At 52.8% G+C, this 45,477-nt stretch carries 44 protein-coding genes and 2 tRNA genes (1 of these 46 cut by a window edge); 21 read left to right on the top strand and 25 right to left on the bottom strand.

Going from position 1 to position 45,477, the window contains the following annotated elements; genetic code table 11:
- Positions 1-574 precede the first annotated feature (574 nt).
- The 5 genes from IMQ48_RS11760 (at position 575) to trpS (ending at position 6,284) form a co-directional block, all read left to right on the top strand.
- Positions 575-916 carry a DUF1294 domain-containing protein gene (locus IMQ48_RS11760; RefSeq protein ID WP_196209175.1) on the top strand — a complete coding sequence of 114 codons (342 nt, stop codon included), beginning with the start codon at positions 575-577 and terminating at the stop codon, positions 914-916.
- 221 nt (positions 917-1,137) lie between these two features.
- Positions 1,138-2,247 carry an AI-2E family transporter gene (locus IMQ48_RS11755; RefSeq protein WP_196209174.1) on the top strand — a complete coding sequence of 370 codons (1,110 nt, stop codon included), beginning with the start codon at positions 1,138-1,140 and terminating at the stop codon, positions 2,245-2,247.
- 118 nt (positions 2,248-2,365) lie between these two features.
- The gene (locus IMQ48_RS11750; RefSeq protein ID WP_196209173.1) at positions 2,366-4,150 is read left to right on the top strand and encodes a diguanylate cyclase; all 1,785 of its coding nucleotides are present in this window, start codon (positions 2,366-2,368) and stop codon (positions 4,148-4,150) included.
- A gap of 116 nt (positions 4,151-4,266) precedes the next feature.
- On the top strand, positions 4,267-5,067 hold the full coding sequence (locus tag IMQ48_RS11745; RefSeq protein WP_196209172.1) for a PhzF family phenazine biosynthesis protein: 801 nt from the start codon (positions 4,267-4,269) through the stop codon (positions 5,065-5,067).
- A gap of 212 nt (positions 5,068-5,279) precedes the next feature.
- Positions 5,280-6,284 carry a tryptophan--tRNA ligase gene (gene trpS, locus IMQ48_RS11740; RefSeq protein WP_196209171.1) on the top strand — a complete coding sequence of 335 codons (1,005 nt, stop codon included), beginning with the start codon at positions 5,280-5,282 and terminating at the stop codon, positions 6,282-6,284.
- On the opposite strand, the gene IMQ48_RS11735 is transcribed toward trpS, so the two are convergent.
- Positions 6,270-6,455: a hypothetical protein gene (locus IMQ48_RS11735; protein ID WP_196209170.1), complete on the bottom strand. Its 186-nt coding sequence runs from the start codon at positions 6,453-6,455 to the stop codon at positions 6,270-6,272. The genes trpS and IMQ48_RS11735 overlap by 15 nt on opposite strands.
- A 163-nt stretch (positions 6,456-6,618) precedes the next feature.
- Between IMQ48_RS11735 and IMQ48_RS11730 the strand changes: the two genes are divergently transcribed.
- On the top strand, positions 6,619-7,032 hold the full coding sequence (locus IMQ48_RS11730; protein WP_230326382.1) for a cupin domain-containing protein: 414 nt from the start codon (positions 6,619-6,621) through the stop codon (positions 7,030-7,032).
- A gap of 102 nt (positions 7,033-7,134) precedes the next feature.
- Here IMQ48_RS11730 and IMQ48_RS11725 read toward each other — a convergent pair whose 3' ends face one another.
- Positions 7,135-7,329, bottom strand: coding sequence for a hypothetical protein (locus IMQ48_RS11725; RefSeq protein WP_196209169.1), 195 nt, complete (start codon positions 7,327-7,329; stop codon positions 7,135-7,137).
- A 267-nt stretch (positions 7,330-7,596) separates the two neighbouring features.
- On the opposite strand from IMQ48_RS11725, the gene IMQ48_RS11720 reads away from it, so the two are divergent.
- The 5 genes from IMQ48_RS11720 (at position 7,597) to IMQ48_RS11700 (ending at position 11,050) form a co-directional block, all read left to right on the top strand.
- Entirely contained in the window at positions 7,597-8,586 is a 990-nt protein-coding gene (locus tag IMQ48_RS11720; RefSeq protein WP_196209168.1) for a hypothetical protein, read from the top strand.
- 473 nt (positions 8,587-9,059) lie between these two features.
- Positions 9,060-9,635 (top strand): hypothetical protein, encoded by a 576-nt coding sequence (locus IMQ48_RS11715; protein ID WP_196209167.1) that lies wholly within the window; start codon positions 9,060-9,062, stop codon positions 9,633-9,635.
- A gap of 102 nt (positions 9,636-9,737) precedes the next feature.
- Positions 9,738-9,814: transfer RNA gene (locus IMQ48_RS11710), tRNA-Val, on the top strand.
- A 4-nt stretch (positions 9,815-9,818) separates the two neighbouring features.
- Positions 9,819-9,895, top strand: a tRNA-Val gene (locus tag IMQ48_RS11705).
- 435 nt (positions 9,896-10,330) lie between these two features.
- Complete coding sequence (locus IMQ48_RS11700; RefSeq protein ID WP_196209166.1) at positions 10,331-11,050, top strand: substrate-binding domain-containing protein; 720 nt, start codon at positions 10,331-10,333, stop codon at positions 11,048-11,050.
- Here the strand turns inward: IMQ48_RS11700 and IMQ48_RS11695 are convergent.
- The 4 genes from IMQ48_RS11695 to puuE all read right to left on the bottom strand — a co-directional run bounded on the left by IMQ48_RS11695 (position 11,040) and on the right by puuE (position 15,286).
- Entirely contained in the window at positions 11,040-11,792 is a 753-nt protein-coding gene (locus IMQ48_RS11695; protein WP_196209165.1) for an ABC transporter ATP-binding protein, read from the bottom strand. The genes IMQ48_RS11700 and IMQ48_RS11695 overlap by 11 nt on opposite strands.
- Positions 11,789-12,793 (bottom strand): iron ABC transporter permease, encoded by a 1,005-nt coding sequence (locus IMQ48_RS11690; protein ID WP_196209164.1) that lies wholly within the window; start codon positions 12,791-12,793, stop codon positions 11,789-11,791. The genes IMQ48_RS11695 and IMQ48_RS11690 overlap by 4 nt, the downstream gene beginning before the upstream one ends.
- Positions 12,780-13,835, bottom strand: a complete 1,056-nt coding sequence (locus IMQ48_RS11685) for an ABC transporter substrate-binding protein (RefSeq protein ID WP_196209163.1) — start codon at positions 13,833-13,835, stop codon at positions 12,780-12,782. Before IMQ48_RS11685 ends, IMQ48_RS11690 begins: the two co-directional genes overlap by 14 nt.
- A gap of 185 nt (positions 13,836-14,020) precedes the next feature.
- Positions 14,021-15,286, bottom strand: coding sequence for a 4-aminobutyrate transaminase (gene puuE / locus IMQ48_RS11680; RefSeq protein ID WP_196209162.1), 1,266 nt, complete (start codon positions 15,284-15,286; stop codon positions 14,021-14,023).
- A gap of 107 nt (positions 15,287-15,393) precedes the next feature.
- Between puuE and IMQ48_RS11675 the strand changes: the two genes are divergently transcribed.
- Positions 15,394-16,869, top strand: coding sequence for a PLP-dependent aminotransferase family protein (locus tag IMQ48_RS11675; RefSeq protein ID WP_196209161.1), 1,476 nt, complete (start codon positions 15,394-15,396; stop codon positions 16,867-16,869).
- A gap of 91 nt (positions 16,870-16,960) precedes the next feature.
- On the opposite strand, the gene IMQ48_RS11670 is transcribed toward IMQ48_RS11675, so the two are convergent.
- From IMQ48_RS11670 to IMQ48_RS11660, 3 genes are all read right to left on the bottom strand, one after another.
- Positions 16,961-18,175 (bottom strand): cytochrome c, encoded by a 1,215-nt coding sequence (locus tag IMQ48_RS11670; RefSeq protein WP_196209160.1) that lies wholly within the window; start codon positions 18,173-18,175, stop codon positions 16,961-16,963.
- Positions 18,176-18,178: 3 nt separating this feature from the next.
- A complete protein-coding gene (locus IMQ48_RS11665) occupies positions 18,179-20,071 on the bottom strand; it encodes an FAD/NAD(P)-binding protein (protein WP_196209159.1) in 1,893 nt (630 codons plus the stop codon).
- 99 nt (positions 20,072-20,170) lie between these two features.
- Positions 20,171-21,598, bottom strand: coding sequence for an aminobutyraldehyde dehydrogenase (locus tag IMQ48_RS11660; protein WP_196209158.1), 1,428 nt, complete (start codon positions 21,596-21,598; stop codon positions 20,171-20,173).
- A gap of 290 nt (positions 21,599-21,888) precedes the next feature.
- On the opposite strand from IMQ48_RS11660, the gene IMQ48_RS11655 reads away from it, so the two are divergent.
- Positions 21,889-22,614: a FadR/GntR family transcriptional regulator gene (locus IMQ48_RS11655; RefSeq protein ID WP_196209157.1), complete on the top strand. Its 726-nt coding sequence runs from the start codon at positions 21,889-21,891 to the stop codon at positions 22,612-22,614.
- A 24-nt stretch (positions 22,615-22,638) separates the two neighbouring features.
- Positions 22,639-23,337 (top strand): cache domain-containing protein, encoded by a 699-nt coding sequence (locus IMQ48_RS11650; protein WP_196209156.1) that lies wholly within the window; start codon positions 22,639-22,641, stop codon positions 23,335-23,337.
- Positions 23,338-23,371: 34 nt separating this feature from the next.
- Here the strand turns inward: IMQ48_RS11650 and IMQ48_RS11645 are convergent, their stop codons facing one another.
- From IMQ48_RS11645 to IMQ48_RS11620, 6 genes are all read right to left on the bottom strand, one after another.
- Positions 23,372-24,853 carry an APC family permease gene (locus IMQ48_RS11645; RefSeq protein ID WP_196209155.1) on the bottom strand — a complete coding sequence of 494 codons (1,482 nt, stop codon included), beginning with the start codon at positions 24,851-24,853 and terminating at the stop codon, positions 23,372-23,374.
- A gap of 274 nt (positions 24,854-25,127) precedes the next feature.
- The gene (locus tag IMQ48_RS11640) at positions 25,128-26,048 is read right to left on the bottom strand and encodes a dihydrodipicolinate synthase family protein (RefSeq protein ID WP_196209154.1); all 921 of its coding nucleotides are present in this window, start codon (positions 26,046-26,048) and stop codon (positions 25,128-25,130) included.
- On the bottom strand, positions 26,045-27,760 hold the full coding sequence (gene ilvD, locus IMQ48_RS11635; protein WP_196209153.1) for a dihydroxy-acid dehydratase: 1,716 nt from the start codon (positions 27,758-27,760) through the stop codon (positions 26,045-26,047). Before ilvD ends, IMQ48_RS11640 begins: the two co-directional genes overlap by 4 nt.
- Positions 27,757-29,127, bottom strand: a complete 1,371-nt coding sequence (locus tag IMQ48_RS11630; RefSeq protein WP_196209152.1) for an MFS transporter — start codon at positions 29,125-29,127, stop codon at positions 27,757-27,759. Before IMQ48_RS11630 ends, ilvD begins: the two co-directional genes overlap by 4 nt.
- A gap of 33 nt (positions 29,128-29,160) precedes the next feature.
- A complete protein-coding gene (locus IMQ48_RS11625) occupies positions 29,161-29,808 on the bottom strand; it encodes a 2-dehydro-3-deoxy-6-phosphogalactonate aldolase (protein ID WP_196209151.1) in 648 nt (215 codons plus the stop codon).
- Positions 29,795-30,700, bottom strand: a complete 906-nt coding sequence (locus tag IMQ48_RS11620) for a 2-dehydro-3-deoxygalactonokinase (protein WP_196209150.1) — start codon at positions 30,698-30,700, stop codon at positions 29,795-29,797. Before IMQ48_RS11620 ends, IMQ48_RS11625 begins: the two co-directional genes overlap by 14 nt.
- A gap of 194 nt (positions 30,701-30,894) precedes the next feature.
- On the opposite strand from IMQ48_RS11620, the gene IMQ48_RS11615 reads away from it, so the two are divergent.
- Together IMQ48_RS11615 and IMQ48_RS11610 are read left to right on the top strand one after the other, a co-directional pair.
- Positions 30,895-31,626, top strand: coding sequence for a FadR/GntR family transcriptional regulator (locus IMQ48_RS11615; RefSeq protein WP_196209149.1), 732 nt, complete (start codon positions 30,895-30,897; stop codon positions 31,624-31,626).
- A 94-nt stretch (positions 31,627-31,720) separates the two neighbouring features.
- Positions 31,721-31,861, top strand: a complete 141-nt coding sequence (locus IMQ48_RS11610; RefSeq protein ID WP_096757192.1) for a hypothetical protein — start codon at positions 31,721-31,723, stop codon at positions 31,859-31,861.
- A 38-nt stretch (positions 31,862-31,899) separates the two neighbouring features.
- On the opposite strand, the gene IMQ48_RS11605 is transcribed toward IMQ48_RS11610, so the two are convergent.
- The gene (locus IMQ48_RS11605; RefSeq protein WP_196209148.1) at positions 31,900-32,793 is read right to left on the bottom strand and encodes a LysR family transcriptional regulator; all 894 of its coding nucleotides are present in this window, start codon (positions 32,791-32,793) and stop codon (positions 31,900-31,902) included.
- A 218-nt stretch (positions 32,794-33,011) separates the two neighbouring features.
- Here IMQ48_RS11605 and IMQ48_RS11600 point away from each other — a divergent pair, with 218 nt between their 5' ends.
- Genes IMQ48_RS11600 through IMQ48_RS11585 form a run of 4 tightly spaced genes read left to right on the top strand, consistent with a single transcriptional unit; the run spans position 33,012 to position 36,117 of the window.
- Complete coding sequence (locus IMQ48_RS11600) at positions 33,012-33,845, top strand: ABC transporter substrate-binding protein (RefSeq protein ID WP_196209147.1); 834 nt, start codon at positions 33,012-33,014, stop codon at positions 33,843-33,845.
- A gap of 1 nt (position 33,846) precedes the next feature.
- Entirely contained in the window at positions 33,847-34,665 is an 819-nt protein-coding gene (locus IMQ48_RS11595; RefSeq protein WP_196209146.1) for an amino acid ABC transporter ATP-binding protein, read from the top strand.
- Positions 34,665-35,450 (top strand): amino acid ABC transporter permease, encoded by a 786-nt coding sequence (locus IMQ48_RS11590; protein ID WP_196209145.1) that lies wholly within the window; start codon positions 34,665-34,667, stop codon positions 35,448-35,450. The genes IMQ48_RS11595 and IMQ48_RS11590 overlap by 1 nt, the downstream gene beginning before the upstream one ends.
- Positions 35,440-36,117, top strand: coding sequence for an amino acid ABC transporter permease (locus tag IMQ48_RS11585; protein WP_196209144.1), 678 nt, complete (start codon positions 35,440-35,442; stop codon positions 36,115-36,117). The genes IMQ48_RS11590 and IMQ48_RS11585 overlap by 11 nt, the downstream gene beginning before the upstream one ends.
- Before the next feature lie 9 nt (positions 36,118-36,126).
- On the opposite strand, the gene ydhT is transcribed toward IMQ48_RS11585, so the two are convergent.
- The 9 genes from ydhT to ttrS form a co-directional block, all read right to left on the bottom strand.
- Positions 36,127-36,939 (bottom strand): protein YdhT, encoded by an 813-nt coding sequence (ydhT, locus tag IMQ48_RS11580; protein ID WP_196209143.1) that lies wholly within the window; start codon positions 36,937-36,939, stop codon positions 36,127-36,129.
- 3 nt (positions 36,940-36,942) lie between these two features.
- On the bottom strand, positions 36,943-37,728 hold the full coding sequence (gene phsC, locus IMQ48_RS11575) for a thiosulfate reductase cytochrome B subunit (protein WP_196209142.1): 786 nt from the start codon (positions 37,726-37,728) through the stop codon (positions 36,943-36,945).
- Positions 37,725-38,393 (bottom strand): 4Fe-4S dicluster domain-containing protein, encoded by a 669-nt coding sequence (locus IMQ48_RS11570; protein ID WP_196209185.1) that lies wholly within the window; start codon positions 38,391-38,393, stop codon positions 37,725-37,727. Before IMQ48_RS11570 ends, phsC begins: the two co-directional genes overlap by 4 nt.
- A gap of 64 nt (positions 38,394-38,457) precedes the next feature.
- Positions 38,458-39,135 (bottom strand): YdhW family putative oxidoreductase system protein, encoded by a 678-nt coding sequence (locus tag IMQ48_RS11565; protein WP_196209141.1) that lies wholly within the window; start codon positions 39,133-39,135, stop codon positions 38,458-38,460.
- A 10-nt stretch (positions 39,136-39,145) separates the two neighbouring features.
- Complete coding sequence (locus tag IMQ48_RS11560; RefSeq protein WP_196209184.1) at positions 39,146-41,248, bottom strand: aldehyde ferredoxin oxidoreductase; 2,103 nt, start codon at positions 41,246-41,248, stop codon at positions 39,146-39,148.
- A 245-nt stretch (positions 41,249-41,493) separates the two neighbouring features.
- Positions 41,494-42,120 (bottom strand): ferredoxin-like protein, encoded by a 627-nt coding sequence (locus IMQ48_RS11555; protein ID WP_096757202.1) that lies wholly within the window; start codon positions 42,118-42,120, stop codon positions 41,494-41,496.
- Positions 42,121-42,630: 510 nt separating this feature from the next.
- Complete coding sequence (gene fumD / locus IMQ48_RS11550) at positions 42,631-42,840, bottom strand: fumarate hydratase FumD (protein ID WP_096757203.1); 210 nt, start codon at positions 42,838-42,840, stop codon at positions 42,631-42,633.
- Between the two features lie 92 nt (positions 42,841-42,932).
- Positions 42,933-43,517 (bottom strand): tetrathionate respiration response regulator TtrR, encoded by a 585-nt coding sequence (ttrR, locus tag IMQ48_RS11545; protein WP_196209140.1) that lies wholly within the window; start codon positions 43,515-43,517, stop codon positions 42,933-42,935.
- On the bottom strand, positions 43,492-45,273 hold the full coding sequence (gene ttrS / locus IMQ48_RS11540) for a tetrathionate respiration histidine kinase TtrS (protein WP_196209139.1): 1,782 nt from the start codon (positions 45,271-45,273) through the stop codon (positions 43,492-43,494). Before ttrS ends, ttrR begins: the two co-directional genes overlap by 26 nt.
- 179 nt (positions 45,274-45,452) lie before the next feature.
- On the opposite strand from ttrS, the gene ttrB reads away from it, so the two are divergent.
- A protein-coding gene (gene ttrB, locus IMQ48_RS11535; protein WP_230326381.1) for a tetrathionate reductase subunit TtrB crosses the window boundary here: on the top strand, positions 45,453-45,477 show its start. 710 nt of this gene lie beyond the right edge of the window; the window shows 25 of its 735 coding nt (coding positions 1-25); its start codon is at positions 45,453-45,455; its stop codon lies beyond the right edge, outside the window.

The following is a 45,477-nucleotide window of genomic DNA, read 5'->3' as shown; positions in this document are numbered from 1 at the left end:
TGGTCTTTTCATATGAAAGTCATCGTAATAAGTGGGGAATCAGAAGAAAGATGAGCAGGCACAGTGACATCGAAAGGAAAATCTGGAGATATTGAATACCTAAAAGTGAATCTGCATTACACTATGTGCGTTTTAATTTTTAGCTCTGACAATAGATTACGATATATAATAAAAATCGGTTTATAATATATTAATATATACATTAACACCTCCCCATCTTTTTATTTTTAAATTTCTCCCTAGTCAAGCCTTCCCTCTTAGAAATAACTATAAATCATCTATGGTCATATCTGTAACAACCCCTTAAAGAGGCATTCGTGTTTATCTATAAAGGGGTAGTAAAAATATGCACAAAGGTTGACGTAAATCAATTTGCAGCGAGTGATTTTTAATTTGTTAGCGTCTTTATGCACAGTTTGGGATTAAAAATAAAAAAGTTAGAATTGTTCATTATCCCGCTGAGGCTTATATGTAACGAGATAACTATCACCACGTTAGACAGGGGTTCTGCTCGCCGTAGGTATTGCGTACAATGCGCCTTCAATAAACTCTGAAAGTTGCCGTGGCTAACGCTATGAATCTCAATCGCTGTTGTTATTTTCTTCTTATCTGTGCCGCAATCGGCAGCCTTTTTACATCGTATCCGCTTGTTATATGGTTACTGCTCGCCAACGTAATGACGCTGATGATTTACGGCGTGGACAAAATGGCGGCACGCAAGGCGTGGCGCAGAGTACCAGAATCCACATTACTGTTGTTTGGCCTTGTCGGTGGATGGCCTGGCGCGATAGCAGGTCAACAGTTCTTTCGCCACAAAACACAAAAGCAGCCATTCAAAACTTACTTTATCATCAGCGTGTTATTGAGTATCTCCTTGATGGTAGCTGTTTATCAGCTCTTTCCATTGCCTTCCTGAACATTGGCCATGTGCGAATTATACGGATTTACAACACCAGCCTGATAAAGTCATGTAGATCGTCGCTGGCCAACTGACATTTCTTAGGTGGAGGATGAATAATCAGGTTCTCAGAGTAGCCATTAAGCATGGCAACGAACTGGCGTGTGACTCGTTGCAGGTTGGTAAATCCGCTGAACAGTTCTATAGTCGGGACTGCTTCTCATTTACAGGATCCACTGATGCGTTTTAACGGACTGACAAAAGGTTTCTTCATTTTCATTCTCGCCCTCGTGACATGGGCGTTTTTTGATGTACTGTCCCCCTACTTCTCCGCCATTTTGTGGGCCGCGATATTAACCACTATTTTTAATCCGGTGAAAAATAAACTGCGTAGCGCACTAGGCGATCGCAACGGGCTGGCGTCGCTTATCACCATTGCCATTATCTGCCTGATTGTCTTTATTCCCCTGATGGTGATCCTGTCATCACTGGCGATCGAGTTGAACGTGGTGTACACCAAGCTACAACAGAATGACACGCAATTCCCGGAAGTGGTCACCGCGATCCTGTCTTATCTTCCTGACTGGGCCAGAGGGTTCCTTACCCATCACAATCTGGATAACGTTGCACAGATCCAGAAAAAGCTCTCCGACGTTGCTTTGCAGGGCGGACAGTATCTCGCCGGCAGTGCATTCCTAATAGGCAAAGGGACATTTGGTTTTGCCATCAGCTTTGGCATCATGCTGTATTTACTGTTCTTCTTGCTGAAGGACGGGCCGTACCTGGTACGCCAGATTTTGGATTCTTTACCGCTGACTGATTTCGCCAAACAGCATCTGTTTGCCAAATTTGTCGGCGTCACGCGGGCTACGGTAAAAGGTACAGCGGTAGTCGCAGTAGTTCAGGGCACACTCGGCGGCATTGCGTTTGCCATTGTAGATATCGACGGCAGCGTTTTGTGGGGCGCACTGATGGCGTTTCTCTCGCTGGTGCCTGCTGTGGGTTCAGCCATTATCTGGGTGCCGGCGGCGATTTTCCTCTTCGCAACACAGCAGCTGTGGCAGGGACTGTTTATCGTCGGATTCTTCGTGATTATCGTCGGGCTGGTAGATAATATTTTGCGCCCATTGCTGGTGGGTAAAGACACAAAAATGCCGGATTATTTGATTCTGATTACCACCCTCGGCGGGATGGAGATTTACGGCATCAACGGGTTTGTTATTGGCCCATTGATTGCGGCGCTGTTCCTTGCCAGTTGGAACCTGTTTACCGGGCGTGACCATGAAGGTAACGTAGAAGAGATCGACAAAGCTTTCATGGAAGAAGGAAAAAACCCTCCAGATTTATAACGCTATGACGATAACAAAGGGCGGCCACAGGGTCGCCTTTTTATTTTCACGCAAAATCATACGTTTCCTATAATTTCAATCATGCACATTCATGACTTGTCGCAAAAGGAATAAACAGGTGCGAATAGCCACAATAACAAACTGGGCCTACAGCGCGACGGTATGCCTGACCATCGCTTCGGGCGTGGTCATGCTAATGGCGTCAAGCGCCGATAACACCGAACGTCAGGCGGTGGAACAACGGTATATATTCGACCAACTGACCGAAGAGGTTGAAATAGACACATGGTCGCTGTCCGATCTGGCGCGCCTGTATGTTGTCAGTAAAGATCCTGATGCACTGCAAACCTATCAACAGAAAGAAGCCTCGCTAAAAGCCGTTGAACACCGACTGACGAAGCTGAAAGACACCGGAGCAACGGGTGAAGAACTGGCGTTACTGCACGAAGGATTGCAAATTGTTGATGCGCTACAAGTCGAACAAGAAACCGCGATCAAAGGCATCGCGAGTGGAGAACAGGCGCAGGCTATCGCCCTACTCTTCGGCAAGCCGTATGAACAAGAGCTCGAACTGGCGCAGGACAAGATAGACCATTTCCGCCAGATGCTCGACAGTCGCGCACGCAATGCCATTGACGATGCCACACAGACATCCCGTACGCTGCGCACGCTGTCCGAAGTCATGGTCGGACTGACCGCGTTGCTGTTTTTGTTTGTCCTCGGATTTATTTTAAAACGCCGGGTGCTGCGCCCCGTGGTGCGTCTGAGCGACGTCGTTCATCGGCTGGCCTCGCAGGATTACGCTGTTGAAACACCTAACTTTAACCAGATTGATGAAATCGGCGATATGGCACAGGCCATCCGCATTTTTCGTGAGAACGGCCTGGTGCGACAGCGGCTGGAGAAGGAGCGTGATGCTGACTGGGCGATACGCGAACTGCTGGCGCGGATGACTCAGCGCTTACAGGGTTGCGAGAATTTTGCTGACGTTATCAATGTTGCGCAGCTATTCGCACCGAATATTGCTCCTGGCGTCGCCGGACGGCTCTACATTCTTGACCGGGAACCGTGGCAAATGCGCTGCGTTGCTGAGTGGCTTTCACCGCAGGGCAAATCGGATGCCTTCCACCCGGACGAATGCTGGGCCGTGCGTCGCGGGCAGAGTCATCCTCCGGTTCACGGCGAACCAGATATCGCCTGCTACCACCTGCCGGAATCGTGTCAGGATCATACGCTGTGCGTTCCGCTAATTGCTCAGGGTGAGGCCATCGGCCTGCTCTCGTTCCAGAACCTCAGCGATGACACCGCACCTTCCCGCGCATATCTGGAACTTATGGCCGAAGCGCTCGGACTGGCATTAGCCAACCAGCGTCTGCGCGACGCACTCCTGGAAAAAGCACTCTACGATCCCCTGACTGGCCTGCGCAATCGTCATCATCTGGAAGACACCTTGCGCACGCAGATGAGCCAGGCAATACGCAATCAGGAGCCGATCAGCTGCCTGATGATTGATATTGATCACTTTAAAGATATCAACGACCGGTTCGGTCACGAAGCGGGCGACGGTGTGATCAAAGGCGTTGCCGCCATTATTCAGCGCGCCGTGCGCGACAGTGGGATGGCGTTCCGCTACGGTGGTGAAGAGTTTCTGGTCCTGCTCAGCGACATGGGTGAAGAAGAGGCTAATCGCATGGCAACGGACATCTACAACGGCGTGCATGAGCTGACACTGCGCTTTGGCACGTCGGACATCAGCCATATCGACGTGTCTATTGGCGTTGCCAGCTACCCGCAGCATGCTCAGAGCGACAACCTGCTGCGTGCCGCAGACGTGGCCCTGTATCGCGCCAAAGAGTTGGGACGTTCGCGGATTGTGAACTTTGGTATGCTGGAGGCAAGTTAAACGCGGGCACATCCCGAATGTTATTGCCTGCGTAAGCATAAACAAATACGCAATTGCACGTTGCGTATGCCATGGTAGATCGCGAGATGACCGGAGAACAATAAGAGGACTATGCAATGAAGCACATTGATTTTTATATGATAGATGCCTTTACCGACACCACTTTTGGTGGCAATGCCGCTGCGGTATGTCCTCTTACAGAATGGTTGCCCGATGAGACATTATTAAAAATGTCTCAGCAACATAACCAGTCAGAGACCGCTTTCTTTGTCACCACCGATAACGGCTTTGAGCTGTGTTGGTTTACCACTCAGTGTGAGATAAATTTATGCGGGCATGCTACGCTCGCTGCTGCGCACGTCATCTTTGAACATCTTGACTACCCGGACACCACAATTCACTTCAATACCCAATTTGTTGGCCCGCTGACCGTAACGCGCAGTGGAGAATGGCTGACGCTTGATTTCCCCGCCTGGAATACTGAATCTGTTATACCGCCGCCTTTACTGCTGGAAACACTGGGTATCACGGAATACAAAGAAGTCCGCGTGGCGCGTGATTACATGGTCGTTATGGAGAATCAGCAGCAGGTTGCAGCAGTACGCCCGGATATTCATGCCATGCTTCCGCTAGGAAAAATGGTCTGCATTACGGCGCCAGGCGATGGGGAATACGATTTTGTTAGCCGTTTCTTCTGCCCAGGCGAGGCCGTTGCGGAAGACCCTGTCACAGGTTCGGCACATAGCATGCTCATTCCATATTGGGCTGAAAAACTGAACAAAACGCAGATGCTGGCACGCCAGGTCTCCGAACGTGGCGGAGATTTACGTTGCAAGTTAGTGGGCGATCGAGTCCATATCGGTGGTCAGGCCACAACATATCTGATAGGTAAAGTGCTGTTACGCCAGAGTATGTAATAACAACAGCGGCCCAACTTTACCTCTTCATCACGTCGTGATATGTTGATCAAATGAATACAAAACACGATGTAAACAGCGTTAATTACAATCTGTGGTGGCAGCCTTCTTAAAGGCGGCCAGAATGTGTTTTCCCCATTTTAAATAACCGCCGAAAGGCGGTTATTTGCATTTGAAAGACCCCTTTCGGTTTTACGACTAAGGAGTCTGACATGAACAACAAAACGATTATTCTTACTGGCGACCGTCCCACCGGTCCGCTACATCTCGGCCACTTTGTTGGCTCACTACGCCAGCGCGTTAACCTGCAACACGATTACCAACAGTTTGTGCTGGTCGCTGATCTTCAGGGACTTACCGATAATGGCAGCAACCCGCAAAAGATCCGCGACAACATTCCCGAAGTTCTCGCCGATTATCTTGCCGCAGGGATTGATCCTTCACTCACAACAATCTGTTTACAGTCTGCACTGCCAGCCCTTGCTGAACTAACTGCACTTTATATGAACATCGTTACCGTGGCACGGGTAGAGCGCAACCCAACGGTGAAAAATGAGATTGTGCAGAAAGGCTTCGCCCGCTCACTGCCGGTCGGTTTCCTGGTTTATCCCATCAGCCAGGCGGCAGATATTACGGCCTTCAAAGCGCAAAGGGTTCCTGTTGGCGACGATCAGTTACCGATGATCGAACAGACGAATGAAATCGTGCATAAAATTAACAGCCTGTTGCCCGCACCTGTTCTAACCCATTGTAAAGCCATGTTGAGCGAAACCAGCCGCCTCCCAGGTATCGACGGCAATGCCAAAATGTCGAAATCGCTCGGCAATACGTTGCTCCTTTCTGCCAGCGAGGAGAGCATTCATCGTGCAGTGAGCGCAATGTACACCGACCCACACCATTTGAAAGTATCCGATCCGGGGCAGATAGACGGTAATATGGTATTCACGTATCTGGATGCTTTTCACCCGAACAAAGCGAAAATTGCGGAGATGAAAGCGAACTATCAGCAAGGTGGGCTGGGGGATAGAACCTGTAAAAACGAGCTGGAGGCGTGTTTACAAGAACTCATTACCCCCATGCGCGAACGCCGTGCGACCTACATACAGGATAAGGGCATGTTAATGGCGTTGTTGCAAAAAGGAAGTGAACGGGCGCACGACGTCACGCAGAACACATTAAGAGAAGTGAAGCGCGGGCTGGGGTTACCCGTTTTCTGACAAGCGCAATTTTCCGCTTTTCAGCAGCGCCATCTCTTGCTTGCAGAGCAGCACTACAGCCTGGCGACCCTTGACGCGACGGGATGTCAGGGCCCTTTTCACCGTACGGCGATTCGCGCCAGATTCCAGCATCTGAACACACATTAGAGAGAGCGCAGGGTTATTTTTCATCTAATTCACTTGATTGAGTTAGCCATACCGTTACGGCAGAAGCCCGACATTTTACGCTAATCCGGGCTCAGCATAAACCCGGTCTGCGGGCTCGTCCTGTTGCGGAATTCCCCATGTCAAAGCGAACAAAAAACAACCAGAATGATATAATTGAAGAGCGGCCATGTGCGTAATCAAGCTAAGGAGGTGCGCAATGGACAAAGCAGATGTGAAATCATTCGATATACCGGACGAAGTTCGCGAGTTTGAGAATGGAAGACTGGAACTTCTCAATATCGGCGGAGCAATCGTCGGACGTGCGGTGCTGGAGCCAGGCTGGCGGTGGGCAACATCGATCCAGTCGATTGCGGGAACGAAGAGTTGTGAAGCCCCGCATTTTCAATATCACGTAGCAGGGGTGCTGCGGGTAAAAATGGACGATGGCAGTGAATTTGATTGCCGCCCCGGTGATCTGTCACGTATCCCTCCAGGGCACGATGCCTGGGTCGTCGGGAAAGAATCGGTGGTCATTGTCGACTTTCAAGGGATGGTCGACTGGGCCAAACATAACGACGCTGGCTGTAACGACTCGCCATAGCACCACCAAAAAGCCCCGGATGCTCGCGACATTCGGGACTTTCTGGAGAGGATCTCAAAACCATTTTTAGAACCTGACAATATTAACCATTTACCCGATTAACTATCCTTTCCCAATAAGCGTCCTGGTGATGTTTTGCACATAACCTTTCAACGCCTGAGTCCAGCGCATCCCCTCACCCAGAATGGCGCGGCTATGGGTTAAGGTATGGAAATAACGCGTATCGTAGAGATTAATAAACGTCTGGTTGATGGCATTAATACTCATGTCAGTGTTGTTGTGCTGTTGCTGTTCCATCGCCTGAAGGATCCGTTGCTGGTGTACTCTGGCCTTTATTAAGCTCAGCAACGAAAACCTGCCTCGCAGGTTTCCGGCTTCGGGATCATCGTTACAGTCCCCTGCGCATACCGTTCTCATCAGCTGAATTAAAGATTTCACAGCCTTTGCCGATATCACCTTGGTTCTTGCTTGTGATGCGTTCAGTGTTCAGTGCTGTTTGCTGTAGTCCTACGGACTGATTACAGACCGCCTCTTAAAAGCCAATCCTTACTCTAAAGGGAACTCATGAGATTAAAATACTCAGCACTCTTACTCGCCGTTGCCATTACAGGCTGTGATAACAAAAATGACGTGACCGGTTGTTCCTCTGAAATGACCCAGTCAGCTCTCATGGATTTATTAAAAAAATCTGCTTATGAAGGACTCTCTGAACAGGTCGACAAATACCCTGACGTCACTAATCAGACCAAACGAAGCGCTTTGGACAAGATCAAACTGGCCATCTCTGAAATCTCCACAACCTCAAGTGATACGGGCAGCACAATGAAAACTTGTGAAGGGACCGTGACGATGACCCTACCTGCGAACGAGTACGCCCAGCTTTCTGATGCTTACAGAAAGAACTTCAACCGTAATCTCGACAAGCAAATGGAAAGCCTGTCTTTGGATAATAACGCAAACGCCTTTTCAAAACGCATCTCCTACACCGCGCAGGCGACCGACGATCAGAAAAACGTTTTTGTAAAAGCCTCTTCTGATAATCCTATATCAGTGGGTGTCGCTGTACTGACATCGCTTTCCATCATCAACCCGATCGTTGAGCAGCAGAAAATCCAGCAGGCTAAGGATGCCCAGCAGAGTCAAATTGAAGCGGAACAACAGGCACAACTCAGGGCGCAGCAACAGGCTAAGTATGAGGCGGATCAGCAAATAGAGAGGCAGACACAGCTTCAGGCGCAAGAAAAGGCGGAGCAGCAAGTTCAGCAAACCATTCCACAACAATCCTACCAGCAGCCTCAGCAGCAAAAAGCTGACAGCCTTGATCAGTCCCGAATGGCGTTTGCGAATGCCGACTCTGATTTGAATACCGCCTGGAGCACGTTAACGCCGGCGAAGAAAAAAGAGTTTCTGCCTTCTCAGCGCCAGTGGATCAAAACTAAGGATGCTATGTGCGGCAAAGTTTCAATGCAGGGAACAGATGCTGAAGTCAAAAAAATGGTCGACTGCCAGACGCAAATGACCCTTTCAAGGACCGCTTTCCTCAGAAACCAATAGCTTACACCCCTTCAAGCTGGTGGCCAGTGCTAAGCTGGCGCCAGCGTAATACGGGATAATTTCAGTCGTTTCCGCTCGCCTGTTCCCCGATGGCCAGCGTGGTCATCAAGTGCATGCGTTTGCTGTTAGAGATATGCAAGAATTAAGACATCTTGCTTTCCGGGATTACCAATGATGTTCATCGTTGCAGGCACTCAATAAAGAATTCATCGAGCATCGTCTGCAACTGGTATTGCTTGTCCGAGCGAACCGCCGAAAGGTCCGCAAGGTCCGCTGTGAGCGAAGAGCGTACATTGGCCTTGGAGGGTCTCCGGAAATTATCTAAAAGCGAATGGTATGGATTACAGGAATGCCTGCAATTCCCAACAAACTAAAAACAGCGCGAAGTCGCGATTTTTTCTGCTACTGAATAAAGTTTTCAACATTTTGGTCGTTAATTATCCTTTAGATAGTTGTTTTTCAGGAGAAGTGCAATGGCATTTACCGTCGGTGAAAACTATCCATTCAGGGACATACAGAAGCGTTATAAATCCCTGAAACCGGGCGAAAAGGGACTGTCGCAGGGCGGGTTTTTAAATCCTTCGCGTGGCAATTCCTCTACATTAATTCGCGCCATCTTTGCGCGCAGAGAGGTCAATGGCCCTCTGGATAATCTATTGTTCATTTCTGGCGATAATGCGTACCGAAACTACTTCAACCGTCTTGAGAAAGTGCAAAAGGAATGTAGTCCATTCCTCTATTTTAAAGAAAACAATGGCGAGTGGTCTTATATGGGGCATAGTAAGGTGGATCGTTTACTGGAGCCCGACTCAAAAGAATTAACCCTCTTGCTTGACGAAATGGGTTGCACGCTGGAAACGGTTGGTGAGGTGGGTGGCAAACCATTGTGGCAGCTTTCAGCATTAGGAGGGCAAGGTTTTATCAGTCCCCGTAGACTGGAATTTATAGCGGTCTTACAGCAGGACCAAAATGCCCCCATTATGCCCCCAGCGCACAGCCTGAGTAAAAAACACGCTGCAAAATCAACAAAATATAATCAACTTGCTTAATTACTCTGCGATCGCGTGAAAACATGCAGAAAAATACAATTTCCCTCTTGCCTCATTCGTTCTGTGCCGCTAATATTCGTCCCCGTTGTCACCTACAACGTTGCGTTCATAGCTCAGTTGGTTAGAGCACCACCTTGACATGGTGGGGGTCGTTGGTTCGAGTCCAATTGAACGCACCATTTTGCGTCCGTAGCTCAGTTGGTTAGAGCACCACCTTGACATGGTGGGGGTCGGTGGTTCGAGTCCACTCGGACGCACCAAATCAATTTCTTTCGATTTGGTGCTTACTCTCTCAAAAAATCCTTAATTCACATCCGATATACAGACCATGCAATTTTTTTGCATACGTCACTCCCCTGCTACGCATATTCAACGAATTTTTACTGCCCATTTCGGTGAAGACCTTCTCCCCTACGTCCAGGAACACATGAAGTCATGTGGATATAGCACTCGCGACATGATTGCCAGATATCCGATCCACACCATTGAAAATTATGGACACAGTCCCTGTATATTTCTCTTCTCGCATATGGAAGACAACCATAATATCTGGGATATCAACGATGACGCCCACGAGGGAATAAGAAAGATAATCATAACGGTGAATGTGCCTGCGATAACGTCTGGGCGGCAATTCAATAATCTGTCATATACAATAATATTATTCAGACCTCGAATTCAGGACTCGCTACATTATGTCATGCCCCGTCACGCTCTTCGCTGCAGGCAGTCTACGACTGGCCTTTACCCCGTTGATAGACCAGTTTATGTCTCTGAGCGGAATTGACATCTCCGTTGAATACGGACCGGCAGGATTATTACGCGAACGTATAGAAGCCGGTGAACCTTGTGCCTTATTTGCCTCGGCCAATCGTGCGCATCCGCAGCAGTTGCTGGCCAGCGGTAGGGCATTGTCCGCGCATACCTTTTGCTGGAACCAACTCTGCCTCACCACCCAAAGAACCGGCGAATGGCTGGATTTGCTGCGAGACCCGACCTTGCGTATTGGCACGTCAACACCCGGCTGTGACCCTTCCGGAGACTATACCTGGGCATTTTTCGACAACCTAAACGTGCTCGAACCCGGCCTTGGACAGCGCCTGCGTGAACGCGCCATTCCCCTCGTTGGCGGCCGCGACACGGTTAACGTGCCAAAAGGCGAACTAGCCAGCGCGTGGATTATTCGCCAGGGTCTGGCGGATTTGTTTATTGGCTACGCGCACTATGCAACAGCACTTACCGGGCAGTCCGATATTCGCTGCGTGACGATCCCCCCACAATATAACGTTCGCTGTGAATACCAGCTGGCGGTGCTCGACGCGTCTAAAAACGTCAAGGCACTGGTCGATTTTATCCTCGCACGCGACGGACAAGCATGTTTGACCGCCGCCGGTTTTGAACCGCTTACCGTCTGATGGTAAACAGCGGCGCGATAAACGGCGTCTGATGGGGGCCTACGCTAAATGTCCGCAGCGGTAAACCGTACGCCTCGAACAAATTATCTTCCGTCACAATATCCTGCGTTGGCCCCGCCAGCCATTTCCCCTGCGGCAACAGCAGCAGCGTATGACTGGCTATCTGTAGTGCATGCAGCGGATCGTGCGTTGTAAAGAGAATACTGCAGCCCTCGCGACACGCCAGATCGCTGATAAGCTGCAGTACCACCTGCTGATTGGCTAAATCCAGCGCGGAACAAGGTTCATCAAGCAGCAGCGTTTGGCAATCCGTGACCAGCGCCCGGGCTATCATTACCAACTGTTGCTGCCCGCCGGAAAGCGAACAAAAGGCGCTGGACGCAAGATGCGCAACGTTGAGCTGCTCCAGCGCCTGCATCGCCCGCTTTTTATCCTGCTGGCCCGGTTGAGCAAATAACTTTACGTGCTGCGCACGGCCCATCAACACGACATCACTAACGGTATAGGGAAACGGCAAATACGTATGCTGCGCCACGATACCGATCCCCCCTTCACTTTCTATGCTCCCGCCAAGCGACGGCTGCACGCCGGTCAGCGTATCCAACAGCGTGCTCTTCCCCAAACCGTTACGCCCGAGCACGGCCCAAATATTACCTTTCTCACAGCGGAACGTGAGCGGCGCAAACAACGGTGTCTGGTAGCCGTACTCCAGCTGATTTACGTTAAGTGCGGCAGATATCATCGTTTCCCCCGGCGGCTGGACTGAATCAGCAAAAAGGCAAACAGCGGCGCACCGAGCAATGCGGTGATGATCCCCAGAGGAATTTCGGCATGCAGCAGTGTGCGGGCAATGTCATCCACCACAATCATAAAACCGCCACCCAACCAGAAAGCACAGGGCAACAAACGGCGGTGATCAACGCCCACCAGCAGGCGCGCCAGATGCGGGATAACCAGACCAACCCAGGCAATACTGCCGCTGACGGAGACTTGCGCCGCAACCAGCAATGCACAGCACAACAACACGCTGCGTCGCAGAGGAACCACCGCCACCCCGAGCGCTTTGGCGTCTTTATCGTTGAGCGATAACAGGTTGATTCGCCAGCGTAACTGGTACAACAACGTGGCCGCAATGCCAACCGGCACAGCCAGCAGCCATACTTTATGCCAGTTGGCGGTCGCGAAACTGCCCAGTAACCAGAATACGATGTTGGGCAACGTCTCTTCAGTATCGGCCTGGTATTGAATCAGGCTCACCAGCGCGGCAAAAAAACCGCTCAAAATAATGCCCGAGAGGATCAGCACCAGCGTATTCTCCAGCCCCTGCAGCGCGGCAATGGCATATACCAGGACCAACGCCGCCAGACCAAAGAAGAACGTCGATCCCATCATCAGGAACGGATCAAGCCCAAGCAAAATCGCCAGCGTGCCGCCAAATGCTGAGCCAGAGGTCACCCCAATAATATGCGGGTCTACCAGCGGATTATGAAACACGCCTTGCAGCGTAGCCCCGCATAATCCCAGCGCGCCGCCCGCAAGCAGCGCCATAAAAATACGCGGAAGTCTGATGGTCCAGACGACCTGGTGCGCCATACCCTGCGAGTCTGCGTAATGGCTCAACAGTGAGAACACATCGCGCAGCGACAGCGGATATTGCCCCACACACAGCGATCCAATGCCCAACAGCAATACCACAGCAATCAGCATCGGTTGCAGAGGGAAAGCGCGATTACTTAGCGGCATCAGACTGCCAGTTCACGCGGTAAAAACGGTGGTAGTAATCCTGTGCCTGCGCGTCAACATCGACGTTTTTATAGGCATCCGGATAGAGTTTTTTTGCCATCCACAATTCACCCAGCGCCAGCGCTTCCGGCATCGGATATCCCCAGGCTTTGGCGTATTCCGGCATCAGCCAGACGCGATGATTTTTTACCGCATCGATGCCCTGCCAGTTGGGATCATTTAGAATTTCCGTCACCACTTGTGGGTAGCGATCCTGAACAAAAATCACCTGCGGGTTCCACGCTAACACCTGCTCCAGCGAAACCTGCCGCGCGCCCTTAACACTCGCCGCCGCCACATTTAGCCCACCGGCATGCTGCATCATCAGGCCCGTGTACTTTCCGGCACCGTAGGTCATGAGATCGGGATTGGCCATATAGATACGGACTTTTTGCGCCTGTGCAATCGCTGCCACCGGCGCATTAAATTTCGCTCTGGATGCAAAAACGTAGTCGATTAGCGTTTCAGCCTGCGGTTTACGTCCCACCACGTCGGCAATCAGGCGGATCCCCTGCTTTAAGCCTTCGTTGTAGACCTGCTCTTCGTCAGCCATAGTCGGGTTCATTTTGTTCTGCTGACCGGCAGCATCCCGGCGCAATGAAACAGCCACCACCGGAATCCCGGCATTCTGAATCTGCTGGATCATCTCGGCAGGCGCATAGTTGGCCACAAACACCACCTGCGGGTGGGTAGCCAGCAGGCTTTCAATATTCACGCTGGTGAGATCGCCCGGCGTCGCCAAGGTCGTAATCGTCGGCATAAAGCGGGCGAACGCCGGTCCAAGCTGTTTTTTCCAGCTCGACATCACGCCAACAATATCCTGCGCGGCATCGAGTTGAACCAGAATATTCAGCGTCTGGTGTTGCAACACCACCACCTTATTGACGCTATCGGGGATCGTGACCTGGCGGCCAAGCTGATCGGTTACCGTGCGGTCTGCCTGCGCCGAAAACGCCAGGAACATGCTGGCAAAAACCAGCACAAAAGAACGAAGAGTGAACATAGATACCATCCGGACAGGGGAAAAATCGATATGTATTAAAATATATAACGAGGTATCTGGCAACGCATTTCCAATAAATAAGGTTACTTACCGATGAAGATCAATTGACGTTGAAAAACCGGCAGGAACAAAAAAGCCGACGATATGTGCCACCGTCGGCCAGGGTTGACGCTATACGCGCACTATCACGATTTAGTGACAGATTTAATGATATCCAGCGCTTTTACGAACTGATCTTGCGGAATGGTCAGCGGGTAGAGGAAACGGATCACGTTGCCGTACTGACCGCAGGTTAGCAGCAGCAGTCCCTGCTCAAGGGCTTTCTTCTGTACCCGTTGCGCCGTGGCCGCAGAAGGCTCTCCGGTGCTGGCATCACAAAATTCCGCGGCAATCATCGATCCTAACCCACGTACTTCGGCGAGTTCCGGACACCACGAACGGGCATCGGTCAGTGTGGCGCGCAGTTGTTCACCCAGCGCCGCTGCTCGTTGGCACAGTTGCTCATCATGAATGATATCAAGCACCGCGTGAGCGGCCGCCACAGCGAGCGGGTTACCGGCATAGGTACCGCCCAGACCACCCGGTGCAGGGGCATCCATAATTTCGGCCTTGCCGACCACGCCGGACAGCGGCATACCGCCCGCCAGGCTTTTCGCCATGGTCATCAGATCGGCTTTGTGGGCGTAATGGTCCATGGCAAAAAGCTCGCCGGTGCGGGCAAAACCACTCTGGACTTCATCGGCAATCATCACAATACCGTGCTCATCGCAGATGCGGCGAATAGCGGCAACGAATTCAGGTGGGGCCACCACAAAGCCCCCTTCACCCTGGACGGGTTCGAAGATAATCGCTGCGACCTGGCTGGCATCGATGTCAGCTTTAAACAGACGCTCGATGGCTGTTATCGAATCTGCGGTGGTGATGCCCTGCAACTCAGAAGGATACGGTGCATGGTAAACCGATCCCGGGAACGGCCCGAAGCCTTTTTTATACGGTGCAACCTTGCCGGTCAGTGCCATCGTCATATAGGTACGACCATGAAATCCCCCGCCAAACGCGATCACGCCTGGACGACCGGTATGCGCGCGGGCAATTTTTACCGCGTTTTCGACGGCTTCAGCACCGGTTGTAAAGAAGGTGGTTTTACGCAAACCGTCAATCGGCGCGGCCGCATTGATCTTCTCCGCCAGCGAGACATAGCTTTCGTACGGGACAATCTGATACGCCGTGTGGGTAAAAGCCTGAAGTTGTGCTTCAACTGCCTGCACCATACGAGGATGACGGTGTCCGGTATTCAGGACGGCAATCCCGGCAGCAAAATCAATATATTGATTGCCTTCGATATCGGTAATGGTGCTGTTTTCTGCCGACTGGGCGAAAAAGTCACACATTACCCCCACGCCACGCGGGGTAGCATCCAGACGACGTTGTTGCAGGTTTTTATTGTTCATTCTCTACACCTTGTCCATAAACACATTCAGGGTTGAATTACCCTTTAAATCTAGACGCCATCTGGTACTTTAATCGAGAGCCAAATCGTTTTATTTTAAGGATCCAAATGCGTTCACTTGCCGGAGATGTGATCAAGCATGCATTTAGCCAGCAAACCGACGAGAAACTGCACCGGCGTTTGTATGCCGCCATCTGCAGCTGCATTCTTGAAGGCAGCCTGAAACCCGCCACCCGTATGCCACCTTCGCGCGATCTGGCGGGTGAGCTGGCGTTATCGCGCAATACCATCCTGCGGGTGTATGAGCAACTGCAGGCCGAAGGGTATATTTCTGCACGCACCAGCAGCGGTACGTTTGTCACCGACAGCGTGCTGGACAACCTCGCGCAACGGCCCGATAAAAAAAACGCGTCCCCAGCACAGGAAGACCGCGCCAGCCTGTCCGCCCGCTGCCTGGAGCTGCTCGGCAACGCCAGCGCCAGTCCGCGCCAGTGGGGGGCGTTTATTCCTGGCGTTCCAGATGTGCAACATTTCCCCCACCGCACGCTTAAAAAAATTCAGGACCGGTTGGCAAGACGCCTGCGCCCGGAGTTTCTTACCTATGATGCGGCGGGTGGCAACGGTGAACTGAAAGCAGCGCTGGCGGACTATTTGCGTACCGCGCGCGGCGTCAGATGTGCTCCTGAACAGATACTGATCACCGAAGGCATTCACCAGGCGTTGGATCTGGTGACCCGCACCCTGTGTAACCCTGGCGATAACGCCTGGATTGAAGAGCCGGGCTATTGGGGAATCAAAAATATTCTGCGCATCAACGCGGTTAACTTCTCGGCGATGGCGGTTGATGAACAAGGCATGGTACCGCCCGCGTCATCAGCGGTGGCCCCGAAGCTGATTTTTGTGACACCGTCACATCAGTATCCACTGGGGTCAGTGATGAGCCTGAGTCGGCGACGGCAGCTGCTGTTTCGCGCCCGAGAAACGCGCAGTTGGATCGTAGAAGATGACTACGACAGCGAGTTTCGCTTTTCGGGTCAGCCCATTCCTTCACTGCAAGGGCTGGAGGAAGAAAGTCCGGTTATCTACATCGGCACATTCAGTAAAACGCTCTATCCTGCCCTCCGACTCGGGTATGTTGTGCTGCCCAAACCGCTCGCCGCACCGCTGAAGAAAGTTCATAACGACCTTTATCGCGGCGGACACCTTCTCGTTCAGGCCGCGCTGGCAGAGTTTATCCGCGAAGGCTACTACGCCGCGCACATCCGTAAAATGCGCCAACTGTACGGCCGCCGTCGTCAGACGCTGGTGGACCTGATCGCCTCACAGCTTGGGGAGGTATATCTGGGGCCATTCAACAGTAACGCCGGGCTACATCTGATTTTACAATTGCCCGCCAATGCCGATGACAGCGCGATTGCGCAGCAGGCGAATACCGAGGGATTATTGGTGCGAGCATTGTCGCGTTACTACGTCAACGAAGAGAAACGCAGCGGTCTGTTGCTGGGTTTTGCCAGTATTGAAGAACATGAGATGGCTGCAGCGTTTTCCCGGGTGGTAGGCATTATCAAGGCAAACGTAGGATAAACGTTGCCGGATGGCGTCACTAACGCGTCTTATCCGACCTACGATAAGGTTTTTATAGGCCGGATAAGCGCAGCGCCATCAGGCATGACGCTTAGTGTGTAGCCGGTTTAAGTCCGGCAAGCTCCTCCTGACTGATCTCACCATTGCCTTCACCCCAGCTTTTGCGCACATAGTTGATCACATCGCGCATCTCAACCTCGGTCAGCAATCCGTTATACGCTGGCATCTTAAACGACACGTTTCCCCGCGTGGTCGGCGTTTCCGCGCCCTGCGAAATCACCCTGAACAGCGGGGTCGGATCGTCAACCATCACCAGCGGGTTGTGGATAAGTGACGGTGCGTTGTTATCCGTGCCCTTACCTTCCAGACCATGACAGGTAGAGCAATAGCGGTTGTAGACCACTTTTCCCGCCTGCGGTGAATTCGACCAGGACGCCGTGGTGGCCGTTCGTGTCGGCTCAGGATTGGCACTTTTCAGGCTCCGCAGATACTGTGCAATCGCTGCAGCATCTTCATCCGTCAGGTATTGCGTACTCTCACTGACGACTTCAGCCATCGAACCTGAAACCGCAGCATGCTTGCTTTTGCCAGTCAGTAACAGCGACGTTAATTCCTGCTCAGACATCCCGGTGCCCCGAAGAGACGGCGCATACCAGCCGTCAATCATCGCCCCGCTCAGGTACTGTGCATCGGCATGAGTGTAGGCTTTCTCGTTCATCGCCATTCCCCTCGGGGTATGGCAGGAGCCGCAGTGGCCGGGTCCTTCAACCAGATAAGCACCGCGCTGGATCCGCGCGGCACTGGCATCGGTACTGTTGCTGTTGCTGCCTACCGCAGCCGTTGCAGGAGCGTCGGTAAAGAGCCAGTTCCAGATATGCAGCGGCCAGCGGGCAGAAATCAGCCAGGGGATCTCATTCTCTTTATTTGCTGTCGCAGACGGCGTGACATCATGCATAAAGTAGCGATACAGCGCCTGGACATCTTCGTCGGAGAGCTTTGCGTAAGACGGATACGGCATGGCCGGGTAAAGCGGATGGCCATCTTTGGCAATGCCCTGGCGCACCGCTTTTTCAAAATCCGCGTAGGAATAGTTGCCGATGCCGTGGGTTTTGTCCGGCGTAATATTCGTAGAGAAAATATCACCGATCGGCGTGGGAAACTTTTTACCCCCTGCCATCGCGTCCCCACCAGCTGCGGTGTGACAGGCCACACAGTCTGAAATTCTGGCAATGTATTCGCCGTGAGAATCAGCGGCGGAAACCGCCGCGCTAAACAAACAGGCGACAAGAACGGTTACATTACGCATAGATCACCTCATACCCTTGAGTTCGTTAACCGCCCGCAATGCCTGATCGATCGCCGCATGTGCATACGCGCTCCAGTCAGCATCAGAGTTGGCAATCGCAATCCGGCCGATGGGCTGGCGTGCCCGCTCTACAACCTTCTCCATTTCATCCATGTCGTCGAACAGCGGGCTGGCGTAATAGGCATAGCCATGCGCCCAGCGGTTAACCGTAATAGCAGCGATATCACGTTGATTGTCAAAGCCTGTCGAGCCAAACATCTCCTGCAGCTGGCCACGGATCATCTCTTCATGCGCGGCAAACGTAGTCCCCAGCAGATAAGCCCGCCCCAGGCGGAATTGTTCTCTCGCCGGTAAGTTACTGCCCGGATAGGTTGGCACATAGACCATATGAATCACCATCGGATCGTCCGGCGTCGCCGGGTGCTGATAGCCGCCAATGCTGACCGGATAGTCGAGCTTAATGCGACTGTACGGCGCTGCCGGGGAATAAAATTCATGTACGCCGAGTTGCTTAAACGCCTGCCAGTTTTTCACCACTACGTTGGTGTACACCAGCGGCGCTTTTACGTTCAGCTTGAGGTCTGCCTGCTGTTGCTTCGGCATTTCCGGCACCAGGTACGGGATCATCATATTATAACCCGCCATGATGGCGTTTTTTGCGTGCACACGATGCAATTTACCGTCGCGCAGATAGGTTACGGACACACCGCCCGGCACGTTGGCCGCATTAATCACGCTACTGTTGAGGCGCAAACGCGTGGTGTTTTCCGGCAGATCCAGCTTGTCGTAATGCAATCTGGCGAGGACGGAATCCTCCATGGTGGTCCCCGGCAAGGCATCCGGGAGCATATATCTGACCATCATACGCGCCAGCCCCGCGTTGCCATCAGGGAAGTGATAAACATATGGCTCTTCGAGGTCGGCCAGCGACTCGCCGTCCAGCGGCGGCAGGCCTAACGCTTCCATGCCCGGTAAAGCGCATGCCCGGGCATCACTACAGGAAATGCCTTCAATGCCGATAGCAAAGAAATCGTTGGAACGCTGCTGGAAATAGAGCAGCGCCATTTTGCTTAAACCGACTTTCGTGGCCAGAAACTCACTGTAGCTGTGGGTCTCCAGCCAGCTACTTTTCTCATCAACCGTCATGCCCGGAAGGTAGTCGCCAGGGCGCACGTGCAGATCGATAAGCGCTTTTCGGTCGCTCTCACTCAATGGAAAATCATTGATAAAGTCTTCAATCTTACGACCGTTGAGGCGGTCCGGTGGAATATCGTCGGAGACAGCACGTCCCGGATCGCCGCTGACAATTTTGGTCTCGCCAAAATTCTTTTTGTCGAAAAAGACGCCGCGACTGAGTTGCCAGTCGGGATAGAAATTGACGTCAAAACTCTCTTTCAGCTTGGTAGCGCTGACGCCGAGTGTTTCCATCAGCTTTTGCACGTCCGGGCTGAAATTATGCGCTGGCGACTGAAACGACTCACTGCCGCCATAGCCGATCAGTTTTTTTCCGGCGGTGCTAAATTCGTTACGTTTGGCGTGGCCGCCAAAATCATCATGGTTGTCGAGGATCAGAACTTTGCTGTTTTGCCCGACAAGCTGACGCCAGAAACATCCGGCCGCCAGCCCGCTAATGCCGCCACCGACCACCACCAGGTCGTACTCTTCCTCGACCGGAAGCGCCGTTAAATCAAATTTTTTCTGTTCCCGGCCCAGCGCGTGAGCCATTTCAAACGAGCCCGGATGGTTGCCGCGCAGCCCCGTCAGGCTGGGCGGGTAATAACTTCCATCGATAAATTCGTGTCCTTTTCCTGCCGCTCTGACCATATCCAGAGGGGTCAGCCCCGCGGCGATAGTGACCGCCACACCGTTGAGAAAATCACGTCGGGTAATTGCCATTAACTTGTCCTTTTGTCACGCACACACTGCCCAAAAAACAGCACAAATGTTCGAATTATTTGTCGTCGGACTTGCTGTCCGTCCGCGGCGATTTACCCGCTATTCAGCGATATCGCACATGATATGTTTAACTCTAGTATATTCATCAAGGGCATAAGATGAGAGATCTTTACCATAGCCGGATTTCTTAAACCCGCCGTGCGGCATTTCCGCACACAGGGGAATATGGTTGTTGATCCACACCGTGCCAAAATCGAGGTCAATACAAAAACGCTGTGCGCGGCTGTGATTACCGGTCCAGACACTTGCAGCCAGGCCGTATTCCACATCGTTAGCTTTGTGAAGCGCCTCTTCGTCAGTTGAAAAAGACTGAATAGCCATCACCGGGCCAAATACTTCATGTTGAATGGCTTCGTCGTGCTGATGCAGGCCGGAGATTATCGTCGGCTCAAAGTAGAAACCCGGTCCAGGCCCTGCTCTGCCACCCGCTTCAATTTTTGCATGTGCGGGCAGACGCGCAATAAAGCCTTGCACCTGCTCAAGTTGGTTTCTGCTATTCAACGCACCATACAGCGCCCCCTGATCCTGCGGGGGACCAAATTTGATGCTTTTTGTTTTCTGGATCAGTTTTTCCAGGAACTCAGCATAAACGGACTGCTCGACGAGAATTCGCGTGGCGGCGGTACAATCTTGCCCGGCATTGAAAAAACCTGCGGTAGCGATCGTCTCAATCGCCTTGTCGATATTCGCGTCGGCAAATACCACGGCGGGCGCTTTGCCACCCAACTCCAGATGGGCTTTGGTCAGGTTTGCCGCCGCCGACGCGGCCACCTGTAGACCCGCACGAACTGATCCAGTAATCGAAACCAGTGAGGCCGTCGGGTTCGACACCACCAGCGAACCGGTTTTGGCTTTCCCTAATACCACATTAAACGCCCCTTTCGGGAACAGCGGTGCGGCCAGCTCAGCCAGCAGCAGCGTGCTGACCGGCGTGGTGTCACTCGGTTTAAGCACCACCGTATTGCCTGCCGCCAGCGCAGGGGCTATCTTCCACACCGCCATCATAAACGGGTAATTCCACGGCGTGACTTGCCCCACAATACCCAGCGGTTCGCGACGAATGGTTGAGGTGAACCCGGCAGAATATTCACCGGCTGCCTTCCCTTCAAGGCAGCGCGCAGCACCGGCAAAAAATCGAATGGCGTCGCAGGAAGCCGCGATCTCTTCTTTCTCAATAAAATGGCGTAGCTGTCCAGTTTCCTGACTCTGGGCGTTAACCAGTCGCTCTACATTGCGTTCGATTTCATCAGCCAGCGCCAGAAGCGCCTTTTGTCGCTGCGCGGGCGTCGATTTCTTCCAGATACTGAACGCGGCTGCGGCGGCCAGGTAGGCCTGGTCGACTTCTGCTGCCCCACCGTTGGGCGATAACGCGTACGTTTCACCATCTACCGGGCTGACCAATTCAAAAGCGTCCTCAGTGCTGCCCGCCACATAGTGTCCGTTGATAAAATGCTTCAGGGTTTTCATGACTGTCTCCTGCCTGTTAATACCTAAAGAATCTTATGTAATATATATATTGTAAAATTTTTTCAAATGCGCAACATTGACAGTATGATAAACCTCGCATTTTTAACTTAAATTTTACATTTTACGGTAAGGCTATTCATCGTCAGTTGACGCTAACGGGACACACATCCGCCTGTGCAACGGTTTTGCGCATGGGCAGGTAAAACAACGCGACCATTCAGGCCTTTCTTGCCCGGCAGGCATGTGCTAAAAATGGTTGTAGTTTCAGGGAATTGAGTGCAGAAAAGATTATGATTACTCATGCGGTCATATTTGCGCCTATCGGGCAGGTCAGTCGTTCTGACCAGATTGTGCAGCGTCTTTCAAATGCCATCATTACGGGATTGCTTGAGCCAAAAGAGCAATTGCCCAACGAAACTGACCTGGCAAAGATGATGGGCGTCTCACATATCACCATCAGAGAAGCACTCAACACGCTTCGGGCTAATAATCTTATCCATACGGTTCGTGGCCGAAATGGCGGCAGCTTCGTCTGCGAGAATATTGATGGCAAAAATAGCGCCCTGCATCCGTTTAAATCGATTGGCACCGATTACCTTTCCGATTTAGGCGAAATGCATTGTGCCATTATCAGCCACAGCGCCAGGCTGGCCTCCCGGCGCATGACCAACGCGGATATTGCTAAATTTCGCGAGTTTGTTGAGGTGTTAAGAAAGGCGGATTCGCCAGAGTTAATGACCCAGGCAGATATGCGTTGCCTGCTGGCGATCGCCGCCAGTTCGCATTCCGCGCGACTGGCAAACCAGGAGCTGCAGGTGCAGGCGGAATGGGCCTCGCTGGTAGCTATCCTCTATCGTTCGGGCTCTATTCACGCCGAGATTATTGCGCTCTATTCTGCGCTGGCCGACGCGCTGGCCGCACATAATGAGGCAGAATCGGTGCAGTTTGCCACCCAGATTATCGACACGTTTACCTATTATCTTATTGAAAAAAAGCTGAAATATAACTCGAACTGACAATCAGTGAAGGCAGGACAGACCATGAGCTCTTCGACATCTCTAAGCGCATTAATCCGTAAAATTGATGATATTACTGTCTCTACCGTAGAGTCTACCGTTGCGCTGGCGAGGAGCATCCACGAGGCGATTGCCAGTGTGCAAAAAGGCTCGGCGGAGGTGGTCCTCGACCCAACAGTGAGAGCCATTGTTCAGCAGCACATCAAACACACGCTGAATCACAATCACTATTGCTCGGGTGCCGGATTCGCCAGCCATATTGAGAATACGCCAACCCGCAAAGAGTATTGGCTATTGGAGTGGTGGTATAAGAAAGATAACGGGGTGAGTCAGGCGCATCTGGATTTAGATCAGGCCACCCAGCAGCGGCTGGATTTCAGAACCTTCGAGTGGTTTAAGCATTCTCCTCCGGCAGGTGAAGCCTATATTCACGGGCCGTATGTCGACTATATCTGCAACATTTCTTACACTCTGACCTCGGCGGTGCCCGTTTACTACCATGACCAGTTTCTTGGCGTCGCCGCCGTCGATCTGCTGGTTAGCCAGATAGAGGCAGAACTGCTCTCCTGCCCCCAACCTGACTATGTCATTCTGACCAATCTGGAAAACCGGATTATCTTCTCCAGCTGGCCGCGCTATCGCGTGGGAGAATTACTGTCACCTACGAATACCCGTATTGTGTATCAGAGCGACTACTTTATTCTTTACCACTATCAACACTGAGGGAATAGGCTCTAAGGGCCCGAAGGCCCTTTGTTTAATTATCCTGCCCCATATTGAGCTTGTTTGCGTAGGCTATCGCATCATTTTCCGGTGCCGCAGAGCGACCAAACGGACGCGTCAGGAACATGTAGATAAGCCCCGAACCTACCACAATCGCCAAACCAAACAGCACCGTCCAGCGGTCGATGAAATCACTGCTGTCGGCAGGCTGAGCCAGCAGCCAGATCCCACACAGCCCGTAAGCTAACGCCAGCACGTTAACCAAAGTCCCCCAACCACCGATGGTCCACTCGCCCGCCGGTTTCCAGCCTTTCAGGCGCTGGCGCAGCGCTGCCAGCACGACCATCTGGAAGGAAATATAGATTCCGATAACGGCAAACGCGGTAATGCGCGACAGATTATCGGGCTGGAAATAAACCCAAACACAGATAATCACCGGCAGTAAGCAACTGACCACCATGGCATTATCCGGAACGCCATTTTTAGAGATTTTGGACATCCACTCGCTTCCCGGCAGCATTCTGTCACGGGAGAAAGAGAAGATAAGGCGGCTCAGCGCAGCCTGAAGCGACAGAATACACGACAGCATGGCGATAATCGCGACGATGATAAAGACCGTCGCGCCGGTTTCCCCCAGAGCCTCGTTGAGGATAGCCGGGATCGGATCGGCCGTTTTACCGTTGACAATACTGACCAGATTCGGCGAAGCCAGCAGGTATCCCATGACCGAAATAATGGCCGAGATCGCGCCAAACACGATGCTCAGGATCATCGCAACCGGGATTTTTTTGCTTGGGTTCTTCACCTCTTCCGCAACGTTGCCGCAGGCTTCAAAGCCAAAGAACATAAACAGGCCCATCAGCGCAGCGGACATAAAGGCGGTAGAGTAGCTTCCGTCCTGGGCCAGTACCCCCATTGAATCGAAAATGACCGAGAATGGCTGCGAACGGTGGAATATCAACAGGTAAATCCCCAGCGCAATCACGCTGACAATTTCACACCAGAAACCAATTTTGGCAACCCGGGCCAGGTTTTTCGTCCCGGACATATTCACCGCCATCATCAAGAGCAGCAGCACCACGGATGTCAGCAGCATGGTGGCCGGCGTCTGACCATAGTGGAATAACGACTCGACGAAGGTTGAGGTGTACTCCGCGATTGAAGTGATGGTCACCACCAGCGCCCACAGGTAAATCCAGGCGGCGATCCACGCATATTTTTTCCCCCACAACCGTCTGGCCCAGGGATACAGTCCTCCGGTAATCGGATACTGAGAGGCTACTTCACCAAACACCAGCGCCACCAGAAGCTGACCACAGGCGACGATTAAAATCCACCATACCGCCGGCGGCCCTGCCAGCGTTACGGCTAGCGCAAACAGCGAATACACGGCGGTAAGCGGCGACAAGTAGGTAAAACCCAGCGCAAAGTTAGAGATAAGTCCGATCGAGCGGTTGAACTGTTCTTTGCCATCTTTTTGAAAATTATCGTTTTTATTATCAGGTATCTGTTCCATATCTCTTTCTCTTTTGTGGAATAGTCACAGGGGTTAACGATTAATGTATAAAAGATATTAAGTTATATGTATAGTAATTTTGTCATGATATTGTTAAAAATGATCGCGCATCACGTTCCTGAATAAACAGGCTTGTCGCATGATTGCGAAACATATTATTAACATTTTGACGAGTTATAGCGGGTTCAGAAAGGGACACAAAAGAGGCATTTAGCGAGGTTTGCCGCGCACCGGATCGATATTTCAATTCAGGAGCGCGGCGTTGGCGTGCATGTCAGGTTATCGGTTCGGACAACACCGACAAACCGAACTGTGCGATAAAGCGATCGACCGTATTTATATCCTCATCCGTTAAGATCCAGCCGGGTTTTCGGCAATAATCATCAGCAATAATCCCCCGGCGCAACAATATCGTTTTTTCAATCTGAATGATGTATTCACAATGCTGCATCCAGCGCTGAATATAGGGTAACAGCGCGTCATGCAATTGCGCGGCCTGCTGCTGCTCTCCAGCCAGCCAGTGACGATAAATGCGCACATAAATTTCGCTGAACGAACACCCCGGCATCACGCCTTTCCCCCCAGCTTCAAGCATTTGTAGCATATACAGACCGGCGTAGCCGTTCAGTACGTGGGCGTCAGGTACCTGCTGGAGAAATTCGCGCGTGTACGCCACCGGCGGATTACATTCAATCTTAAATACCGCGTGCGGATAGCGTTTTGCCACCTCGGCTAACTGCGCAGGCGTGACCGGAAATCCGGTCTCACCCGGTGCGTATTGCACCATCACGGGAATAGTCACCGCCTCCAGCACCGCAGAAATATGCGCCTGAACGGCCGCAAGTGACGGTTGCAGGAAAAACGGTGGCAAAAGCATTAGCGCGTCAGCCCCCATACTCTGATACCGCCGCGCCCGACGTACAGCGAGTTCGGTACTGTGGTCAGTAACAGAGATCGCGCGAAACACGCGGCTATCGGCCAGTTCTGCCAGAAAGATTTCTGCCAGTTGCACTCGCTCACTATCGTCAAGCTTGGGAAATTCGCTGGCAATGCCAAACAGCGTCAAACCATTAACGCCGGTGGCACTAAGATGGGCTAACAGGCGGCGAAAACTCGCCTTATCAACGTCACCTTGTGGCGTAAACGGCATTGCCACAATGGGATTTACGCCCTGAATTTTATCAACCGAACTCATGAAAAATCCTCCCTGTCAGCCAGCACGGCCCCCTGCGCTGCCGGTAACGCCCAACGGCGATACAGCCGCAGGAAGCCACGCGGGACCTCTTTGTGCACCAGTTGGCAACGTTGCTGACGTTCGTTCAGCTCGCGCTCTGTCACATTCAGCGTTAAGGCGCGCTTTGGAATATCAATGCTGATGGAGTCACCATTTTCAACCAACGCCAGCACGCCGCCATCACTGGCTTCGGGCGAAATATGCCCCACGAACAATCCGCGATTCGAGCCTGAAAAACGCCCGTCGGTAATCAATGCGCAGGAATCAGAGAGGTTCATCCCTTCGAGGAATTTCATCGGCTTATACATTTCCGGCATCCCGGGACCACCTTTCGGACCTTCATAGCGCAGAACCAGCACGCTGCCCGGCTGAATATCGCCCGAGAGGATCGTCGCCACCGCCTCATCTTCACTGTTAAAGACCACGGCTGGTCCGGTGAAGACCATCAAATGATCCGGGACTGCTGCCGGTTTCACCACACAGCCCATCGGCGAAAGGTTGCCGTGCAGCACAGCCACTCCTGACTCATTGCGCACCGGGATCGCCAGGGTATGGATCACTTCCGGGCGACGGGTGGCAGGAACCTCCCTGAGCCATTCCCCTTTTTTCTGCCCATTCACCGTCAGGCAATTGAGATCGAGCAGATTGGCGATCTCTTTTTCCACCGCCGCCACGCCACCCGCTTCCCAGAAATCGATCATGTCGTGTTCCGATGCCGGATAAAGCGAGGCAACCAGCGGCACCTGGTGACTCAGGGCATCAAATTCCGAGAGCGGGAGATGACCCAGTTCCGCTTCGGAATAAATAGCCTGTAGATGCAGAATGGCGTTCGTTGATCCCCCCGTCGCCAGTAAATAGGTCATCGCATTACGGATCGACTCGCGCGTTATAATTTGGCGGGCATTCACGCCACGCTTCACCAAATCCACTGCGGTCACCCCTGTCGCATAGGCGCACTCCCGTCGTTCACCCGAGATAGCGGGCAACGTACTGCTCCCTGGCAGGCTCATGCCCAGCACCTCCGCAATACAACACATGGTATTGGCGGTACCGTACATGGTGCAGGAACCGTGCCCCGGCTCCGCAATATCTTCAATATGGCGGAACTCAGCGTCATCGATTTCGCCGCGACGTTTCCAGCCAATGGCTTCGGTGACAATATTGCCGTCCCAGTGCTTACCTTTATATTCTGCGGGATACATCGGCCCACCGTTCACCAGAATCGCCGGAATATCGAGTCGTGCCGCCGCCATCAGCATGGCCGGAACAATTTTATCGCACGAGCCCAGCAGCACCATGCCATCAAAGCGGTGGGCGCGCATCATCACTTCTATCGAACTGGCGATGATTTCACGCGCCGCCAGAATATAGCGCATGCCCAGATGCCCTTCGGCGATGCCGTCGCAGGGGGCGATCGTGCCAAATACCATCCCCACCCCACCCGCTTCATCAATCCCTTTCAGCACATGCGCAGTCAGCTCATTGAGGTTGGCATGCCCCGCCGTCGCATTGGTGTAGCTATTGACCACGGCAATCACTGGACGGCGAAGCTGCTCATCCGTATGTCCCATCGATTTGTAGAGGGCGCGCTTTAACGCGCCATCATCACCACTGAGGACCGGGTTGAAGTGTTCGCCACCACAACCGCCGCATCCGCTGCCACAACTGCTCATATATGACCTCTTTTGGTTAATACGGTATTTTCTGCCTGCGCCGCCGTTTTTCGATCACGGGGGTTAACCAGGCGTGCCGGGATGAGGAAAATCAGCGGGGCACACAGCACCAGAAATCCCGCCAGAATGTACAGTCCACTACTGGTGCTGCCGGTGGTGTCCTTCAGCCAGCCGAGAACCGTGGGGCCAAAGAACCCGGCCAGGTTACCGATGGAGTTGACTAATGCGATGCCTGCGGCGGCGGCCGTGCCCGAAAGCAGCGTCCCCGGCAAGCTGATATAGGTGGGAATCAGTGATAACGTGCCAGACATCGCCACGCAGATCCAAGCCATCATCCAGAACGTTGAACCTTCATTCAGGGCGCTGAATGTCAGCCCAATAGCGCCAACGATTGCCGGGATCGCGATATGCCAGCGACGCTCCTGTTTCAGATCAGAATGACGACTGTTCCACAACATGAAGGCTGCGCCGAAGATATAGGGAACCGCTGCCAGCAGGCCAATCGTTAAATCATCCTGCACGCCTGAGCTTTTTATAATCGACGGCAGCCAGAAGTTAATCCCGTAGTAGCCAATGTTGAAGCTAAAGAAGATCACCGCCAGCAGCCAGACAAAGCGGTTACGTAACATCGCAGACAGGCTATGTTGTGGCATTCCCGCATTGGCGGCGTCTTTATCCAACTGGTCTTTTTGCAGATCCTGCTCAATAACCGCTTTCTCCTGGGCCGATAACCAGGTTGCCGATTTCACATCGTTGTCGAGATAACGCAGCACCACGAACGCCAGCAGGAATGAGGGGATCGCCTCAACCAGAAACAACCACTGCCAGTTATGCAGATTACCCACACCTTCAAACATTTTCAGGATCAATCCCGACAGCGGGCTGCCGATAATTGTTGAGAGCGGAGTCACCAGAATAAACAGACCCAGCGTGCGCGCCGAGCGCCATGAGGGAAACCACAACGTTAAATAGTACACAATGCCCGGGAAGAACCCAGCTTCCGCTACACCAAGCAGGAAGCGAATAACATAGAACTGAGTTGGGGTGGTGACAAACATCGTCAATGCGGATAGCACCGCCCAACTGGCCATAATGCGCGCGATCCAGAAACGGGGGCCAAAGCGCTGCATCAGCAGGTTACTGGGTACTTCAAAAATAAAGTAACCAATGAAAAAGATACCCGCGCCAATGCCGTACACCGTATCGCTAAGATTCAGCGCATCCTGCATGTGGAGTTTGGCAAATCCCACGTTCACACGATCGAGGTAAGCAAAGAAATAACACAGGATTAAAAACGGGATCAGCCGTTGGGTCACTTTACGATAAACCGCATTTTTATTTTCACTATCAAGGGTACGCGTATTCATCTTTCAGCCTCTTGAAGGGTTATTGATGCACGATCAGGTGTTTACCTGTTGCCATGCCTGCGCATAGGCCTGCGCGTTATGAAGAACCTGTTCACGACTTGCGCCCGCACGGTACAGACCGCCGCCGCAGCCAAAGCCTTTTGCTCCGCCCGTGCACCAGCGTCTCAACTGCTGTGCCTCGGCAGAAACACCGCCAACCGGCATGCAGACAACATGAGGTGGCAACACCACGCACATCGCCCGCAGGATCTCCGGGGAGATCATTTCCGCCGGATAAAACTTCAGCCCACTAGCCCCGGCCTCCAGCGCCGTAAATGCTTCGCTCGGTGTCGTCACACCCGGCAAGCTGATAGCGCCGCGTTCCCGGCTGCGGCGGATCACCGAGATGTTCATATTTGGCGAGATAATCACCTGCCCGCCCGCATCAACAACGTTGTCGACCTGTTCAGGCGTCAACACGGTACCCGCCCCGACGATAGCACGCTCGCCTACGCGTTCACGTAGCAGCGTGATCGAATCGAGCGCTCGCGGTGAATTTAACGGAACCTCCAGCCAGGTGAATCCCGCCTCCAGCAGTGCATCACCTATTTCCGGTGCGTCCTCCGGTGTCAGGCCGCGCAGAATGGCGATCATCGGCAGCGGCGTTTTCTGCCACAGTGTGGCAAAATCAAAACTGTCCATTACGTTTCTCTGTTAATTGATGTTGAAGAGACTGCATTCCGGCAATAAAACATCGATCACCATCAATGCAGCGTGTCTGAATCCCACACGCGGTCGCGGCAAGCTGGTAGCGACGCGTTAATGCTGCGCTACCCACCAGCCAGATTTGCCCGGCGTAGTCCGTAGAAAACTCCGCCCCCATTAATAAGCCGGAAAGATAGTCACCCACCGAGGAAGCCGGCAATTCCCCCGAAAGCCGCAGCGTTCGGGCAGAAAAAAGCAGTTGGCTTAACGGCTGGCCGCGACGGGCAACGTTCACGCCGCGCAAAAAAGCAGACTCATCCTCCACGGCTTCAGGCAATGCGCGTCCTAGCAGTGAATGCGCGAGAAGTACGTGGAACAACTCACCGGTCATGTAGGTTGAAAAATCGATGATCTGTCGTTGCTGAACACGGGCGTGTTTGCTGTGCGTACCGGGTAAAATCGCCTGAAAATCGTCAATCCCTTCCAGTAATGCCAGCCCGAGTAACTGGACCTCTTCACCGCGCATCACATCCGGCATTTCACCCATGGGTGAGCGACGAAGCCCCGGAATAATCCACGCCTCGCTCCCCCATGAGGTGGTGAAGTATTTGCTGCGCGAGAGCAAGCTGTCCGCCCCGGCAGGAACCGGACAGTAATCCACGTCATGCCAACCCTGCTGCGAGCCGACCATTCCGGCCATCGTGATGGCAGGCGCGGAATGAGAAAGCCAGTCGCCTAACAGCGTTTTCAGCGTCGCCTCAAACTGACCTTGCTCGACATGAAGCAGTCCGCAGTTGGCGCTGCGCTTATCCAGCACGTCTTTTCCGTTGATCAACCATGCCCGGAAGTTGGAGGTTCCCCAGTCAATCGCAATCCACGCCCTAGTCATCTTGTAACCTCAAATATAAAATCTTGTATGACAAGAATGTAGTAGATTTTATATGAGTGATCTGTGAGCGCGATCTAGAAGTGTAATAAATCGTTTTATTTACTAATCTGAACAGACATGAAATGAAGTCTTGTATACATAACCTACTGCTTTATAGTTACAATGCATGGACTCTCTTATCTTCAAGGCAAACTATGACGACGCCCCAGGCCACTATTTCCGAAACGATCACCCGCGATCTGGCAATGAAAATCATCTGCGGCACCCTGAGCGATGGGGAGATGCTCCCTGGTGAAAATGAACTTGCCGTACAGTATTCAGCCTCGCGAACCTCCGTGCGAAATGCGCTGCATGTCCTGTCAGCCAAAGGCTTGCTGTCAATTCAGGCAAAACGTCGCAGCACTGTAAATCCGCGCGAACTCTGGAGTTTTCTCGACACCGACGTGCTGGGCTGGATGGAAGAAGTGGGTATTGCGCCTGATGTCGCAGAACAGCTGGTGGTAACGCGTCTGATGTTTGAACCCAACGCCGCCGCGCTGGCCGCCGCCAACGCCTCTGCCCGCGATTTGGCCGCCATTGAGGAGGCCTGGACGCTGATGTCGCGTGGGCAACAGCAGGATAAGATTGCCCTGTTTGAAGAAGGCGATCTGGCCTTTCACACCGCGCTGTTAAAGTCCTGCCATAACCCATTTTTAATGTCGATTGGCAACGCGCTCTCGGCAGCTATGATGCTGTCGTTTAAACAAACACAGGAGGCATCGGTCAGGGAAACGGAGCATGCTGTAGAACAGCACCGCCTGCTGCTGGAAGCCATTCGCCTTCGTCAGGGAGTTACGGCGCGGGAGTGCATGCGGGATATCATCCTGAGCGCCGCCAACCGACATCTGTGGACCACGCTGCCGGAAAAATACACACATCTGATTTGACAGACGCCTCTAAATCGCAAGAATCGCTGCCATTCAGCAACATTTTTGCAATATAATAAGGGGATGTTAAACACTGAACCTGAACGGGTGACTGATGGAAATTGATCTCGATAATCTGGTCTTTGATGGACTGGATGAAGCGCAAGAGCGTAATGCGGAACGTCTGGAAGATGCAGACAAAAAAGCACAGGAAATGATTGCAGATAATGACTGCGGCGATGCCTGCAAAATCTAATCCCTGAACCGGCGTAATGCCGGTTTTTTTATCTCCAGTCAGCGCGTATAGCGCAATGCTTCAATCAGCTGTGCAAAGGCAGCGGTGTGTTGTTTGCGGCTGGGATAGTACAAATAATAACCTACAAAAGGCGCACACCAGTCTTCCAGCACTTTCTCCAGCGCCCCGTCCGCTACCGCCTGTTCGACGGTATCTTCCGGCACCAAAGCAAGCCCCATCCCGGCTATCGCGGCAGTAATGCGCGCAGGAAGCGTGTTAAAAATAAGCTGTCCCTCAACCCGCACACGCAGCTCCTGACCGTCTTTGGTAAATTCCCAGGCGTACAGACCGCCCAGTGTCGCCATGCGCATATTGATGCAGTTATGCTGCTGCAGGTCGTGCGGCGTTTGCGGTTTACCATGGCGGATAAAATAGTCCGGAGCCCCCACCACCACCATCCGCCAGTCCGGGCCAATCCTGACGGCAACCATGTCTTTTGCCACCTGTTCACCGAGACGAACGCCCGCATCAAAACGACCAGCCACAATATCTGTCAGGCTGTTATCGAGGGTCAGTTCCACATTAACATCAGGGTAAGTCTGCAAAAACGGTTGCAACGCGGGCCAGACGGTAGAGTGCAGCGCATGCTCCCCGAGCGTAAGGCGTATATTGCCCGCCACGCGCTGGCGAATATCAGTTAAGGCTAACAACTCAGCTTCAATATCATCAAAACGGGGACTAATATTGTTGATCAGCCGCTCCCCGGCGTCGGTAGGCGCAACGCTACGCGTGGTGCGGGTCAGCAGACGCACATCCAGCCGTTCTTCAAGTCCGCGAATCGCGTGGCTTAACGCCGATTGCGAAACCCCAAGTCTGGCCGCAGCCCGAGTGAAACTGCGTTCACGGGCGACGACAATAAGATAATAGAGATCGTTAAAATTATCGCGAAGCATGCCTGACCCCAATTCACCATCGGTTATGGGCTTATGGTACAGGTCCTGGAGGGAATACAGTAGCGCTTGCGAATAATTTGCATTGTATTTACCCGTTATTAACAGTTATTTCACTAATGTCATTTTGTATATAGATAAGAATTTTTTCTTATTTTGCGCCATCGAAAAGTTATGGGAGCGTGAATAGCACAAACCAATAACTACAGGGATTTCATATAATGATGGCAACGAAAATTCACAGCGCTAAAAAATCAATCCTGGCACTGAGCATACTGTCCGCGTCGGGCATAATGGCTTCGCAGGCTCAGGCCGATCAACTGGCTGATATCAAAGCTGCAGGCGTGGTGAAAATCGCAACGTTCGACGCTAACCCACCGTTTGGCTCTATTGATGCGAAAACGCATAAGATTGTCGGCTACGACGTTGATTTTGCTGAAGCGCTGGCAAAATCCCTCGGCGTAAAACTGGAGCTGGTGGCGACCAATCCGGCCAACCGCATTCCACTGTTACAATCCGGTAAGGCCGACTTAATCGTTGCTGACATTACGATTACACCGGAGCGGGCGCAGGTCATCGACTTCTCGGTGCCTTATTTTGTCACCGGACAGCAGTTCCTGGTGCCCGCCAAATCCCCGGACAAGCTTGATGATTACAGCAAGGCACGCATCGGCGCGGTGAAAGGCACTACCGGAGAACAGGCGCTGCACCAGCGCTTCCCACAGTCACGAGTACTAGCCTACGACGACATTCCGCTGGCGTTGACCGCGCTGCGTAATGGCAATGTTCAGGCCATCACCCAGGACAGTACTATTCTGGCAGGATTGTTAGGTGGTGCGCCGGATAAAGCGGACTTCAAAATTTTACCTGATCTGCTGAGCAAAGAAGAGATCGGCGTAGGGGTGAAAAAAGGCGAAACCGGGCTGTTAAACGCGGTAAACAACGAGCTGCTGAAGCTTGAGTCAACCGGTCAGGCGGCCAAAATCTACGATGTCTGGTTTGGGCCTGAAACCAAAAGCCCGCAGCCCCGCGCCTTTAAAATAGAAGCCAAGTAACATGCTCTCAGGTCTGTTTCCTCGCTCCGCAGCGCCAGCTGCGGATTTTACGCCGCTGCGTCAGGCGCGGGTCGAACTGCGCAATGTACATAAACAGTATGATGCGCACACGGTGTTAAATGACGTCAGCCTGACGGTGGAGCCCGGTGAAGTGGTCACCATACTGGGTCCTTCCGGCTCCGGGAAATCTACGCTTATTCGCCTGATCAATCAGCTTGAGTCACTCAGCGGGGGCGAAATTTTCATTGATGACCAACCAATCGGTCAATTGCGCGGCGCGGCCTTGCGTCAGTTACGCAGTCGCATTGGCTTTGTATTCCAGCAGTTCAATCTTTACGCACATCTGACGGCGCAGCAGAACATCTCGCTGGCGCTGGAATATGTTCACGGCTGGAATAAAACAGATGCGAAACGGCGTGCGCTTGAATTGCTGGAGCAAGTCGGACTGAGTGAGAAAGCCGAGGCCTACGCCGCGCAGCTTTCCGGCGGTCAACAACAGCGTGTTGCCATCGCCCGCGCCCTGTCCTCCTCTCCACAGATTGTCCTGTTTGATGAACCCACCTCCGCGTTGGATCCCGAAATGATTGGCGAAGTGCTGCAGGTGATGAAAAACCTCGCCCATAGCGGCATCACGATGATTGTCGTCACCCACGAAATGCATTTCGCCCGCGAGATTGCCGACCGGGTAGTTTTCATTGATGGCGGCGACATTCTCGAAGTGGCTCCACCCGAGGCATTCTTTACCCGCCCACAGCACCCGAGGACCCGGCGGTTCCTGAAAAAAGTGCTCGACCCGTTACATCAGGAGTCATCGTTATAATGCACGTAATGGACTGGCAGGGAGTGCTGAGCGGGCAACCCCTGCAATGGATAATGTCAGGTTTTCTGACCACGCTATGGGTGACGCTGGCGGGGATCGTACTCGCCACATTGCTGGCTATCTTACTGCTCGGCCTGCGCCTTTCGGGTAATCGCATCGCCGGTGGCATGGTCAGCGTGTGGGTTTCTGTTTTTCGCAACACGCCGTTACTGGTACAACTGATGTTCTGGTATTTCGCCGCATGGAACTTGCTTCCACGGGGGGTAATTACCTTCATCAATGCAGAACATTCGTGGTCCATTCTGCCAGGAGATGTCTGGTGGTTAACGCCGGAGTTTCTCTGCTCGGCCTGGGGACTGGGGATTTTTACGTCAGCTTTTTTGGTGGAGGAAATTGCCTCCGGTTTACAGGCGGTATCCAGCGGGCAGCAGGAAGCCGCCGTGGCGCAGGGGTTTTCTTCCTGGGCGGCCTTTCGGCATATTCTGTTGCCTCAGGGCCTGGCGAACGCCTGGCAGCCGATCGTCGGGCAGTATCTCAATTTGATGAAGCTCTCATCGCTTGCCAGCGGTATCGGCTTCGCCGAACTGACCTACCAGGTGCGGCAAATCGAGAGTTATAACGCCCACGCACTGGAAGCGTTTGCCGTCGGCACCGGGCTGTATCTGCTCACCGGAGTTGTGCTGGGAATGTTGCTTACGCGACTTGGACCACGGCCCGTATCGGCAAAGCAATCTGCGGTGAAAACCCACATCTTGAGCAACCGGAGTCCACAGCATGATCGCTAATATTTCGGTGATTACCGACAATCTGGACTATCTCCTGTGGGGACGCGCAGTCGAGGGGCAGCCGGGTGGCGTCCTGCTCACGTTACTGATGGCATTGGGTGCAGCAGTTCTGGCGCTGCCAGCAGGAATACTACTCGCCTGCTGTGCCTGGAGATTCCCGGGCATGGTGCGCACGGGGCTATTTATCTGGGCGGAGTTTATTCGCGGCATTCCGCTCATTTTTGTCATTTTCTGGATGTGGTACCTGTTACCTATGCTGACCGGCAGCGATCTGCCAGGGGCGGCGACCGTCACGTTTGCGCTGGCCTGGTTTACCGCCGCCTCGGTGATGCACTCTGTGTATTCGGGCTTAAACGCGCTGCCTGGTGGCCAGCATGAAGCTGCGGTGGTTCAGGGATTCCGTCCGTTTCAGGCGCTATGGCTGATTTTACTGCCACAGGTGCTGCGTAATATTCTGCCATCGCTGACGGGGATTTTTATTGGGTTACTAAAGGATACGTCGCTGGCGTTTATCGTCAACGTCCCTGAACTGACGACGGTTGCCGGGCAGGTGAACAGCCGCGTGCAGATTTACCCGGCTGCGATTTTTGTCTTTACCGGACTGGTCTACTACCTGCTGTGTTTTGGGCTGGAGAAAGCAGCCAGGCATCGGTTCGCGCTAAAATAACGCTACAGCTCAACAGGCCACAAACTGGTGGTCGTTGTTGAGTCGGTATTTCACACCGGCGAAGATATTATTCTCACCCTCGATGGCCACGGCAAACCGCATTCTCTCCCCGTCGTGATAGGCAAGTGCGGCACATCCACCGGGGCCGAGAATAATTGAATCGACCTCGCCGGTACTGGCAACGACCGCATTTTCACCGCTGGCAATAATGTGCACATTGTCAGCACAGTTAGCAATCTTTGACTCAGGGCCAAAGCTGGCAATCTGCGTGAGATCGCCGCTGCTGGCAATACGGCTGCGCTCGCCCAACGAGCTAATGCGCACACGCATGCCGGTACTGGCGATGCGCGTGCCGTTTCCCACGCTGCTGACGCGCGTGGAATTTCCCGCGACCGCGATTCTGCTGCGATTGCCGGAGCTGCCGACATGCGTATTGTACCCCACGCTGCCAATGCGGGCGCTGTACCCCGCGCTGGCAATCTGTGCGGCGTACCCGGCGCTGGCGATTTTGACGTTATCACCTGCACTGCCAAGGCTGTCGCTGTCCGTTGCACTCGCCAGCTGTCTGCCGTTGTCGTCTGCCGTTTCTGGACAGGCCAGGCGCGCCATGGCGCAAACATCCTGCTGCACAAAACCTGCTTCATCCAGCCATTTAGACCAGCCATATTCCACGAGGCTGCCCGCCCAGTCGCCTAAGCCCTCTCGCTCAAGCGCACGGTGAACATCCGCATAGCTGCCGCCGTCGGGAAACATACGTAGAAACCAACGATATATCACGGGCCCGACGCGCCAGGCCCGTAAATCACTACAAGTAATCATCATCGCTTAATGCCGGTGATAGCCATCCACCATGCACCTGAAGGTTTCGCCCGGTGTGCGTCCCGTGGTGCAGAGATAAAGATGTCCAAAAATGAAAAACAGACTCACTATCGCCAGCGCAAAGTGCGCCTGCAGCAACCAGTAACGCACGCCCGGGAACAGATCGCCCACCGCTTGCGGATACAGCGACAGCAAACCGGAAATCAGCAACAGCGGTAACAGTCCGTACATTACGCCGACATAGGCCGCCTGCTGTAACGGGTTGAACTTAGACCGCGTGGACGCCGGGAACGGGTGTGCCTCACCCTGCATAATGCCAAACAGATAAAACCGAGTCTGTCGTTGCGCTCGCCCAATCCAACCCTGGCGTTTAATCATATAGTGATGCCCATTGCCACCGAGCAGGTTGATCAGCACAAAGCCAATCCAGCACGCCAGCAGCAAGAAGCCGCAGATTTCGTGCACAGAATGCAGGCTTTTCATTACCGGGGCGCTGACGACAGAAAAGTGGTTGACCAGACCACTGACCAGCAATAGTAAAAACAGCAGCGCATTCGACCAGTGCCACAGGCGGACCGCCTTCGAGTACAGATAGACCTTCTCACCGTGCCCGGATGACGCTTTATTGGCAGAGCGAAAGCGCAGCATGGCGTGTAACGCCAGCACCAGCCACATCCCCACCAGCATTAACCCGGCAGCCACCAGCCAGACGGGCCAGTAGTCGGGCTTAAACAAGGGGACGTACTGCGCCAGTTGCGCGTGAAACTGTTCGGCATTCTGCGACGCGTTCATACATTATCCTTTTTAATCAAATGTTGACCGAACCGACGATACAGATGGGGTTTCCCGGCGCCTGCCAACTGATACTCGTAAAACTTGTTGTCGCGCAGCCAGGCCTGAACCTGCGGGCTGTCTTCACGTCCAAATATCAGCGCATGTTCCGGGCACGCATTCACGCATATAGGCGGGAAGCCTTTTGCCAGACGCGACTCGGCGCAGAAGTCGCATTTATCTGCCACTTTGGTTTGCGGATTAAGATAGCGAACCTGATAAGGACAGGCCCCTATGCAGTAGCTGCAGCCAATGCAACGCGCGGCGTCAACCCGCACAATTCCATTCTCATCGCGCCAGGAAGCACCGGTCGGACACACCTCAATACAGGGCGCATCGTCACAATGCTGGCAGGACTGACGGAAATAGTGATACAGGGTTTCGTTGTCGTTATCCGACACCGGAATATGGGCAATCGACAAACGGCTACCCTGGGCTGGAACATGGTTGGTTTTTCTGCACGCTCGGGCGCAAATATTACAGCCGTTGCACAATGACTCATCGTGGATCATGACATAACGAACCGCTTGCGTATTTTTGGTACTTGCTAACAGGGTTTGGCCCGGGCCGGTGAAAAAAATCACCGTCCCCATACCAATGACAAATTTTCGTCGGGTGAAGGACATCGGGTTATCCTCTAATGCTGTGACAGTGATCGTCCACACGTTCCATGACATTTACCTGATCAATTCAGGGGTTCTGGTACTGCTCAACCTCAAGCCATTCACACAGGCCGTACGCCTTGCCGTAGCGCATAAAGCGCTCGCTAAACAGATAAGGTTCCGCATTCGACGCTTCCACAACGCGTATATCTGCGTAATCCGGGTGCGTTTCCATGGCGGTCAGCGCCGCAGCTATCTGTTGAGGTGCAAAGTGATACGGCGACTGTCCGAGCATGGCGACCTTATACGGGCGAGGATACGTTCGGCAGTCAAAGCGCACCGCCTCGGCGATCGCCCGGCAGATATCGTTTTCCACCACCTGCACGCACATGTCGGCGTAATTGGCCGTCATGGTCTGCGTCGAGTAGAAATACACATCTTCCGCACCCTGCACGCAGGTAATATCCGCACTGCCCGCCTGCTCACGCATTGCGTCCAGCAGCGGCGTAAGGTCGGTTTCAGGCATTGAATAAGGTGGCTGCAAAAACACACCACGTGTCACCAACTGGCCCGACGCGGAGTGCTGGCGGATAAAATCCGCCATTATCGACTCCGCCGTCACCGGCTCTTCGACCTGCGGCGTGTTGCTGTGCTCTACGGCCGGGTGTAACGCCTGTAGCCACTGTCGTTTTTGGCTATCCACCTCATCAGGAAGCGCTATACACGCTTCCTCATTGGCGACCAGAACGTCGCTCACGTTAGTCATCTCGCGTTCCTTACGCCGGCAGCAGATTCTGCGCAGCCAGATCGGCTGCCACATCCTCAAGACCGAGGCGATTCAGGGTTTCACGCGTTGGGCAGCCGAGTTCCGGGTCCCAGCCCATTTCCTGATAGAACATCGTCAATGACTGGCGCATATCTTCCCGATCCATTTTGTCGGTCCCTTCGGTAAACACCGGGATCTTAGGATCTTTGTCGAAGACCCAGGAGCAGATAAGATCGTGTTCATTACGCATATCTTTGGTTTGCATCAGTTTCACCGTATAGGCACGATGCAACGTAAAAATACGCTCGGCGGCGAGATCCAGGCTTGCCTGCGTTGTTTCATCACCGGTTACCGCCTGGAAGAATTTCGCTTCCAGACTCAGATCCCCACGATAGTTTCGACTCTTCAGCGGCGACACCGTCATCGGCCAGACCCAGTTGCACAGCGTGACGGCGTTATGCAGACAGACCTTCAGCAGCGTCCATTTGGCATATTTAATTTTGGCGGCGTTGATTGGGGTGTAGTTTTTGGTTTCGTCGTAGGCATCCTGTGAGCCAAACAACTCACCCGCCACTTCACGCTGCAATTTCAACGGCAAACCAGAGCCGATGAAGTTGATGTGGGTGTGCGCCATGCAGTCACGGTTAAACATGCAGTTGGTGATCGCCCCCACCTGTGCCGAGGCTTCGTTGGCATGGTGAACAGGAAAACCAAACGGCGACCACAGTTTGTTTTTGGCATAGCCCCAGTACTCGTCGCCTAAATTCCAGCGTTCGGCAATGGCATATGACCCATCTGCAAGGTGGCTGAGTTCACCGACGCGATGCGCCAGGCGGTAGTAGAAATCTTTAATAAAATTAGGATCGCCCGCTTCCAGCTGATCCCAGCGGATCTCGGCATACTCCTCGGCCGGCAGCACGCGTTTAAAAACGCCTTTGGCGTAGCAGTAGGTGAAATCACGGTGCAATTGCCCGTAGTTACACCAGATACCGTAGTCGTCGAACAGGTTCAGGCCAACCAGATTCCCCACCACGCGGCCATCATCTTTCTCGTCAAAATCTTTCGGGCCGTTCGGGAAAATAGTGGTGTGCACGAAGTTCGCCACGCAGGTGTTACCGCCTGTACTCGGCACACCAAAATCTTTAACACGCGGGACGTTGAGCTGGGTCATACAGCGAATCGGGCACGAGTGACAGCCGCTCATTTTGACCGTGTATTTTTCTGCGGCCGGTCCGAGATCGAACACCGATTTGTAGGTACGAAAGCCGACGGTATTTTGGTTGCCTGGTGGGATTTCCCCCGTTTCAATCGGGCCGCCTTCTGCCGCGCCCCAAAACAGCCCTTTACGCGCCGTCCAGCGTGAGTTCGGGGATGAATATTCAGCCCACGCCTGTGGGGTGCTCGGTACCACATGGTTGTTGTTAGCACCGATAAGCTCGGTCATCATGTAGTCGTTCAGCCGCTTCATCTCTTTGCGATCGGCGATGTTGACCCCTTTTGTGCCTTCAACAGCAATGGCTTTCAGGTTCTTCGAGCCCATCACCGCACCGGTGCCAGCGCCGCCGCTGTGGTTGCGACTGTTGATCATGCAAGACAGTGGCACCAGATTTTCTCCCGCCTGACCAATGGCGGTAACGCAGGTTTCCGGGCTGGTAATGCGGCAAATTTCTTCGGTCGTAGCGCGTGTACCCTTGCCCCACAGGAAGTCGGCTTTTTCTATGCTGACCTTGTCGTCTTTGATATTGATCCAGACAGGCGATGCAGCCTTACCTTCAATCACAATCGCGTCATAGCCGGCAAATTTCATTTGCGCTGCAAAGAAGCCGCCCATATGGGCATCAACGACTAAATTACCTTTGGTAAAGGTCGATAATGAGGTGATATTGACGCGTGAACTGCAGGGTGCGCCCGAGCCAGTGAGGGGACCGGTGGCGAAAACCAGTTTATTCCCTTCATCAAAAGGTTTTGTGCCTGGCGGGACTTCGTCGTACATAATTTTATAACCAAAGCCCATCCCACCGACAAATTTTTTAAATTTACTGGAATCTTCCACGGTGATATTACCCGTGGTGAGATTGACCCGTAAAATATTACCTGTCCAACCGTTAGCCATCATTTTTTCCTTTGCTAGAAGGTTTAATAGATATACCCGTCATACTTCAAGCTGCATGTGCGTTAGCTACGTTCCTTCACCCCAGTCACGTAGTTATCTATGTTCCTTGGGGTTCACTTACTTGTTGCTTTCATACAACTCGAATTATTTTGGGTAATTACCCGTCATTTTGCTGGCCGCATTTCCGTGTAGAGCGGCAATATTTTTGGCAATTAATGACGCGTATCAGGCAAGCCTGCGATCCATCAAACGGTAATCTCTTTCCATTCGATAATTTTTAATGCCCCAGTCGGACAGGCATTGGCGCATTCCCCACACAACACACATTTTGAGGATTTTTTAGTTTCGGTATTTACAGTCGCCATCATCCAGGGACAGGCTGTGGTACACGCGCTACAGCCAATACAACGCTTGTGATCCACCGCAATACAACCGTCTTCCTGTTTCCAGGTAATTGCGCCAATTGGGCAGACAGCCATACATTGCGGATCTTTGCACTGACGGCAGGTGTCGGCGGTGTAGTTTAAATCGCCGTACAGTCCGCCACCGGAACCGACACCGTTGTCACCAAAGAAGAAATTGCGATGGATTTTGATACGGGAAAAGAAGGTGCCAACGGCGCCATCGTTATAATTCGTACAGGAAATTTCGCAGCGGTGACATCCTGTGCAGCGTGCACGTTGTGTCACCAGCACCCCTTTCGGCGTGTTAATCAGCCCGACAGTGCCGCTATCGACATCTTCCTGCTTACAGCCAAAAAGTGATAACAGTGCGGGGGCAATGGTTAACCCTGCCAGACCTTTTCCTGATATCCGCAGAAATTCAAGTCGCGTTAAACCACAATCTAAAAATGGACGATCAACCTGGTTCATTTATTTCGCATCCTCTTCGCAAACGCTGTAGCAGCAACACATCCAGTGCTCATGTTTATACGCGCCGGGCAGGCCAAATCGGGCCACTGATGTTGCCGACAACACGTGATATTTTTGCCCTAACCTGATCGCATCAATGACGGTGGCTAAACGGAGTGAATCTTTACCCTCAAGACAGGAATAACCCTTTAGGGTTAGGCGGATAAATAATGTGGTTATTCATAGCCTGTAACCTTGATCGTTATCAAGTAAAAACGGGAAGGAGAACAATTAATGCGGAGTGATATTTATTATCATTAAGGCAGATTGAAATAGTATTTCATCTGCATTACACATATTTGTGATTACACCTCCAAATATAAGCGTATACTTTAATCGCTATATAAAAAACAACACAGCGATAAATACTTTTTTCTGCACTTTTTATTTTCAATGATGAATTATATATATTGATAGAATACCGTGGCAGAATTACAGGGCGGTAGCCTTTCTCCACCGCCCTTTTCAGGATTAACCGGCTAACGCTTTAATCACCGTCTCCATGGCCTGTTTTTCTAACTCACTGCGTTGCACGCGCTGATTGGCGAGGGTGGTTCTCAGTACACCGGCAATGACGATATGCTTAGGCTCTTGTCCCAGATCGCGCATTTCCAGTACTACTTTACCAACAACTCTGCACATCTCGCGGTACAGTTCGTCATCTTTGGTCTGATTGCCCATATTTGCCTGCTCGTCATTAGCTCAAACCAACAGCATATATCAGTCTGGCTTATTAGACAAAAATCAATGAAAATCAAATAACTGTCATGAATCTACAGAACCTGCTGGAGTCGATTAACCAGCTCGGCCAGGCTCCCCGCCTGCATTTTTTCCATCACTCTTGCCCGGTGGACTTCAACGGTACGGACCGCAATATTCATTGCATCTGCGATTTCCCGGTTCATCAATCCTTGTGCCACCAGGCCGGCCAGTTGGCGTTCCTTTGGAGTGAGCTGTTGGTAGCAGGCGACAATATCATGACGCGTGCATGCCGTAATGGAAACCTGTAGAGCATGCTCCAACGCGGCCTGAAGCGGCCCGGCAGAAACCGGCTTTTGCAGAAAATCGACCGCTCCACGTTTCATTTGCGCGACCGCCATCGGCACATCGCCATGCCCGGTAAGAAAGACCACCGCCAGCGTGCTGTCGCGCCGTCGCATCTCGTCATGTACACCTTGTCCATCCAGTCCCGGCATACGCATATCCAGCAATACAACCCCTACCTGATGCAAATTGACTTCGCCCAGGAAGGTTTCCCCCTGGTGCCAGCACCGGACCTCGTACCCCAAACTTTCCAGTAAAAATGCGCAGGCCTGGGTGACGGCTACATCGTCATCCAGCAGATGAATGATCGCCACAATCGCCCCCTTTCTGTGTTGGCTTAAAATGTAATATTACCGCGACACCCGCCCGACCATCCGGAGCCTGCTGATTGTTGATGCGAATCTCGCCGCCGGCATAGCGCACCAGACGCTGGCAAATCACCAGCCCCAGCCCCATTCCTTCTTTGCGGGTAGTCATAAACGGTTGGAACGCCTGATAAAGCTGAGTTTCATCGATGCCTCCAGCGTTATCCTGTACCTGAATGCTGATCCCCTCGTCCTCATGTTGAGCGGTAAACCACACCGTGCTGGCCCCCGCCTGAGCGGCGTTAAGCACCAGATTCGCCAGTACTTGTTCCAGCAGAACGCTGGGCAGCGTCAGCGTTAAGTGTGTGCTGACCGTCGTTTGCAGCGTGACGTCAGGGAATTGCTGTGCCATACGCAATAATTGCCAGACGTGGTGGACAGCATCACGGATGTTGATCGCCTGCCAGTCATCCGTCATTACTGGATTGCCCTGGGCCTGGCTGACCCACAGACGCAGATTGCGCAACGTATCGCCCCCCCGCTGTGCCTGAGCATCTATCTGTTCAAGCGCAGGTAACAGCGGATGCTGTTGATCCTGACCGCGCAGGCGAATCAGGCAGCCTTGCGCGTAGTGACGGATAGCCGAGAGCGGCTGGTTAAGTTCATGGGCAAACCCGGACGTCATCTCACCGAGGACGCTCATCTGGCGCGCGGTTTCCAGGGCTTGCTCCTGCTTGCGCAACAGTACATTGTTACGCTCCAGCAGCCTGCCGCGACGACGGACCAACAGCATCACCCAGATATAGTTGAGTGTGAGCAACAGCAGAACCACCGCTGCGGCCCCCATGACCAGTTGATGCTGGATAAACCAGCTTTTGATATCCAGCCACAGTTGACGCTGCTGCGGGTGTTGTCGAACATCACGTAGTAACGTTTCTACCTCGCGGGTCGAGGCGGGAGCTCCCCAGCGAAAAGGCGCATCTTGTGGGGCATTAAACAGCACCCGGGTGACGCGATCGGCAAGTTCATCACTCACTGCGGGCAGTGCGGCGAAGGACCAGTCAGGATAAAGCGGCGTGCTGCTCAGGCAGGGAATCGACGTCGGATGGTTGAGCACCACCTTAAAATCGGCTTTATGGATCAGCCCTTCTTCATCCATTTTTTCCAGCAGACACACCGGAACAATCACCGCCTGAACGGCTTTCTCACGCAATAAATACACTAACGCATCGGCAGGAAAACCGGTGAACCTCAGGCGCAAATCGCGCTCCGGGCGCAATCCCGCATCGATAAGCGCTTTATAACCCAGCAAATAGCCGCCAAATGCCTGGGCATCGATCGCCCCAACCGTTTTGCCGATCAGATCGTGTGCCGACGCGATCTCTCCGTCACGCCTGACCAGGATCGCACTACCAATCACATTGCTGGTCGCTTTTCCGCCGCGGGTGGAGCGTAAGGATGCCAACCAGCGTAGCGCTGCGCGGTTGTTTAACTGCACAAACTGCGCCGGATTGGTCACCACAAACTGCACGGTTCCCCGGTTCACGGCATCTTGCATCTGGTGCAGGTCCAGCGGTTGAATATGAAACCGTTCACCGGCGATTTGCTGATTCAGCAGGGTTTCCAGCGGCTGCCAGTGATTACGTGTGGTGACCTCCCCACGCATGGCTAAGACGCCAATGTTCCATGTCAGCGCCCAGGCCGCTCCGCTCAGCATCCACAACGCTGCCAGCACCGTCAGGCAATGTACTACTTTACATCTCACGCCGTTATCCCTGTCATTTATGTTGTTTTAGATCAACAACAAGCCGGGTATGTGGTTAACCACAATAGAGTACCCCCCGCCACGATTTTTACACTGTAAATCATCAAGATTCTTTATTCATCACACGCAAACCAACGGCGTGACCAATGTTTCGTTGTTGCATTGTGACGGGAGAAAATATGGACAGCAGTAAACGGCAGTTTC

Source organism: Citrobacter sp. Res13-Sevr-PEB04-36 (genome assembly GCF_015672735.1).
Taxonomy (GTDB): Bacteria; Pseudomonadota; Gammaproteobacteria; order Enterobacterales; family Enterobacteriaceae; genus Citrobacter.
Note: the sequence above shows the minus strand (reverse complement) of the source record. Positions and strands in the feature narration are given on the sequence as shown.

Coding starts and splice junctions, on each gene's coding strand:
- IMQ48_RS11660 (WP_196209158.1), bottom strand. CDS start 21,598: ATGAAAACCCTGAAGCATTTTATCAACGGACACTATGTGGCGGGCAGC.
- IMQ48_RS11745 (WP_196209172.1), top strand. CDS start 4,267: ATGAAGCACATTGATTTTTATATGATAGATGCCTTTACCGACACCACT.
- IMQ48_RS11690 (WP_196209164.1), bottom strand. CDS start 12,793: ATGCCGCTAAGTAATCGCGCTTTCCCTCTGCAACCGATGCTGATTGCT.
- IMQ48_RS11655 (WP_196209157.1), top strand. CDS start 21,889: ATGATTACTCATGCGGTCATATTTGCGCCTATCGGGCAGGTCAGTCGT.
- IMQ48_RS11730 (WP_230326382.1), top strand. CDS start 6,619: ATGTGCGTAATCAAGCTAAGGAGGTGCGCAATGGACAAAGCAGATGTG.
- IMQ48_RS11565 (WP_196209141.1), bottom strand. CDS start 39,135: ATGACTAACGTGAGCGACGTTCTGGTCGCCAATGAGGAAGCGTGTATA.
- IMQ48_RS11665 (WP_196209159.1), bottom strand. CDS start 20,071: ATGGCAATTACCCGACGTGATTTTCTCAACGGTGTGGCGGTCACTATC.
- IMQ48_RS11555 (WP_096757202.1), bottom strand. CDS start 42,120: ATGAACCAGGTTGATCGTCCATTTTTAGATTGTGGTTTAACGCGACTT.
- IMQ48_RS11605 (WP_196209148.1), bottom strand. CDS start 32,793: ATGCTTCGCGATAATTTTAACGATCTCTATTATCTTATTGTCGTCGCC.
- IMQ48_RS11590 (WP_196209145.1), top strand. CDS start 34,665: ATGCACGTAATGGACTGGCAGGGAGTGCTGAGCGGGCAACCCCTGCAA.
- IMQ48_RS11685 (WP_196209163.1), bottom strand. CDS start 13,835: ATGTTCACTCTTCGTTCTTTTGTGCTGGTTTTTGCCAGCATGTTCCTG.
- phsC (WP_196209142.1), bottom strand. CDS start 37,728: ATGAACGCGTCGCAGAATGCCGAACAGTTTCACGCGCAACTGGCGCAG.
- IMQ48_RS11670 (WP_196209160.1), bottom strand. CDS start 18,175: ATGCGTAATGTAACCGTTCTTGTCGCCTGTTTGTTTAGCGCGGCGGTT.
- fumD (WP_096757203.1), bottom strand. CDS start 42,840: ATGGGCAATCAGACCAAAGATGACGAACTGTACCGCGAGATGTGCAGA.
- IMQ48_RS11720 (WP_196209168.1), top strand. CDS start 7,597: ATGAGATTAAAATACTCAGCACTCTTACTCGCCGTTGCCATTACAGGC.
- IMQ48_RS11735 (WP_196209170.1), bottom strand. CDS start 6,455: ATGAAAAATAACCCTGCGCTCTCTCTAATGTGTGTTCAGATGCTGGAA.
- IMQ48_RS11570 (WP_196209185.1), bottom strand. CDS start 38,393: ATGTCCTTCACCCGACGAAAATTTGTCATTGGTATGGGGACGGTGATT.
- IMQ48_RS11755 (WP_196209174.1), top strand. CDS start 1,138: ATGCGTTTTAACGGACTGACAAAAGGTTTCTTCATTTTCATTCTCGCC.
- IMQ48_RS11585 (WP_196209144.1), top strand. CDS start 35,440: ATGATCGCTAATATTTCGGTGATTACCGACAATCTGGACTATCTCCTG.
- IMQ48_RS11725 (WP_196209169.1), bottom strand. CDS start 7,329: ATGGAACAGCAACAGCACAACAACACTGACATGAGTATTAATGCCATC.
- IMQ48_RS11645 (WP_196209155.1), bottom strand. CDS start 24,853: ATGGAACAGATACCTGATAATAAAAACGATAATTTTCAAAAAGATGGC.
- ydhT (WP_196209143.1), bottom strand. CDS start 36,939: ATGATGATTACTTGTAGTGATTTACGGGCCTGGCGCGTCGGGCCCGTG.
- IMQ48_RS11620 (WP_196209150.1), bottom strand. CDS start 30,700: ATGACTAGGGCGTGGATTGCGATTGACTGGGGAACCTCCAACTTCCGG.
- IMQ48_RS11715 (WP_196209167.1), top strand. CDS start 9,060: ATGGCATTTACCGTCGGTGAAAACTATCCATTCAGGGACATACAGAAG.
- IMQ48_RS11650 (WP_196209156.1), top strand. CDS start 22,639: ATGAGCTCTTCGACATCTCTAAGCGCATTAATCCGTAAAATTGATGAT.
- puuE (WP_196209162.1), bottom strand. CDS start 15,286: ATGAACAATAAAAACCTGCAACAACGTCGTCTGGATGCTACCCCGCGT.
- IMQ48_RS11610 (WP_096757192.1), top strand. CDS start 31,721: ATGGAAATTGATCTCGATAATCTGGTCTTTGATGGACTGGATGAAGCG.
- IMQ48_RS11700 (WP_196209166.1), top strand. CDS start 10,331: ATGTCATGCCCCGTCACGCTCTTCGCTGCAGGCAGTCTACGACTGGCC.
- ilvD (WP_196209153.1), bottom strand. CDS start 27,760: ATGAGCAGTTGTGGCAGCGGATGCGGCGGTTGTGGTGGCGAACACTTC.
- trpS (WP_196209171.1), top strand. CDS start 5,280: ATGAACAACAAAACGATTATTCTTACTGGCGACCGTCCCACCGGTCCG.
- IMQ48_RS11625 (WP_196209151.1), bottom strand. CDS start 29,808: ATGGACAGTTTTGATTTTGCCACACTGTGGCAGAAAACGCCGCTGCCG.
- IMQ48_RS11560 (WP_196209184.1), bottom strand. CDS start 41,248: ATGGCTAACGGTTGGACAGGTAATATTTTACGGGTCAATCTCACCACG.
- IMQ48_RS11760 (WP_196209175.1), top strand. CDS start 575: ATGAATCTCAATCGCTGTTGTTATTTTCTTCTTATCTGTGCCGCAATC.
- IMQ48_RS11695 (WP_196209165.1), bottom strand. CDS start 11,792: ATGATATCTGCCGCACTTAACGTAAATCAGCTGGAGTACGGCTACCAG.
- IMQ48_RS11630 (WP_196209152.1), bottom strand. CDS start 29,127: ATGAATACGCGTACCCTTGATAGTGAAAATAAAAATGCGGTTTATCGT.
- IMQ48_RS11615 (WP_196209149.1), top strand. CDS start 30,895: ATGACGACGCCCCAGGCCACTATTTCCGAAACGATCACCCGCGATCTG.
- IMQ48_RS11595 (WP_196209146.1), top strand. CDS start 33,847: ATGCTCTCAGGTCTGTTTCCTCGCTCCGCAGCGCCAGCTGCGGATTTT.
- IMQ48_RS11640 (WP_196209154.1), bottom strand. CDS start 26,048: ATGAGTTCGGTTGATAAAATTCAGGGCGTAAATCCCATTGTGGCAATG.
- IMQ48_RS11600 (WP_196209147.1), top strand. CDS start 33,012: ATGATGGCAACGAAAATTCACAGCGCTAAAAAATCAATCCTGGCACTG.
- IMQ48_RS11675 (WP_196209161.1), top strand. CDS start 15,394: ATGCGTTCACTTGCCGGAGATGTGATCAAGCATGCATTTAGCCAGCAA.